The sequence below is a fragment of the Kitasatospora sp. NE20-6 genome (genome assembly GCF_045862635.1).
In genome coordinates, this window is record NZ_BPRL01000038.1 from 1 (window position 1) to 57,112 (window position 57,112).

The window sequence follows — 57,112 nt, forward strand, 5'->3', positions numbered from 1 at the left end:
GGGGGGGGGGGGGGGCGGGCGGCCGGGGGGGGGGGGGGCGGGGGGGGGGGGGGGGGGGGGCTGGGGGGGGTAACGGCGAGGGCCCGGTCGCGGCGTGCGCCGCGACCGGGCCCTCGTGCTGATGCGGGATCAGGCAGCCTTCTTGGTCTCCCAGAAGATGCGGTCGATCTCGGCGATCAGGTCGAGCAGGGCCTGGCCGGTGGCCGGGTCCGTGGAGGCCTTGGCGGCCGAGGCAGCCTTGCCCGCCTTGTTGAAGAGGTCGTGCAGCTGCGGGTAGGCCTCGAAGTGCGGGGCCTTGAAGTAGTCCGTGTGCAGCACGGAGAGGTGGTGCTTGACCAGCTCGGCGCGCTCCTCCTTGATGACGATGGCGCGCGCACGGAAGTGCGGGTCCTCGTTGGCCTGGTACTTCTCCTGAGTGGCCTTCACCGACTCGGCCTCGATACGGGCCTGAGCCGGGTCGTACACACCGCAGGGCAGGTCGCAGTGGGCGTGCACGGTGGCTCGCGGAGCAAACAGACGAGAGAACATGGAAGTCCTTCCTTAGATCGTCTTCCCGCGAGCGAGATTACCCCGACGGCCGCTACGTTTCGCGGTCGGCCCGGTGGCCTAGGGCGAAAGACGGAGGCCCAATCGGTGGATTTCGGACGGGCGCGGGTGGGGCCCCGTGGGGGAGACTGGACGGCGACGCCGGCAGGCAGGGGAGAGCGGATGGCCGAGAAGACCGGGCCGGGCGGCCTGCTGCCCTTCGGGGTGGTCGACGTCGCGGGGCCCTCGATGCGCCCGACCCTGCGTGACGGCGACCGGGTGCTCGTCCGCTACGGCGCGCGGCTGCGGCCCGGCGCCGTGGCCGTCGTGCGGCACCCGCTGCGGCAGGACCTGCTGGTGGTGAAGCGGGCCGCCGGACGCCGCCGCGGCGGCTGGTGGCTGCTCTCCGACAACCCGCTGGTGACCACCGACAGCCGCGAGTTCGGGCCGGTGCCCGACGACCTCGTGCTCGGCCGGGTGCTGCTGCGGTTCGCGCCGCGCCCGGCCTGGCTGGCGCCGCCGCGCGGCCTGGAGCGGCTGCTGCACGGCGCGCTGCTCGCCCGGCTGCCGGGCCTGGCGGCCCGGCTCGGCGCCTTCCGCCCGCTCGACGCCGAGCTCTGAGCGGGCGGGCTTCGGGCGGGCGGGCTCCGGGCGGGGCCGGGCCGGGCGCCGCGGTCCCGTCAGCCCTGGGCGTGGGCGGCGAGCGCGGTGCGGGCCGCCTCCTCCCGCTTGCGGGCGCGGTACGCGGCGACGTTGGCGCGGGTGGCGCACCGGTCGGAGCAGTAGCGGCGCGAGCGGTTGGTGGAGGTGTCGAGGTAGGCGTTGCGGCAGGGCTGGGCCTGGCAGATGCCCAGCCGGTCGGCGCCGAGCTGGGTCAGGTGGATGGCCAGGCCCATGCAGGCCACCGCGGTGAAGTTGGCGGTGGCGGTGGCGGCGTTGTCCGCCAGGTGCAGGTGCCAGCGGGGCCGGCCGGCCTCGTCGAGGTAGTCGTGCCCGGAGACCAGCGGGCTGACCGGGTACTCGACCATGAGGCTGTTGAGCAGGTCGACGGCCCGGATCTCGTCGCTCTCGGCGGCGGCCTCGAAGACCCCGCGCAGCCGGGTGCGGACGGCCCGCAGCCGGGGGAGGTCCGACTCGTCGGCGAGGGCGGCCGCGCGCGAGGGGCTGCCGAACAGGGTGCGGACGGCGTCCACCGAGGTCAGCGCGTCCCGGCCGCGCTCCGGCTCCTCGGTGTTCACCAGCCGGACGGCGAAGTCGGCGTACGAGGCGAGCTCCACGGGTGGTCCTTCCAGGGCCGGTAACGGGCAAGCTGCCTTAAGGGTATTACCGACGGGCGGCCGCCGGTACCGGGTCGCCGGTTGCCCGCCCTGTTGCCCGTCCGGCTGCCCGTCCGGCGGGGTGCCGGGGGCCGGAAACGCCGCGGTCCCCGCCGGGGTGCGGCGGGGACCGTACGGCAGGCGTCCGGGCGGCCGGGTGGCCGCCGCCGGACTACAGCACGCGGGACAGGAACGCGCGGGTGCGCTCGTGCTGGGGGTTGGTGAGCACGTCGCGGGGGTGGCCGGACTCGACCACGACACCGCCGTCCATGAACACCAGCGCGTCGCCGACCTCGCGGGCGAAACCCATCTCGTGGGTGACGACGATCATCGTCATGCCGTCCTGGGCCAGCTGCCGCATGACGTCCAGGACGTCGCCGACGAGCTCCGGGTCGAGCGCCGAGGTGGGCTCGTCGAAGAGCATCAGCTTCGGCTCCATCGCCAGCGCGCGGGCGATGGCGACGCGCTGCTGCTGGCCGCCGGAGAGCTGCGAGGGGTAGTTGTCGGCCTTGTCGGCCAGGCCGACGCGCTCCAGCAGCTCGCGGGCCTTCTCCCTGGCCGCCGCCCGGTTGACGCCCTTGACCTGGATCGGCGCCTCGACGACGTTCTCCAGCGCCGTCATGTGCGGGAACAGGTTGAACCGCTGGAAGACCATGCCGATGTCGCGGCGCTTGAGCGCGACCTCGCTGTCCTTGAGCTCGTAGAGCTTGTCGCCCTTCTGGCGGTAGCCGACGAGCTCGCCGTCGACCCAGAGCCGGCCGGCGTTGATCTTCTCCAGGTGGTTGATGCACCGCAGGAAGGTCGACTTGCCGGAGCCGGACGGCCCGACGAGGCAGAACACCTCGCCGGTCCGGACCTCCAGGTCGATGCCCTTGAGCACCTCGACCAGGCCGAAGGACTTGCGGACGCCCTCGGACCGCACCAGGACCTGGCCGGAGGCGGGCTTTTCGAGATCGGTCATCGCGTCCGCCCAAACGAGAGGTTCTTCTTGATCTTCTGCAGCGGGGTCGGCGGCAGGCTCCGGCTGGAGCCCTTCGCGTAGTGCCGCTCCAGGTAGTACTGGCCGATGCTGAAGACCGTGGTGAGCACCAGGTACCAGAAGCAGGCGACGAAGAGCAGCTCCATCACCGCGAGGTTGCCGGTGTAGACGTCCTTGGCCTTGGTCAGCAGCTCGGGGTAGGTGACCACGTAGGCGAGCGACGAGGTCTTCAGCATGTTGATGAACTCGTTGCCCGACGGCGGCACGATCACCCGCATCGCCTGCGGCAGCACGATGCGGCGCATCGTCTTGGCGCGGGAGATGCCGAGCGCGTGCGCGGCCTCGGTCTGGCCCTCGTCGACGGACTGGATGCCCGCCCGGACGATCTCCGCCATGTAGGCGCCCTCGTTGATGCCGAGGCCGAGCAGGGCCGCCATGAACGGGGTGATGAGGTCGTTCGTGGAGACGCCGAACATGGTGGGGAAGATCAGCGCGAGGTTCCACCAGATCAGCAGCTGGACGAGCACCGGGGTGCCGCGGAACAGCCAGATGTAGCCCCAGGCGACCGTGGAGGTGACCGGGTTGTGGGAGAGCCGCATGACGGCGGCGACCACGCCGAGCAGCAGGCCGAGCGCCATCGCGCAGACGCTGATCAGCAGCGTGTTGCCGGCGCCCTGGAGCATGGACGAGGTGAAGAGGTAGTCGCCGGTGATCGACCAGTCGATCTTCGCGTTGGCGAAGGCGGCGATCAGCGCGGCGAGCAGGCCGACGACGACGACCGCGGAGACCCAGCGGCCGTAGTGGCGGACCGGAATGGCCTTGATCACGTGCTCGGCGGGCACCTGATCCGCACCGGTCGGGGTGTTACTCATGGTGGGGGGCCTCTCGGGCGGGCGGTGGGGACGAGGACGGGACCGGGCCCGCGGAAGGCCGCGGGCCCGGTCGCACGGGGTCAGGAACCGCCGTTGATCTTCGCCTCGGTGACCGCGCCGAGCTTGACGTCGTACTTCTCCAGGATCTTCGCGTACTCGCCGTTGGCGATCAGCGCGTCCACGCCCGCCTTGATCGCGTCGCGGAGCTGGGTGTCGTCCTTGGAGACGCCGATGCCGTACAGGCCCGGGTCGATCTGCTCGCCGACGACCTCGAAGTCCTTGCCGCCGCCGGAGGTCTGGGCGTTGTACGCGGCGACGGGGTAGTCGTTGAGGTCGGCCACGGCGGCGCCGGACTTCAGCTTGAGGAGGGCCTCGCCGTCGTGCTCGTAGCCCTGGATGGTGATCTCAGCCTTGCCGGCGGCCTTGCACTTCTCGGACTGCGCCTTGGCGGTGTCCTCGTTGACGGTCGCCTTCTGGAGGGCGACGGTCTGGCCGCAGAGGTCCTCCAGGGACTTGATGCCCTTGGGGTTGCCCTTCTGGACCAGGATCGAGGTGCCGGCGCTGAAGTAGTCGACGAAGTCGACGCCCTTGCCCTGACGCTCCTTGTTGTCGGTCATCGCCGACATGATCAGGTCGATGCGGCCCGTGCTGAGCGAGGTGATCAGGGTGTCGAAGCCGGCGTCCTGGATCTGGAACTTCACGCCGAGCTGCTTGCCGAGCGCCTCGGCCAGGTCCGGGTCGATGCCGGTGATCTTGTCGCCCTGCTTGTACTCCACCGGTGCGTAGGCCACCTCGGAGCCGACCTTGACGACACCGGCCTTCTGGATGTCGGCGGGCAGCTTGCTGTAGAGGGGGGCCGAGGAGCCGGCGGTGCTGCCACCGGTGGAACTGTCGCCGCTGCTGCCGCAGGCGGTGAGGAGCAGCGTTCCGGCCGCGAGGGCGGCACCAGCCGCGACGATGCGAGGGCGCAGGGTGCGAGCGGTCATGAGAAGGATCTCCTCCTGAGGAGAGACGGGCGGAACGCTCCGCCGGGGGGTGGCGGTCGACCGGTCCGCGCACCGGCACACCGTCGTGCCGCGTGGACCACCGGTCGGTCAGGTCTTCAGGTGTCGGGCTCGTGCCGTCGCCACCCTCCGCCGAGGTGAGCGCCAGCCGGATCGCCTCACCGGGGGAGTGTCTGTGAAGAGGCGTTTTTCGATCCGAGTTGGGTGGAATCCTGCCACTCGACGGGGGTGAAAGGACGCTGATTCAGATCAAAATCGGATAACAAGGGGCTTTGGTGTCCGCTATCCGGACGAATTCCGTGCCCCTGTCACCCTGTGTATAAGTATGCAGCCGAGCCTGGGGCGCCGGCCCGGAGGCCGGGCCCCTGCGTGACCGGACCGGATCAGAAGCCGCCGTTCACGACCGCGTTCTGCACGGCACCGGCCGAAACCTCCCACTTCTCCAGCACCGCCTCGTACTCACCGTTACGGATCATCTGGTTGAGGGCCTTCGCCATGACGTCCCGCAGCTCGGTGTCCCCCTTGGCGACCGCGATGCCGTACGGGGACGGCTGCAGCTGGGGGCCCGCCACGGCGAACTTCGTCCCGTTCGGGCCGCCCTTGGAGGCGACGTAGGCGGCCACCGGGAAGTCGTTGAGGTCGGCGTCCGCACGGCCGGCCGCCAGCTCGGCGAGCGCCTGGCTGTCGTTGTCGAAGAGCTTCACGGTGAGCGGCTTGCGCACCCGGCTGCAGGCGCCGACCTGCCGCTCGACGATCGCGGCCTGCGTCGTGCCGCGCTGCAGCGCCACGGTGTGGCCGCACAGGTCGTCCAGCTTGTTGATCTTCTTCGGGTTGCCCTCGGCGACCAGGATCGACGTGCCGGCGATGAAGTAGTCGACGAAGTCGACCCCGGGGTCGGTCTGGACGCCCTTGTCGTCCGTGCCCTCCCGGCGCTGGCGGTTGTCCGTCATCGCCGACATCGCGATGTCGAACTCCTTCGCCTGGAGGCCCGGGATCAGCTTGTCGAACGCCGTGTCCGTGAACTCCACCTTCACGCCCAGCACCTTGCCCATGGCCAGCGCGATGTCCGGGTCGATGCCCGTCGCGGTGCCGTCGGCGCCCTTGAACTCCACCGGCGCGTAGTTCAGGTCGGACGCGATCTTCAGGACCCCCGCCTGCTGGATCCGCGCGGGCAGCTTGCTGTGCAGGTCGTCGGCGCTGCTCTTGCCGGATCCGGCGCTGCTGCACCCGGTCAGCACCAGGGAGCCGGCGGCGAGTGCCGCGCCGACCGTCAGTACGCGGGCGGATATGGGCGCGTTGGCGTGCATGCGGGGGTCCTCCTGTGGGAGCGGTGGTGCCGGCGCGGGTCGGCGCCTGGGGCGGGCCGGGGCGTCCGCCGAAGAGACGCCCCTGTCCGGATGCCGGTGCGGGAAATGTGATCCTGCCATCCCGCCCTGCTGCCGGAGGTCGCGGGTATGTCAGAATCTGGTATCGGGTGACCCCCGACGAACGAACGCAGGCCGCCGGCTCCCCTGCCCACAATCGGGCAGAGCGGATTTCGGGGTGCGCAGGACCGGAAGTCGACGACGCCGACTCCGTAGCCGAGGCACCAGCTCCCCTTCTGGCCTGCATTCACTCCTGCGGGTGCGTGCGCCGCCTCGCAGCCGCTCCGTCCGCGACGGCCCGGCCCCCGTGGCCCGGCGCCCGTCACGTGCGGCAGCGCGGTGAACGGCGCGCGACGAGGACACAAAGGCACAGGTGCGGTGCCTTCGTCCGATCTAGGCTCAAGCGGTGCGTGTCGCCGTACGTATCCGTGCGGGTACGCCTGGACACGACCGGAAGCACAGCGCAGAACACCCCAAAACCCTCATTCGAGGGCGCCGTCCGACGGCGCCCCGACCCCCGGACCCCGGGTGTGCCGTACGGCGCACCCGGCATCGCCGTCCTCACGGCGGGGTCCGCGGGGCCGAACCACCGTCGGCCCGTGCGCGCTCGCTGATCATTGACGAAGAGGTCACTGTGGCAGCGGAGATCATCCACCCCAACACCCAGGACACCGACGATCCGGTCGATGCCGTCTTCGCGCTCCACCGGGGCGGAAAGATGGAGGTCCGGGCCACCGTCCCGGTCCGCGACGCGGACGACCTGTCCCTCGCCTACACCCCCGGTGTCGCCCGGGTCTGCACCGCCATCGCCGAGCAGCCCGACCTGGTGAACGACTACACCTGGAAGGCCAACACCGTCGCCGTCGTCACCGACGGCACCGCGGTGCTCGGCCTCGGCGACATCGGCCCCGAGGCGTCGCTGCCCGTCATGGAGGGCAAGGCGATCCTCTTCAAGCAGTTCGGCGGCGTCGACGCCGTGCCGATCGCGCTCGCCTGCACCGACGTCGACGAGATCGTCGAGACGGTCGTCCGGCTCGCGCCGTCCTTCGGCGGCGTCAACCTGGAGGACATCTCCGCCCCGCGCTGCTTCGAGATCGAGCGCCGCCTGCAGGACGCGCTGGACATCCCGATCTTCCACGACGACCAGCACGGCACCGCCATCGTCACCACCGCCGCCCTCCGCAACGCGGCCAAGGTGACCGGCCGCGAGGTCCACAGCCTGCGCGCCGTCATCTCCGGCGCCGGGGCGGCCGGCATCGCCATCGCCAAGATGCTCGTCGCCGCCGGCATCGGCGACGTCGCCGTCTGCGACCGCCGCGGCGTGGTGCACGAGGGCCGCGGCGACCTCACGGACGTCAAGGCCGAGATCGCCGCGCTCACCAACCACAGCGGACTCAAGGGCACGCTCGCCGACGCCCTCGCCGGCGCCGACGTCTTCATCGGCGTCTCCGGCGGCACCGTGCCCGAGGAGGTCGTCGCCACCATGGCGCCGGGCTGCTTCGTCTTCGCGATGGCCAACCCCACCCCGGAGATCCACCCGGAGGTCGCCCACAAGTACGCCGCGGTGGTCGCCACCGGACGCAGCGACTTCCCGAACCAGATCAACAACGTGCTGGCCTTCCCCGGCATCTTCGCCGGGGCGCTGCAGGTCCGGGCCACCCGGATCACCGAGGGCATGAAGCTCGCCGCCGCCACGGCCCTCGCCGCCGTCGTCGCCGACGAGCTGACCCCGCAGAAGGTCATCCCGTCGCCGTTCGACGAGCGGGTCGCACCGGCCGTCACCAAGGCGGTCGCCGAGGCCGCCCGCGCCGAGGGCGTCGCCCGCCGCTGACGCACCGGCGGGCGCCCGCCGCCCGCCGCGTCCGCCCGGCCGTACCAGAGCCGGCCGGGGCACCGACACGCAACGAGGGTCACACCGACGCGTGGTACCGGGCCCCGGTCGGCGCGGCTATCGTCCGGGGCATGTTTGCTGCCTACGCCGCCCGCACCGACGCCGACGACCCGCTGAGCGCCCTGGAGCTGGGCGACCTCCCGGAGCCCGAGGCGCGCGAGGGCTGGAGCATCGTCACCGTCCGGGCCGCCACCCTCAACCACCACGACCTGTGGTCGCTGCGCGGCGTCGGCCTGCCCGCCGAGCGCCTCCCGATGATCCTCGGCTGCGACGCCGCCGGCATCGACGAGCACGGCAACGAGGTCGTCCTGCACTCCGTCGTCGGCCAGAGCGGCCACGGTGTCGGCGCCGCTGAGCCCCGCTCCATCCTCACCGAGCGCTACCAGGGCACCTTCGCGGCCAAGGTCGCCGTCCCCACCTGGAACCTGCTGCCCAAGCCCGCCGAACTCACCTTCGAGCAGGCCGCCTGCCTGCCGACCGCCTGGCTGACCGCCTACCGCATGCTCTTCACCAACGCCGGGGTCAGGCCCGGCGACACCGTGCTCGTCCAGGGCGCCGGAGGCGGCGTCTCGACCGCGCTGGTCGTCCTCGCCAAGGCCGCCGGGCTGCGCGTCTGGGTCACCGGCCGCGACGAGGTCAAGCGCGCCCGGGCCGTCGACCTCGGCGCCGACGCCGCCTTCGAGAGCGGCGCCCGGCTGCCCGAGCGGGTCGACGCCGTGATGGAGACCGTCGGCGCCGCCACCTGGTCGCACTCGGTGAAGTCGCTGCGGCCCGGCGGCACGATCGTGATCTCCGGTGCGACCTCCGGGCCCAGCCCGAAGGCCGCCGAGCTCAACCGGATCTTCTTCCTGGAGCTCCGCGTGGTCGGCTCGACCATGGGCACCAAGGAGGAGCTGGCCGGGCTGCTCGCCCTCTGCGCCAACTCCGGCGTACGGCCGGTCATCGACTCGGTGCTGCCGCTGGCCGACGCCCGGGACGGCTTCGCACGGCTGGCCAAGGGCGACGTCTTCGGCAAGATCGTGCTGACGCCCTGACGCCCTGACGCCCTGACGCCCTGGCGCCCCGACACCGGGTCGGCACGGCAAGGCCCGCCGCCGCCACCGGCGACGGCGGGTCCGGCCCGTGCAGGCGCCCGTCAGCCGAGCAGCCGCCGCAGCCGCTCCTCGGCGGAGACGAGCACCGCACGGGCGTCGTCCAGCCGGCCGGCCGTCACGCCGCCGTCGCGCGCGGCGTCGCGGACCTGGTCGCGGAACCGGTCGAGCAGCCGCTCCAGCTCGCGCGCCGGGTCGCCGACGGCGTCGGTGCGGGCCCAGGCCGGCACCTCGGCGGGCGCTGCGGGCCGTTCGGCCGCGCCGGCGTCCTGACCGGTGCCCGGGTCGGTGTCCTTGTCGAGGTCGATCCGGGTCACCCGGACGTCCTCGGCGGAGCCGGGCTGTCCCCAGCGGGCGGCGTCGGCCAGTCCGCCGAGACTGCGGGTCAGCTCGGCCAGGCCCTCCGTCAGGCCGGTCGACCAGTCGCCGCGCGCCGCGTGCTCGCGGACCTGCTCCTCGACGCGCCGCTTGATCCGCAGCGCCTCCTGCTGGGTGGCGCTGCGTGCCGCCTTCGACTGGGCGCGGAGCCGGCGGGCCTCCTCCTCGGCGGCCTTCGCCTGGGCCTTGGCGGCCCGCTCCTGCTCCTTGGCGCGCCTGGCCTGCTCCTTGGCCTGGGTGCGGAAGCGCTCGTACTCCTCCTTGGCGCGCTGCCAGGACTCCCGGTCGCCCCAGGGGCCCGCCCACGGGTCGCCGCCGCCGGGGGCGGCCTCCGGGCGGGGGGCCTGCCGGGCGGCGCCCCACAGCTCCTCGCGGAGGTCCTTGGCGGTGTCCCGGACGTCCTCGCGGATGGCCCCGGCGAGCTGGGCGACCGAGTCGCGGATCTCCACCTCCAGCTCGGCGAGCTCGCCCTGGCGGGCCGCCAGCTCGGAGCGCCCGGCGTCGGTGAGCCGGTAGACCTTGCGGCCGCCCTCGGTGCTGTGGGCGACCAGGCCCTCCTTCTCCAGCTTGGCGAGCCGCGGGTAGACGGTGCCGGCGGAGGGCGCGTACAGCCCCTCGAAGCGCTCCTCCAGGAGGCGGATCACCTCGTAGCCGTGCCGTGGGCTCTCGTCGAGCAGCTTGAGCAGGTAGAGGCGGAGCCGGCCGTGGCCGAAGACGGGGGTCATCGCTCAGGCCTCCTTGGTGAGGTCGGGGCCGGCGGTGTCCGGCGCGGCGGTGTCGGCGGTGGGGGCGAGCTCCCTGACGGGAGCGTCGTCGTCGGTGTCGGGGCGGCGGAGCACGGTGATCGGCCCGGAGACGGTGGTGACCTGCAGCCGGCCGCTGCCGCTGCCGAGCTGGCCGGAGAGCCGCTTGGCGCCCCAGCTGCCGGCCACGGTGAGCTCGGTGAAGGTGGAGCTGACGTCGCCGGTGGTGGTGCCGGCCTCGACCTTGGCGTCCGCCAACGAGGGCAGTCGCACGGCGACCGGGCCGCTGACGGTGGTCACGGCGATGTCGGTGGGCGTCTGCACGTCGAGGTCGAGGGTGACCGCCCCGCTGACGGTCTTGGCCTGCACCTTGTCGGCGGTGCCGGCGACGACGGTGAGCTGCCCGGAGACGGTGTGCACCCGCAGCTCGCCGGAGACGGACTGCGCGTCGACGTCGCCGGAGACGGTGTTGGCATGGATGCGTCCGGAGAGGCCGACGAGGGTGGTGGCGCCGCTGGCGCCGTGCACGGTGACCGGGCCGGTGAGGCCGGAGACGGTGGTCTCGGCCGAGGCGGAGCCGGAGCGGACCTCGGTGCCGGCGGGCACGGCGAGGGAGACCGAGGCACTGCGCCGGCGGCGCAGGGAGCCGAGGAACGCCTTGACGGTCTGCACGGACTTCACGGCCTCGCCGAGCTCCGCCCAGCTGAGGTCCTTGTAGGCCACGGTGAGGACGCCGTCGTCGAGGGTGACGAGCAGCGGCTCGCCCTCCAGGTCGGTGACCTCCAGGCGGGCCGGGCCGTCGGCGGCGACGACGTTGACGGCGCCGCCCATGATCCGCACGTGCAGTGCGGTGACCGGCTCGTCGATGGTGATCTTCTCAGGTCCCTCGACCGTCCACTGGCTCATGACTGTTCCCCGTCCTCCCGATCGCGATGTATCGCGTTCACTCCTCAACACGATATGTCGCGTATCGCGGAAGTCAAGGGCCGGAGACCGCGAGGGCCCGGAAGCAGGGGTTGCTTCCGGGCCCGTCTCGGGGTGGTCTCGGGGTCAGTCCTCGTCCTCGTCGTCGAGCCTGGCCAGCCAGGTGGCCAGCCGCTCGACGGGGACCTCGAAGTCCGGGTTGAGGTCGACGAACTCGCGCAGGCGCTCGGCCAGCCACTCGAAGGTGACCTCCTCGTCGCCGCGCCGGCTCGCCAGCTCCTCGATGCCTCGGTCGGTGAAGTACACGGTGCGCTCCGGTCCGGTGGGGTGTGACCCGGTCAGAATAGTCCCGGCAGGTCAGGCGTCGTTGCGGTAGTAGGTGAGCGACACCCTGGCCGCCCCGCTGGCCCGGCCCTGCTCCACCACCTTCGCGATCACCACGTCGCCGCTCTCCCGGTTGCGCACGCAGAACAGCCGGCCGGCCGGCAGGTCGTCGTACTTCAGCTCGGTCAGCGGCTGCTGCTCGATGCCGCCGGTGCACGCGGCCGGGGTGAGCTGCGGCTGCTTGTCGAAGTAGACGTCCGAACCGCTCGACCAGGTGAAGTGGCCGTAGGTCGGCTCCAGCGCCCAGGCCGGAGACGTCGAGGAGGAGACGACCTTGCCGTTCGCCAGGTCGAAGACGTACGTGTAGTCCGGGCTCGCCAGTTCGCGGTCGCGGTACAGCTCGGTGTACGTGCCGCCGGGCGCCGCCGTGGCGGAGCCGCCCGCCCCGGCCGATTCCCGGGACGCCGCCGGAGTCTTGTCCGTCCCCGCCCCCGTCCCCGTGCCGCCGCCGGGCGCGGTGCCCTGCGCGGCCGGGTGCCGCTGCCCCGCGGTGCCGCCCTCCGTGTCGCCGCTCGTCAGCAGGACGCCGGCGAGCGTGCCGGCGGCCGCGGTCGCCGCCGCGATGCCGAGCACCGTCCGCCACGAGACCCCGCCCCGCCGGACCGGCGCCGGGCCGGGGTGGGCCGCGGGCCGCGGCGCCGTGGCGGCGAAGCCCGGGTGCTGGTGCTGCTGGTGCTGGTACGGAGTCGCCTGCCCCGGCGGTACGGGCGGGGCCGGTGCGCCCGCGGGGGCCTGCGGCGGCCCGAAGGCCCCGAGCGGCGGTGCCACCCCGGGCGGCGGTGCGACCGTGCCGGCCGGTGGTCCGGCCGGCGGCGGGGGAGCGGCGGGCGAGGGCGCGCCGGCCGGTAGGGTCGGCGGCCCCGCGGGCGGTGCCGGCAGCGGGGTGGGCGGGGTCCGCGGCAGGTCGGCGCGCCGGGTGATCTCCGTGCCGACGGGTGCGGGCAGCCAGTCGTCGGAGAAGCGGAGCTGACCGCCGACCCCGGGGTGGCTGCGGGCGGCCTCGATGAGCTCGGCCGGGGCCGGCCGGTCCTCGGGCCGCTTGGCGAGGCAGCGCTCCAGCAGTCCGCGCAGGTCGGCCGGCACGTTCCCGAGGTCCGGCGGCTCGTGGACCACGCGGTAGAGCACGGCCGTCTCCGGGCCCTCGCCGAACGGCGGTGTGCCGCCGACCGCGTACGCGGCCAGTGCGCCGAGCGCGAAGACGTCGGTGGCGGGGGTGACCGGCCGCCCCTGGGCCTGCTCGGGCGACATGAAGGCGGGCGAGCCGATCCGGAAGCCGGTGCCGGTGAGCGCGGTGGCGTCGGCGGCCCGGGCGATGCCGAAGTCGATCACCCGCGGGCCGTCCGCGGCGACCAGCACGTTGGCCGGCTTGAGGTCGCGGTGCACCACCTGCACGCTGTGGATCGCCTGCAGGGCCTCGGCGATGCCGCCGATCAGCAGCAGCACCGTGCGGACGGGCAGGGCCCCGTGCTCGCGGATCACCTGCTGCAGCGAGGGGCCGGGCACGTAGGCGGTGACGAGCCACGGCGCGTCCGCGTCGGCGCCCGAGTCGATCACCTGGGCGGTGTACAGGCCGTGGATGCGCTGTGCGCTCGCCACCTCCTGGGCGAACCGCCGCCGGAACTCCCCGTCCTCGGCGAACTCCGGGCGCACCACCTTGAGCGCCACCGGCCGCCCGCCCGGCGTGTACGACAGGTACACCCGCCCCATGCCGCCGGCGCCCAGGCGGGCGAACAGCCGGTAGCCGCCGACCTCCCGGGGGTCGTCCGGGTGGAGCGGCTGGAAGACGGACGGCAGATCGGCGGGCATGGCGGCGGCTCCCCCACGGTGCGACAGGACGGTCACACCGTAGCGACCTGACGGACCGGCAGACCGGCGGGGTGTCGCCGCACGCGCCGAGGCCCGGCCCCGCGGGAGCGGGACCGGGCCTCGTGACGGTGCGTCGGCGACGCCGTGTCAGCGGTGCCGCGTCAGAGCGAGAACACCTCGTCGACGAGGCCCTGCTGCTCGGCGGCGTGCCGCTTGGCCGAGCCGACCGCGGGGGCCGAGGAGGCCGTCCGGGCGACACGGCGCAGGCGCGCGCCGTTGGCGTTGCGGCCGATGACGACCTGCAGGTGGTCGACCAGGTTCATGGCGATGAACGGCCATGCGCCCTGGTTGGCAGGCTCCTCCTGCGCCCAGATGAACTGGACGTTGTCGCCGAAGCGGCCCAGCTCCTCCTGCAGCTCGGAGATCGGCAGCGGGTAGAGCCGCTCGACCCGGACGATGGCGGTGTCGGTGACACCGCGCTCGGCACGGGCCGACTCCAGGTCGTAGTAGAACTTGCCGGAGGTGATGACGACCTTGCGCACCTGCGCCGGGTCCACCGTGCTGTCGCCGATGACCGGGCGGAACGCCCCGGACGTGAACTCGGCGGCGGCGGACGCGGCGGCCTTCAGACGCAGCATCGACTTCGGGGTGAAGACGATGAGCGGCTTGTGGTGCGGGTTGTGCGCCTGCCAGCGCAGCAGGTGGAAGTAGTTCGACGGCGAGGTGGGCATCGCGACCGTCATGTTGTTCTGCGCGCACAGCTGCAGGAAGCGCTCCGGGCGGGCGGACGAGTGGTCCGGGCCCTGGCCCTCGAAGCCGTGCGGCAGCAGCAGGGTGACGCCGGAGTGCTGGCCCCACTTCTGCTCGGCGGAGGCGATGTACTCGTCGACCATGGTCTGCGCGCCGTTGACGAAGTCGCCGAACTGCGCCTCCCACATGACCAGCGCGTTCGGGCGGGTCAGCGAGTAGCCGTACTCGAAGCCCATCGCCGCGTACTCGGACAGCAGGCTGTCGTACACGGTGAAGCGGGCCTGGTCCTCCGTCAGGTACAGCAGCGGGGTGTAGTCCTCGCCGGTGTTGCGGTCGATGAGGACGGCGTGGCGCTGGCCGAAGGTGCCGCGGCGGCTGTCCTGGCCGGCGAGGCGGACGGGGTGGCCCTCCATCAGCAGCGAGCCGATGGCGAGCGCCTCGCCGGTGGCCCAGTCGATGGTGTTGTCCTCGATCGAGGCGGCGCGGCGCTGCAGCTGCGGCAGCAGGCGCGGGTGCACGGTCAGCCAGTCCGGCAGGTTGACCTGCGAGGCGGCGATCCGCTTGACCATCTCCTCGGAGATGCCGGTCTGGATGCTCACCGGGAAGTCCGCGACGGGCTTGCCGTTGGCGGCGGCCGCCGGGGCGCCCGCGGCTTCGCGGACCTCGGCGAAGACCTTCTCCAGCTGGCCCTGGAAGTCCTGGAGCGCCTGCTCCGCCTCTTCCATGGTGATGTCGCCGCGACCGATCAGGCCCTCGGTGTACAGCTTGCGCACCGAGCGCTTCTTGTCGATCAGGTCGTACATCAGCGGCTGGGTGAACGACGGGTTGTCGGCCTCGTTGTGACCGCGGCGGCGGTAGCAGATGAGGTCGATGACGACGTCCTTGTGGAACTCCTGCCGGAACTCGAAGGCGAGCCGCGCGATGCGGACCACGGCCTCCGGGTCGTCGCCGTTCACGTGGAAGATCGGCGCCTCGATCATGCGCGCGACGTCGGTGCAGTACATCGACGAGCGCGAGGACGCCGGGGCGGCGGTGAAGCCGACCTGGTTGTTCACCACGATGTGCACGGTGCCGCCGGTGCGGTAGCCGCGCAGCTGCGACATGTTCAGGGTCTCCGCGACGACGCCCTGGCCGGCGAAGGCCGCGTCGCCGTGCACCTGGATCGGCAGCACCGGGAAGGTCGTGCCGCCCTGGTCGAGGATGTCCTGCTTGGCGCGGGCGATGCCCTCGACGACCGGGTCGACCGTCTCCAGGTGGGACGGGTTGGCGGCGAGCGACACCTTGATGGTCTCGCCGTCGAGGCCGGTGAAGGTGCCCTCGGAGCCCAGGTGGTACTTGACATCGCCGGAGCCGTGCATCGACTTCGGGTCGAGGTTGCCCTCGAACTCGCCGAAGATCTTGCCGTACGGCTTGCCGACGATGTTGGCCAGCACGTTCAGGCGGCCGCGGTGGGCCATGCCGATGACGGCCTCGTCGATGCGGTGCTCGGCGGCGGCGTCGATCGTGGCGTCCAGCAGCGGGATGAGCGACTCGCCGCCCTCCAGCGAGAAACGCTTCTGCCCGACGTACTTGGTCTGCAGGAACGTCTCGAAGGCCTCGGCGGAGTTCAGCCGGCGCAGGATGCGCAGCTGCTCCTCGCGCTCGGGCTTCGTGTACGGCTTCTCCAGGCGCTCCTGCAGCCACTTGCGCTGCTTCGGGTCCTGGATGTGCATGTACTCGATGCCGACGGTGCGGCAGTACGTGTTGCGCAGCAGGCCGAGGATGTCGCGGAGCTTCATCATCTTGTTGCCGCCGAAGCCGCCGACCGCGAACTCGCGCTCCAGGTCCCACAGGGTGAGGCCGTGCTGCACGACGTCCAGGTCGGGGTGCTTGCGCTGCTTGTACTCCAGCGGGTCGGTGTCGGCCATGAGGTGGCCGCGCACGCGGTACGCGTGGATGAGCTCCATGACGCGCGCGGTCTTGTTGACCTCGTCGTCGTGGGTGGCGGCGACGTCCGTCGCCCAGCGCACCGGCTCGTAGGGGATGCGCAGCGACTCGAAGACCTCGTCGTAGAAGCCGTGCTCGCCCAGCAGGAGCTGGTGGATCGTGCGCAGGAACTCGCCGGAGGCCGCGCCCTGGATGACCCGGTGGTCGTAGGTCGAGGTCAGCGTCATGATCTTCGAGACGCCGAGGCGGGCCAGCGTCTCGGGCGAGGAGCCCTGGAACTCGGCCGGGTACTCCATGGCGCCGACGCCGACGATGGTGCCCTGGTTCTGCATGAGGCGCGGCACGGAGTGCACGGTGCCGATGCCGCCGGGGTTGGTCAGCGAGACGGTGACGCCGGTGAAGTCGTCCATCGTCAGCTTGTTGGCGCGGGCCCGGCGGACGATGTCCTCGTAGGCCTGCCAGAAGCCGAAGAAGTCGAGCGTCTCGGCCTTCTTGATGGCCGCGACGACGAGCTGGCGGTCGCCGTTCGGCTTCACCAGGTCGATGGCGAGGCCGAGGTTCACGTGCGCGGGCTTGACCAGGTAGGCCTTGCCGTCCTCCACCTTGTAGCTGTGGTTCATGCCCGGGGAGGCCTTGATGGCCTGGACCAGGGCGTAACCGATCAGGTGGGTGAAGGACACCTTGCCGCCACGGGCGCGCTGCAGGTGGTTGTTGATGACGATGCGGTTGTCGATCAGCAGCTTGGCCGGGACGGCACGCACCGACGTCGCGGTCGGCACCTCCAGCGAGGCGTCCATGTTGGTCGCGACGGCCTTGGACGGGCCGCGCAACTGGACGAGCTCGGGGCCCTGCGCGGTCGGCGCGGGGGCGGCCGCGGGAGCGGCGGCCTTCGGCGCGGGCGGCGCTGCAGGGGCTGCGGCGAGTGGCGCAGGCGCCGGCTGGACCGGCGCGGCCGGTGCAGCGGGGGCGGGCGCCGCCTCGACGGCAGGAGCGGCAGGAGCAGCAACGGTGGTCGGCGCGGGGCCGACCTGGGTTGCGGCCTGGGTCACTGGAGTCACCTCGGTACCGGGCTTGTAGTCGGCGAAAAAGTCCCACCAGGCCCGGTCTACGGAACTCGGGTCCTGGAGGTACTGCTGGTAGATCTCGTCGACGAGCCACTCGTTGGGGCCGAAGCCAGTGGTACTTGCCGAGCTGGGGGTTTCAGGGTGTGGCGACATCGGGGCAACCGCCCTCTTCCGCTTCCTTTTTGGATGGTGGACAGCGGGGATTAAGGCTACGCCTCCGACCAGTGATCGCGCAGTCCTCCGAGGCCAGGCGTCGCCCAGATCACAGTGACCGGCCGATTTTGGGCCGATTGTGCGCGTTACAAAACCGCGCAGGCAGGGAACCTGACACCTTCGCTCACCGTCATTATCCCCTGAAAACCCGACAATACGGACTCCGGGGCCGGCCCCGAGCGGGACCGGCCCCGGTATGTACCGGTTGTGTGACAACTACACCGCTATGGGCTCACCCGGCAGCGAGACCTCGATCCGGCAGCCCGGCGCGGCCTCGGCCACCCGGATCTCGCCGCCGTGCAGGTCGACCGCCCAGCGGGCGATGGCCAGGCCCAGGCCGGTGCCGCCGTCGCTGCCCGGCCCCTGGGCCGTCGCGGTGCCGCTGCGGCCGAAGCGTTCGAACACCCGCTCGCGGTCCTGCACCGGGATGCCCGGCCCCTGGTCCTCGACCTGCAGCCGCAGCCCGCCGCGCCCCTCGCCGGGCCGGGCACGCACCGTCACGGTGCCGCCGGCCGGCGAGTGCTTGCAGGCGTTGTCGACGAGGTTGGCCACCACCTGGTGCAGGCGCTCCTCGTCGGCGACGGCCGTGAGGCCGGGCGGATCGACGTCCAGGCTCAGCTGCACGTCGCCGCGCCGCCCGTACGCGCCGCCGGCGGTGGCGCCGTCGACGGTGACCCCGCGCAGCACGCCGTCCAGGAACGGGCGCACCTCGAAGGGGCGGCTGTCGAGCGGGACGACCCCGCCGTCGAGCTTGGAGAGGTCCAGCAGGTGGGTGATCAGCCGCCCGAGCCGCTCGGTCTGCTCCAGCGCCGCGCCCAGCGTCTTCGGTTCGGGCTGGACGACGCCGTCGACGACGTTCTCCAGGACGGCCCGGAGGGCGGCGATGGGCGTGCGCAGCTCGTGCGAGACGTTGGCGATGAGCTCGCGCCGGTGCCGGTCGGCGGCCTCCAGGTCGGCGGCCATGCGGTTGAACGAGTCGGCGAGCTCGCCGATCTCGTCCCGGGAGGCGGTGTCGACCCGGGTGCTGTAGTCGCCGCGGGCCATGGCGCTCGCGGCGGCGGTCATCGCGCGCAGCGGGGCGGTCAGCCCGTGCGCGAGGAACTGCATGAAGAGCAGCGACGCGATCATCGAGAAGATCATGATGATCCGGATCTGCGTCTCGGAGCGGATCGCGACGACCACCATGCCGGTCGCCAGGAAGACGGACACGATCACCAGCAGGGCGAGCTTGCCCTTGATCGATCGCACCGGGTCGAACGGGCGCATGTCGGCCCACACCCGGCGGGCGGCCCGGCCGGCCAGGCCGGGGCGCGGACGCGCGGCGGCGTCCTTGTTGCGTTGCTGCGGAAAGGTCATGGTGTCCCTGGGTGTCGGTACCCCGCGGGACGAGAGCGTGGGCCCCCCGGCGGCCCAGCCCTCGGCGCGACGCCGTCGGAGAACAGCTAGGAGAGCGGTGCCTCCAGGGCGTACCCGACGCCGTGCACCGTGCGGATCCAGCTCGCGCCGATCTTCCGGCGGAGCGCCTTGACGTGGCTGTCGACCGTGCGGGTGCCCGAGGCGTCCGTCCAGTCCCAGACCTCCGCGAGCAGCTGCTCGCGGGTGAGCACCGCGCGCGGCTGCGCGGCGAGGCAGGCCAGCAGGTCGAACTCGGTCGGCGTCAGGTGGACGTCGCCCGAGCCGAGCCGCACCCGGCGCTGCACGTGGTCGATCTCCAGCTCGCCGAAGCGCAGCGAGCCGAGGGCCGGCGTCCTCGCGGCCTGCTGGGCGCGCTCCACGCGGCGCAGCAGCACGTTGACGCGGGCGGCCAGCTCGCGCATCGAGAACGGCTTGGTCATGTAGTCGTCCGCGCCGACGCCCAGGCCGACCAGCAGGTCGGTCTCGTCGTCGCGGGCGGTGAGCATCAGGACGGGCACCGGGCGCTGCGCCTGGATCCGGCGGCACACCTCCAGGCCGTCGAAGCCGGGCAGCATGATGTCGAGCACCACGAGGTCGGGCTGCCAGGTGTGGAACCCGTCCACCGCGCCGGGGCCGTCGTGGGCCACGGCGACCTTGAAGCCCTCCGCGCCGAGCCTGGCCGCGATGGACTCGGCGATGGTGGGCTCGTCCTCCACCACCAGCACCCGCCGCTGCGTACCGACCTGGCTGCTGCCGGTCTCCTGCTGAATTTCTGTCACGGTCACGCCACCGCCCCCAGGGCTGCGGGCCGGCCACCTGTGGGGGTGGCGGGCGCCGCGTCGTAGTCGTCTTGTTCCGTCGTGGGCTTGTGCCCGGCCTGCCGTGTCCCGCAGGGCGCCGTTCCGCCGACGGCTTCCTGCGCGGCGTGGATGCGCCGTGTGGCTCGCGCACCCGGCCCGCACTCCACGCAGAGTACGGACACCGTGGGCGTTCCGGCAGATGGCTCGGGTGGATCCGGGCCATGGCCGTGCCGGTTCCCGTCCGGGACCGGGCACGGGGCGATACCTTACCGGGCGATTTTCCCGGCCGGAACGCTCTGTACGACCCCTGGCCGGGGTTGCGGTCCTTACGGAAGCGATGCTCGTCCGTGAACGGAGGGAAGGTACGGACCAAGGCGGCCGCGGACGTCGCCGAAGCTCAAGCAACCTTCACAGCTCTTACCCAGCAGGCTCCCAGGCTGGGAACGTATCGTGGTCACGACAAGGATCGACGGTGTCCTCGCGGGCACCGTCCGTGCGCATCCCCGTGCGCCCTCACCACCGCTGCGAGGGCCTCGCGCGCCGGTCCGCCGGCGGCGGACGGAGGGCCCATGGCAGGCGCCGGCCACCCGGCGGACCCACCCGGACCGCACCCGGCCGTCCGGCTGCTGCGCGGCGCGGTGCCGACCCCCCGCCGCACCCCCTTCACCGTCGCGTACCTCGCCCTGCTGCTCGGCACCACGCTCCTCGCCCGCTTCGGCGACCCCGTGCGGGTGCACCGGCTGCAGGCGCTCTCCAGCACGGACGTCCACAACCTCCTGCACCACCCCGCGCCCGCCCTGCTCGCCAGCGGCCTCTGGGTGGCCGGGCCGATCTGGACCCCCTACCTCTGGGCCTTCGCGCTGACCGTCGCCCCGCTCGAACGGCGGGTCGGCGCCGGCCCGGCCGCCGCGGTGTTCGTCGCCGGGCACGTCGGCGCGACCCTGCTCTCCCAGGGCGTCGTGCTCGCCTCGGTCGCCGCCGGCCGGCTCTCCCCGGACCTCCTCGACGCCCTCGACATCGGCGTCAGCTACGGCGTGCTCGCCTGCCTCGGGGCCCTCGCGGGGCTGCTCCGCCCGCGCGCCCGGGCGGCCGTGCTGGCCGCCGCGGCCGTGTACGTCGCGCAGTCGTCCCTCCTCGGGGCGGATCCGGTGACCGTCACCGGCCATCCGGCCGCCCTCCTCGCCGGCATCGCCCTCTGGCGGCCGCTGCGGCGCCGGATCCGCCCCGGGCCGCCCCGGACGGCAGGCCGCCCGGCACTCCCGTCGCACGCCTGAGCTGCGCCTCTCCCCGGGTCGCCGACCGATCGCCCAGAGCGAACACCGGCCGGGGAACAATCGCGCCCCGCCGATCCTTAGTCAGGTCAGCTCAACTTCACTGACTGGGGAGAGATCATGGCATCGACGTCCACACCGCTCACCCTGCCCGTGCTGCCGCTCGACGACGAGGTCGTGCTCCCCGGCATGGTCGTCCCGCTCGACCTCTCCGACGCCGAGGTCCGCGCCGCCGTCGAGGCCGCCCGGGCGGCCGGGGCCGCCGGCGCCAAGCCCCAGGTGCTGCTGGTGCCGCGGCTCGACGGCTCCTACGCCGCGGTCGGCACGCTGGCCACCGTCGAGCAGGTCGGGCGCCTCGCCGACGGAGACCCCGCCGCGCTGGTGCGCGCCGTGCGCCGGGTGCGCATCGGCGCCGGCACCACCGGCCCCGGCGCCGCGCTCTGGGTCGAGACCACGCCCTTCCGCGAGTCCTCGGTCGGCACCCCGGTGGCGGGCCGCGCCGCCGAGCTGGTCAAGGAGTACAAGGCGCTCTCCACCGAGTGGCTGCGCAAGCGCGGCGCCTGGCAGATCGTCGACCGCGTCGCCCAGATCGACGGCGTCGGCGAACTCGCCGACAACATCGGCTACGCCCCCTTCGCCACCGCCGAGCAGAAGCTCAAGGTGCTCCTGGAGGCCGACCAGCTCGCCCGCCTCGGCTACGCGCTGACGCTGCTGCGCGACCACCTCGCCGAGGAGGAGGTCAACGACACCATCCGCAAGGACGTCGAGGAGGGCGTGGCCAAGCAGCAGAAGGAGTTCCTGCTGCGCCGCCAGCTGGAGGCCGTCCGCAAGGAACTGGCCGAGCTCGACGGCGGTGCGGCCTCCGAGGAGGACGACTACCGGGCCCGGGTGGAGGCCGCCGACCTGCCGGAGAAGGTCCGCGAGGCCGCCCTCAAGGAGGTCGACAAGCTGGAGCGCTCCAGCGAGCAGTCGCCCGAGGGCTCGTGGATCCGCACCTGGCTGGACACCGTGCTGGAGCTGCCCTGGAGCGAGCGCTCCGAGGACGCGTACGACATCGCCGGCGCCCGCGCCGTGCTCGACGCCGACCACGCCGGTCTGGCGGACGTGAAGGACCGCATCGTCGAGTACCTGGCCGTCCGCAAGCGCCGCGCCGACCGGGGTCTCGGCCTCGTCGGCGGCCGCCGCGGCGGCGCGGTGCTGGCCCTGGTGGGCCCGCCCGGCGTCGGCAAGACCTCGCTCGGCGAGTCGGTGGCCCGCGCCATGGGCCGCTCCTTCGTCCGGGTGGCGCTCGGCGGCGTCCGCGACGAGGCGGAGATCCGCGGCCACCGGCGCACCTACGTCGGCGCGCTGCCCGGCCGGATCGTCCGCGCGATCAAGGAGGCCGGCTCGATGAACCCGGTCGTCCTGCTCGACGAGATCGACAAGGTCGGCTCCGACTACCGCGGCGACCCGGCCGCCGCCCTGCTGGAGGTGCTCGACCCGGCGCAGAACCACACCTTCCGCGACCACTACCTGGAGGTCGAGCTGGACCTCTCCGACGTGGTCTTCCTCGCCACCGCCAACGTGCTGGAGGCCATCCCCGAGCCGCTGCTCGACCGGATGGAGCTGGTGCGCCTCGACGGCTACACCGAGGACGAGAAGGTCGTCATCGCCCGCGACCACCTGCTGCCCCGCCAGCTGGAGAAGGCCGGGCTGAAGACGGACGAGGTCGCCGTCGACGAGGGCGCACTGCGCCGGCTGGCCGGCGAGTACACCCGCGAGGCGGGCGTGCGCACCCTGGAGCGCTCGATCGCCCGCATCCTGCGGAAGGTCGCGGCGCAGAGCGAGCTCGGCGAGCGCGAGCTGCCCGTCGCGATCGGCGCCGACGACCTGCGGGCGCTCATCGGGCGGCCGCACCACACCCCGGAGTCCGCGCAGGAGCCCGCGGAGCGGCGTACCGCGGTGCCGGGCGTGGCCACCGGCCTCGCCGTCACCGGCGCCGGCGGCGACGTCCTCTACATCGAGGCCTCGCTGGCGGACGCCGAGACCGGGTCGACCGGGCTGACCCTGACCGGGCAGCTGGGCGACGTGATGAAGGAGTCCGCGCACATCGCGCTCTCCTACCTCCGCTCGCGCGGCGCCGAGCTGGAACTGCCCGTCACCGGACTGCGGGAGCGCGGCATCCACCTGCACGTGCCCGCCGGGGCCGTCCCCAAAGACGGGCCGAGCGCCGGCGTCACCATGACGACCGCGCTGGCCTCGCTGCTCTCGGGCCGCAAGGTGCGCACCGACGTGGCGATGACGGGCGAGGTGTCGCTGACCGGGCGGGTGCTGCCGATCGGCGGGGTGAAGCAGAAGCTGCTCGCCGCCGACCGGGCCGGGATCACCACGGTGATCATCCCCAGGCGCAACGAGGCCGACCTGGACGACGTGCCGGCCGAGGTGCTGGAGCGGCTGGCCGTGCACCCGGTCGCCGACGTGCGGGAGGTGCTGGCGCTGGCCCTGGAGCCGGCGGAGGTGCCGGTCGCCGCCGCCGCGTAGCGGCAGGCACCGCGGGGCCGCGGGCGGCGGAGGAGCCGCCCGCGGCCCCGCAGGCGTGCCCGGAAGGTGAGACGACCCTTGTACGACGAACCGTCAGCACGCCAGGCTGGTCCCATGCATCGCCACGCGTACCTGAGCCGTCGACTCGACGTCGACCTGGCGTACGCGTGCTCCGCGAGCTGTCACCGCGCCCTCTGAGCGCGGTGCCCCCGCCCGGCCGAGGCCGGGAGCACGTCCGGGTGCGAGCACCGCCGCGCGGTCCTCCCTGCCCTCCTCACCCGACGGGACAACCCCATGCGCCTCGCGCTGCCCGCCCTCGCCGCCGCCGTGCTGCTCGCCCTCGCCCCGGCGGCCCCCGCCGCCGGCGCGGAGGGCTTCGGCCCGCTGCCGCCGCACAACCCGTACGCGGGCCCCGACGGCACCGCCACCATGCACGGCGACACCGGCTCCTCCGACGCGACCCCGCTGCCGGGGCCCGCCGCCGGGCCGCTCACCTCGCACCGGGCCGCGCTCGCCTCGGCCTGCCCGACCGTGCTGGTGGGCGCCGACGGCTACCCGGTCGCGCTGTGCACCGCGATCTTCGGCCTCACCCCGACCGTGCACCTGCTCGACCCGGCGACCGGGGACTCGCTGGCGTCGCTGCCGATCACCAAGGGCTCCCTGCTCGGCGGCGTCTACGCCTACCTCGACGACCGGGACCGCCTGGTCGCCGTCGACGGCGGGGGCAGCCTGCTGCGCGTCGGGCACCACCGCACCGCCACCGGCGCCTGGCAGCTCTCCGTCGACTCCTCGCTGCCGCTGGGGTCCGCGCTGCCGTCCGGCGACGCGGTCACCGGGATCTCCCCGGACTGGCAGGGCCGGGTGTGGTTCGCCACCGGCGGCGGCACGGTCGGCACCGCCGACGACCGCACCGGCACCGTCCGCACGCTCCCGCTCCCCGCGGGCGAGACGGTGGCCAACTCCATCTCCACCGCGCCCGGCGGCACCGCCGTCGCCACCACGCACGCCACCTACCTGCTGACCGCCACCGCCGACGGCACCCCGCAGATCGTCTGGCGGCAGCCGTACGACCGCGGGCCGGGCCGCAAGCCCGGGCAGCTGAGCTGGGGCACCGGGTCGACGCCGACCTTCTTCGGCCCGCGCACCGGCGGCGAGTACGTCACCGTCGTCGACAACGCCGCCCCCACCGTCAGCCTGCTGGTGTACCGCGCGGACTCCGGCGCGCAGGTCTGCTCCGTGCCCGTGCTGAAGGCCGGCGGCAGTGGCAGCGAGAACTCGCCGGTCGCGGTCGGCAACGCCGTGTTCGTCGCCTCGACCTACGGCTACCCGTACCCGAAGCTGCCGGAGGGCGCGGGCACCAGCGTGCCCGCGTCGGCGGCGTTCCGCGGCGGGCTGAGCCGGGTCGACGTCCGGGCCGACGGCTCCGGCTGCGATCTGCGCTGGGACACCGTCGTGCGCTCGGCCGCGGTGCCCCGGCTCTCCACCGCGGACGGCCTGATCCACACGGTGCTCCGCGACCCGGTGATCCCGGGCACCACGAGCACCTCCGAGCTCGACCCGTACAGCTACGCCGAGGTCGACCCGGCGACCGGCCGGGTGGTCCGGACGAAGTGGCTGGGCAGCGGCTTCATCTTCGACACGCTGCAGATGGTCGGGTCGATCGCGCCGGGCGGCGTGGTGCTCCAGGGCACCACGACGGGCGTGCTGCGCATTACCAACGGGTAGGTCCCCCGGGAGGGTCCGCCGAGTACCCGGCGGCAATCCGGGCGTGGGACACTGCCGGAATGCCGTCGCCAACTCAGCGGGCCCTGGCCCGGGTCCCGGAGCGCTGGAAGCCCACGCTGGTGCAGCACCGCAAGCTGGTGAAGTTCCTGCTGGTGGGCGGTACCTGCTTCGTGCTGACCATGGCCGTCGACCTCGGCCTCAAGTTCACCGTGCTCCAGCACAAGCCGGTCGTGGCGCTCACCGTCGCCACCGTGATCGCCACCGCCGTGTCGTACGTGCTGAACCGCCAGTGGTCCTTCCGCGCCAACGGGAAGCACCGCGAGGCGATCCTCTTCCTCGTGGTGAGCGCCCTCGCGGTGGTCGTCAACGACCTGCCGCTCGCGTTCTCCCGCTACGTGCTCGACCTGCGCGAGCCGGACGTCACCCCGCTGGTGCAGGAGGTCGCCGACTTCCTCAGCGGCATGATCGTCGGCACGCTGCTGGCCATGGTCTTCCGCTTCTGGGCGATGAACCGCTGGGTCTTCACCCGCACGCGGCTGCAGCCGCCCGCCGAGGAGCTCGAACCCGAACGGGTCTGAGCTCCCCGGTGACGGCGGCCCCGGCGGCCTCCCGGGGCCCGGCTCAGCGGGCGCCGAGCAGGTGCTCCATGGCGAGCTGGTCGAGCTGCTCGAAGGCCATGCCGCGGGCGGCGGCCGCGTCCACGTCGAACTCCTCGAACGCCGAGCGGTCGGCGAGCAGGGCGTCCAGGCCGTCCGCGACGGTCGGCACGGCCAGCTCGTCCAGGCGGGCGGCGCGCAGCGCCTCCTGCACGGCCGGGTCGGCGCGGAACGCCAGGGCCCGCTCCTTCAGCATGAGGTAGTTGGCCATGCAGCCGGCGGCCGAGGCCCAGACGCCCTCGAAGTCCTCGGTGCGCGGCGGCTTGAAGTCGAAGTGGCGCGGGCCCGCGTAGCCGGCCGACTCCAGCAGGTCGACCAGCCAGAACGCGCTGCGCAGGTCGCCGGCGCCGAAGCGCAGGTCCTGGTCGTACTTGATGCCGGACTGGCCGTTCAGGTCGATGTGGAACAGCTTGTCGTGCCACAGCGCCTGGGCGATGCCGTGGGTGAAGTTCAGGCCCGCCATCTGCTCGTGGCCGACCTCCGGGTTGAGGCCGACCTTCTCCGGGCGCTCCAGGCTGTTGATGAACGCCAGGGCGTGGCCGATGGTCGGGAGCAGGATGTCGCCGCGGGGCTCGTTCGGCTTGGGCTCGATCGCGAACCGCAGGTCGTAGCCCTTCTGGTCGACGTACTCGCCGAGCAGGTCGAAGGCCTCCTTCAGGCGGTCCAGCGCGACCCGGACGTCCTTGGAGCCGCCGTGCTCCGCACCCTCGCGGCCGCCCCAGGCGACGTACGTGGTGGCGCCGAGCTCGGCCGCCAGGTCGATGTTGCGGATGGTCTTGCGGAGCGCGTAGCGGCGCACGTCGCGGTCGTTGGAGGTGAAGCCGCCGTCCTTGAAGACCGGGTGCGTGAAGAGGTTGGTGGTGGCCATCGGCACCTTGAGGCCGGTGGCGTCCAGGGCGGCGCGGAAGCGCTTGACGACCGCGTCGCGCTCGGAGTCCGAGGAGCCGAACGGGATCAGGTCGTCGTCGTGGAAGGTCACGCCGTACGCGCCGAGCTCGGCGAGGCGGTGCACGGTCTCGACCGGGTCGAGGGCGGGGCGGGTGGCGTCGCCGAACGGGTCGCGGCCCTGCCAGCCGACGGTCCACAGGCCGAAGGTGAACTTGTCCGCGGGGGTGGGGGTGGGCATGGCGGAGTACTCCAGATCTGCCGGGGGCTATTCGTCAGGGCAGAAAACAAACTAATATCCCCAGGCACGGATGGGAAGTCCCGGCGCGGCACACGGAGTGAGACATGGCACGGATCGTCATCGGGGTGGACAGCTCCACCCAGGCCACCAAGGCCCTCGCGGTCGACACGGAGACCGGCGAGGTCCTCGGCGAGGGCCGCGCCGCGCACACCGTCACCGGCACCGGCGGCGCCCGGGAGAGCGACCCCCGGCAGTGGCGGCAGGCCCTGCACGAGGCCGTCGCGGCCACCGGCCACGCCGACCGGGCCGAGGCCGTCGCCGTCGGCGGCCAGCAGCACGGGCTCGTCACCCTCGACGCGGACGGCGCACCCGTGCACCCCGCCCTGCTGTGGAACGACACCCGCTCCGCCGGCCAGGCCGCCGCCCTCGTCGACGAGCTCGGCCCCGACGCCTGGGCCCGCCGCACCGGCAGCGTGCCCAACGCCTCCTTCACGGTCAGCAAGTGGGCCTGGCTGCGCGACCAGGGCCTCGCCGGCCGGGTCGCCGCCGTCCGCCTCCCGCACGAGTACCTCACCGAGCAGCTCACCGGCCGCCCCACCGCCGAGCGCAGCGACGCCTCCGGCACCGGCTGGTGGGGCGAGCACGGCTGGGACGAGGAGATCCTCGCCCTCGTCGGCCTCGACCCCGCGCTGCTGCCGCCCCTCGCCGAGCCCGGCACCCCGGCCGGCGAGACCCTCGGCACCCTCGGCGGCCTGCGGCCCGGCATCCCCGTCGCCCTCGGCGCGGGCGACAACGCCGCCGCCGCCCTCGGGCTCGGCCTCGGCGGCGGCCCCGGCGCCGCCCACGGACGGCCCGCCCTCTCGCTCGGCACCTCCGGCACCGTCTACGCCGTCACCCGCGGCCGCCCCGCCGACCCCGGCGGCACCGTGGCCGGCTTCGCCGCGGCCCACGGCGACTGGCTGCCCCTCGCCTGCACGCTCAACTGCACCCTCGCCGTCGACCGCATCGCCACCCTCCTCGGCCTCGACCGGCAGGCCGTCGAACCCGGCGGCGAGGCCGTCGTGCTGCCGTTCCTCGACGGCGAGCGCACCCCCGCCCTGCCGCACGCCGCCGGCCTGATCCACGGCCTGCGCCACGACACCACCCCCGGCCAGCTGCTCCAGGCCGCCTACGACGGCGCCGCCCACGCCCTGCTCACCGCCCTCGACCTCGTGCTGGAGTCCGGCGGCGAGACCGGCAGCGACCAGCCCCTGCTGCTGATCGGCGGCGGCGCCCGCGGCCGCGCCTGGCAGGACACCGTCCGCCGGCTCTCCGGCCGCGCGGTGCAGGTGCCGGCCGCCGGCGAACTCGTCGCCCTCGGCGCCGCCGCCCAGGCCGCCGGACTGCTCACCGGCGAGCACCCGGCGGCGGTCGCCCGCCGCTGGGACACGGCGGCCGGGCCCGTCCTGGAGGCGGTCGAACGGGACACCGCCACCGCGGCGCGGATCACCGCCGTCCTCTCCGACGGCGGGCCGCTGCTCGGCGCCCGCTGACCCGTACGGCACCCGCCGACCCGCACGGCGCCCGGGCCGCGCCGTGCGGAACGCGCGGCCGGGCGCGGATACGCTGCAAGCGGTCGACCTGGTGTTCGGCCCGATGACCGGCAGGGGGCCGGGCGGACACCCGACAGGGTGCCGGCCCGGCCGGTGGACGAGAGGTGCGACGGGGATGCGCGACACGGCGACGAGACGGGCCAGGCCCGCGAGCCAGCAGGGCATGCGCCGGGCCAACCTGGCGCTCGTGCTCGGCGAGTTCGCGGCCGGGCCGCGGTCGCGCGCCGAGGTCGCCGCCGCCACCGGACTCACCCGCGCGGCGGTCTCCTCGCTCGTCGACGAGCTGTCGGCGGCCGGGCTCGTCGCCGAGTGCGGGCCCGCCGTGCCGAGCGGCCGGGTCGGACGCCCCGGCACCGCGCTCGCCCTCGACCCGCAGGGCCCGGCCGGCCTCGGCGGCGAGATCGGCGTCGAACACCTCGCCGCCTGCGTCGTCGACCTCCGCGGGGAGGTGCGCGCCTGGCTGCGCCGCGACGTCCCCAACCGCGGCCGCACCCCCGCCGCCGTCCTCGCCGACCTCGCGGCGCTGCTGCGCGAGGTCGCCGGCACCTGCGGCCTCGAACCGGCCGGTCTGGCCGTTGCCGTCCCCGGCCTGGTCGGCGCGGCCGACGGCACCGTCGAGCGCGCGGCGAACCTCGGCTGGTCGGACGTGCCGCTCGCCGCCGAACTCCGCCGGGCGCTGCGCGGGGCCGGCGCCGCCGGCCTCGCCGGCCTGCCCCTCGACGTCGACAACGAGGCCAACCTCGGCGGCCTCGCCGAACTCTGGCTCGGCGAGGGCCCCGACGACTTCCTGCACCTCTCCGCCGAGGCCGGCATCGGCGCGGCCCTGGTCGTCGACGGTCGGCTGCTGCGCGGCGCCCGCGGCTACGCCGGGGAGATCGGCCACCTGCCCGTGCACCCCGACGGCCCGCCGTGCCCGTGCGGCGCGCGCGGCTGCCTGGAGCAGTACGCCGGGGAGGCCGCGGTGCTGCGCGCCGCGGGCCTCGCCGACGCCGGGGGCGACTGGGTGGCGCTGCTCGCCCGGCGCGCCGCCGACGGCGACCCGGCCGTCCGGGCCGCGCTGACCGGGGCCGGTACGGCGCTCGGCGTCGCCGCGGCCGGGTCCGTCAACCTGCTCGACCCGGCCGCGCTCGTGCTCGGCGGCGGCTACGCGGAACTCGCCGAGTGGCTGCTGCCCGCGATGCGGGCCGAACTCGCCGCCCGGGTGACCGTGCGCGCCTGGCGGGACGACTGGCTGTCCGTCTCCCGGCTCGGGCGGCGCGGCCCGCTGCTCGGGGCGGCGACGGGCGTGGTGCGCGCGGTCGTCGCCGACCCGGGCCGGTTCGCCGCCGCCGAGGGCTGAGGGCCGGGGCCCGGCGCCTGCGCGGGGGAGCACCGTCCCGTCCGGCCGGCGGGTGCGCCGGGAGCACGGCCGGACCCTCCGCCGAGGGTGCACGCCGAAAACGAAAAGCAGGGGCGCACGCCGAAAGGCAGGGACGCACGCCGACGGTCTGCCATCTCCACTTCTGGGGTAATTTGTCCGAAAGTGGCCCGGGAGGGGCGTCCGGGCCGTGGAGCGCGGCGGTGCCGCCGGTGGGCGAGGGGTGATCCGGTGGAGGCGGTCGGTGCGGACGGACAGGCCGGGCGCAGGCTCCCCTGGCCGTGGTTCCTGGTCGTGGTGGTCGTGTACCTGGGGATCCTCCAGGGCGTGGGCAGGCTCACCGGGGTGGACACCTCCGGTTCCGGCGGCGACTTCCCGACCGCCGAGGCGGTGGTGCGCAACGCGCTGATCCCGATCGGCCTGTCGATCGTGTTCGGCGCCGCGGTGGTGACCTGGCTCGGCTGGTGGGGCGTGGTGTCGACCTACCGGGTGCCGGTGCGCCGCTGGGTGCGGTGGGTGCCGATCTCGATGCTTCTCGCGTCCCTGCTCGGTCTCGACTACGGCCGTCTCGCCGACCAGGGCGCCGCCCTGGTGGTGTGCCTGCTGCTGCTCGGGGTGTTCGTCGGAGTGGGCGAGGAGCTGATGTTCCGCGGCATCGGCGTCCACGTGTTCAAGCGCGCCGGTTTCGGCGAGGCCGAGGTCGCCCTCTGGTCGTCCGCGGTCTTCGGCCTGGCGCACATCAGCAACGCCGTCGGCCACGGCGCGCAGGCGGTCGTCCAGGCCGTCGTCGTCTCCACCTCGGGCTACTTCTTCTACCTGTGCCTGCGGGTGGGCGGCGTGATCCTCCTGCCGATGCTCGTCCACGGCCTGTGGGACACCAGCCTGATCTCCAGCCTGGTCGGCATCGAGCCGGTGTTCCATCCCGGGCTCGTCCTGATCATCCTGCTCCAGGCCGCCCTGATCGTCGTGCTCATCGTCCGGCGCCGCAGCATCGAGCCCGCCCCGGCCCCGGACACCCGCCGGCCGTTCGACCCCGCCCCCCGGCCGTAGCCCTCGGCCGTCATGGCCGGCCGGTCGCCGTGGCCGGTCAGCCGCCGTGGCCGGCCGGGCCGTGAGCGCCGACCGCGGCCGGGCCCGGGGCCGCGCCGCCCGGCCGCCGGGCCACCGCGAGGAGGGTGACGCCGACGCCCACCACCGCCCAGGCCGCCAGCACCAGGAACGGCTGCGTCAGCCGGCTGCCGCCGAGGTAGGCGATCGACCGGGCCGCGTCGGTGCCCGCCCCGTTGGGGATCCACGCGCCGATCGCCCGCCAGAACGGCGGCATCAGCGGCGGCGGGAACACCCCGCCCGCGCTGGGGTTGCCGAGCACCACGAACACGAGCACGGCGAGCCCGATGCCGACCACGTCGAAGAGGCACTCCAGCGCCATGGTGAACGCGCCGACGGCGAACACCACCAGGCTGCCGAGCCCCCACAGCGCCCAGGTGGAGCCGGGCAGGGCGTTCAGCACCGGGCCGATGATCACCGCCCCGCCGAGGCCCGCCGCCACGGAGTAGACGACGAGGGTGGCGAGCCGGATCAGCGCCCGGTCGGTGTTCGCGGGCCGGGAGCCGGCGCTGATGCCGAGGATCGACGCCACCAGGTAGCCGCCCACGCACCAGCCGACCACCAGGTAGAACGAGGAGAGGCCCTCGGCGTCGCCCTCCGCGAGCGGCACGACGTCCTCGACGGCGAGCGTGCGCCGCTGACGGCTGTCGAGGGCGCCCACGATCTGCTCGGCGGCGGTCGCCGCGGCCGGTCCGCGGGCTGCCGCGACGAGCAGCGTGTCCTTCGTGCCGGTGGGGTCGACCAGCCAGGCGGCGTAGATCTCCTGGTCGCGGATGCGCTGCACGGCGGTGGCCCGGTCGGGGGCGGTGCTCGACCGGACGGCCTCGTCGGGGACGGCGTCGAGGGCGGCGACGAACTGCGGGGCGGCCCGCGCGGGGGCGACGACGGCGATCGACAGCCGGTGCGGGCTCGGGTCGTGGAGCGCGCCGACGTAGCTGGCGATGAAGCCGAGCTGCAGCAGCAGCACCGCCAGCACGAGGAGTGCGGCCCGCGGCGTGACCGCGTCCCTGATCTCGGCGGGGAATCCGCGGCGCGGACCGGCCATCGACTGCCTCCGGGGGATCGGGCGGGGACGAAAGTGGATCAAGCGGACACTTCATAGCATGAAGCAGTTGCCGGAGGGGGGAGGTGCCGCCTGCGGGATACTGGGCGCCATGAGTGACCAGGAGTCGGCGGAGCAGGCGTTCCGCGCGGTCGAGCGGGAGGTGGCGCTGCTGTTCCGGCGCGGCCGCGCGCGGTCGGCCGAGATGTCGCGGCGGGTGCACCCCGAGCTGGAGGGCGGGGCCTACAGCCTGCTGGCCTTCGTGGAGGAGACCGGCCGGGTGCGGCTCACCGACATCGGGGTGCACTTCGGCATCGGCAAGGCCTCGATCAGCCGGCAGGTCAAGCACCTGGAGGAGCTGGGGCTCGTGCGCCGGGAGGTCGACCCGCTCGACCGCCGCTCCTCGCTGGTCTCCCTCACCGGTGACGGCGCCGCCCGCTACCAGCGGGCCCGCGACGCCCGGATGGACCGCTTCCGCGAGCTGATGGCGGCCTGGGGCGACGACGACGTCGAGCGGTTCGCCGAACTGCTGCACCGCTTCAACGACATCGCCGCGGAGTCGATGTCCGTCTGAGCGCGTCCTGCACGGACACGGCCCGGCCCCTCGGGGCCGGGCTTTACTTGCGCTTGGCGAAAGTTGCCTTACTCAACCATCGAGCTTACGGTTGCTTGAGGCAACGAAATTTCACGTCGAAGGAAGCCCATGACCCCGACGACCCCCATGACGCACCGCCAAGTCCTGGAAGCCCTCTCCGGCCTGCTTCTGGGCCTCTTCGTGGCCGTGCTCTCCTCGACCGTCGTCTCCAACGCCCTGCCGACGATCCTCACCGACCTGCACGGCGGCGAATCCGCGTACACCTGGGTGATCACCGCCACCCTGCTCTCGCTCACCGCCTCCACCCCCATCTGGGGCAAGCTCTCCGACCTGGTCAGCAAGAAGCTGCTCGTCCAGATCGCCCTCGTCATCTACATCGCCTCCTCCGCCCTCGCCGGCCTCTCCCAGAACACCGGCCAGCTCATCGGCTGCCGCGTGCTCCAGGGCATCGGCGCCGGCGGCGTCACCGCCCTCGCCCAGATCTGCCTGGCCGCGATGGTGTCGCCCCGCGAGCGCGGCCGCTACAGCGGCTACTTCGGCGCCGTCTTCGCCCTCGCCACCATCGGCGGCCCGCTGATCGGCGGCGTCATCGTCGACACCGACTGGCTCGGCTGGCGCTGGTGCTTCTACGTCGGCATCCCGTTCTCGCTGCTCGCCATCGCCGTCCTCCAGCGCACCCTGCGGCTGCCCGTCGCCCCGCGCACCACCAAGGCCCGCATCGACTACCTCGGCGCGCTGCTCATCACCGCCGCCGCCAGCCTCCTGATGATCTGGGTCAGCCTGGCCGGCAAGAACTACGACTGGGCCTCCTGGCAGACCGCGGCCATGCTCGGCGGCACCGCCGTGCTGGTCGTGCTCTTCGTCGCCGCCGAACGCCGCGCCGCCGAGCCCATCGTGCCGCTCGACCTCTTCCGGCACCGCACGGTCACCCTCTCCGCCATCGCCAGCGTGCTGGTCGGCGTCGGCATGTACGGCGCCACGACCTTCCTCAGCCAGTACTTCCAGCTCGCCCGCGAGAAGTCGCCCACCATGGCCGGCCTGCTCACCCTGCCGATGATCCTCGGCCTCGCGGTCTCCTCCACCGTCGCCGGCAAGCTCATCACCCGCTACGGCCGCTGGAAGGGCTACCTCGTGGCCGGCACCCTGCTGCTCGCCGTCGGCTTCGGCCTGCTCGGCACCGCCCGGGCCGACACCGCGTACGGCCTGCTCTCCCTCTACATGGCGCTCGCCGGCATCGGCCTCGGCCTGACCATGCAGAACCTCGTGCTCGCCGTGCAGAACACCGTGCCCCGCGAGGAGCTCGGCTCGGCCAGCTCCACCGTCACGTTCTTCCGCACCATGGGCGGCGCCATCGGCGTCTCGGCCCTCGGCGCGCTGATGTCCGACCGGGTCGCGCGCTACCTGGCCGAGAACCTCGCCAAGGCGGGCGTCCACCCGGCCGCCGGCGGTCTCGGCGGCGGCGAGATCCCGGACCTGCACGCACTGCCCGCGCCGATCGTCCCGCTCGTCACCGACGCCTTCGGCCGCGGTGTCGGCATGGTGTTCCTGCTGGCCGCGCCGTTCGCGCTGACGGCCTTCGTGGTCGTGCTGTTCATCCGCGAGGCGCCGCTGCGCGGCACCGTGGACATCCCGGCCGCCCGGGCGCCGGAGCTCGTCAAGGACTGAGCCCGGCACGACGTACGGCGAAGGGCCCGATCGGGAGATCGGGCCCTTCGCCGTACGCGCGTGCGTCGGCCGGCTCAGCGGCCGGCGATCATCGTGATCCCGTAGAAGACCACGGAGGCGCAGGCGCTGAAGCACAGGGCCGCACCGGCCAGTGCGAGGTTGCCGCTGCCCGCGCCGGGGATGCCCGACCGGACGGCCTCCTGCGCGGCCTCGCGGCGCGACAGCGCCAGGATGCCGAGGGCGAAGGCCGCGACCACCGCGACCGTCACGCCGAAGCTGATGCCCGCGGTCTGGGCGAGGGCGCTCCACTTGATGTCCATGGTTCTCTCCGTCCTGTCCGTGACCGGGCCGTCAGGCCGCGACGGTGGTGGTGGCGGGCGTCGGGGCGGCGGCCTGGACCGGCACCTCGACCTCCTGCACGTCGTTGACGTTGCCGGCGGTGACCGGCTGGCGGCGCGAGAGGACCCACATGGCGCCGGAACCGGCGACCAGGGCGGCCCCGACCAGTGCGACGCCCCACGCGCCCTGGTCCGCGACGAAGGCCGCGACACCGGCCACCGTGGCGGCGGCGGGCAGGGTCAGGCCCCACGTGTAGACCATGCGGCGCACCAGGCTCCAGCGCAGCTCGCGCTTGGGGCCGCCGAGGCCCGCGCCCATGATGCCGCCGGAGCAGACCTGGGTGGTGGAGAGGCCGTAGCCCATGTGCGTCGAGGTGAGGATGACCGCGGTGGCGGCCGTCTCGGTGGCCAGGCCCTGCCGCGGCTGGATGTCGGTCAGGCCCTTGCCCATCGAGCGGATGATGCGCCAGCCGCCCATGTACGTGCCGAGGGCGATGGCGGCGCCCGCGCTCACGATGACCCAGACCGGCGGCAGCGCGCCGGGCTTCAGGGCGCCGACGGAGACCAGGGTCAGGGTGATGATGCCCATGGTCTTCTGCGCGTCGTTGGTGCCGTGCGCCAGCGAGATCAGCGACGACGAGAACACCTGGCCGCGCCGGAAGCCCTTGTCGGTGGTGCTCTCGCGGCCGCCGCGGGTGATCAGGTACGCCAGCTTGGTGGCGCCGAAGGCGGCCAGGCCCGCCACGAGCGGGGAGGCCACGGCCGGGATGAGGATCTTGGTCGCGACGACGTCGAAGTTCACGCCGTTCATGCCGACGCCGACCACGGTGGCGCCGATCAGGCCGCCGTACAGCGCGTGCGAGGAGCTGGACGGCAGGCCGCGCAGCCAGGTCAGCAGGTTCCAGAGGATCGCCCCGACCAGGGCGGCGAAGATGATCGACGGCTCGACGCCGACCTTCTCGTTCACGATGCCGCCGGAGATGGTGGTGGCCACCTTCACGGAGAGGAAGGCCCCGGCGAAGTTGAGGACGGCGGCGATGGTGACCGCGACCTTGGGCTTGAGGGCTCCCGTCGCGATGGAGGTGGCCATCGCGTTGGCGGTGTCGTGGAAGCCGTTGGTGAAGTCGAAGGCGAGCGCCGTGATGATCACAACGGCCACCAGGAACGTGATGTGTTCCATAACCAAACAATCGTCGTAGTTGTCGGACTGACGCTGCTGTCCTGCGTGACCGTAGGGAGCCTGGGTGAACGGAAGGTTAACTGGGCCCGGCGTTGCGGTTCCGGGGGTTGCGGAGGGGTTGCGGAGAAGGTGTGAAAGCGTGGACGCCGGGGCCTCGTACCGGGGTTATGTCCGCTTGGGTCCCCCTTGGTGACGGTTTGCTGAGAGCTGTCTCACACCCGTTCCCGCCCCCCGGTGAGGAGTGGCTGAGAATTCACCGGCCCGACCGCCGACCCCCTGCCGTTACCGGTGCGTCACATGGCAGGATTCTGCGCAGATCACCGGGCACCGGGCCCGGCAGGCTGGACTGGGGAGGGCGGCCGATGACGGCTGGACAGCGCACGGAGACCGGCATCCGCCCATGGGTGCGCGCAGCGCTGCGCTGCGGCGCGGTGCTCGCCGCCGCCGCCCTGTCCCTCCCGATGGCCACCGCCGCGTACGCCGCGCCCGAGCCCGGACCGTCGATCGGCGTCTCCGCCGGCGCCGACCCGCTCGCGGCGGCGAAGGCCACCCTCGGCCCGATGCTCGACCGGCTGCACCAGCTCTACCAGGAGGCCGAGGCCGCGACCGAGCAGTACAACACGGCCGTCGCGCAGCAGGCCGCGCAGCAGCAGCTCGTGGACGACCTCAAGGCCCGGCTGGTCTCGCAGCAGACCGCCGTCGACGCCGGGGTGGAGATCGCGGCCCAGCTCGCCGCCGCCCAGTACCGCAACGGACGGGCCTCCGACCTCGCCGACCTGATGCTCGCCGAGAACCCCTACCAGGCCGTGGTCATCGCGCAGCTGCTCGACGCCGCCGGCCGCTCCCAGAAGGCGTTCCTCGACCGCCTCACCTCGGACCGCGCCACCCTCGTCGAGCTCCAGTCCCAGGCCCAGCTCGCCCTCACCCAGGCCGGCGTGCTCGCCACCCAGCAGGAGGCCGCCAAGACCGACGTCGCCAAGCGGCTGACCGCGGTCGAGGACATGGTCGCCTCCCTCACCGGCGCGCAGCGCAGCGAGCTGGAGGCCCTGGAGCGCCAGCAGGCCGACGAGGCCCAGCTCGCCTTCCTCGCCTCCGGCGCCCTCGGCAAGGGCGAGCGCACGCCGTCCGCGGCGGGCCGCCAGGCCGTCGCGTACGCGCTCAAGCAGCTCGGCAAGGACTACGTCTGGGGCGGCGCCGGGCCCGACGTCTTCGACTGCTCCGGCCTGACCTCGCAGGCCTGGCTGCACGCGGGCGTGCCGATCCCGCGGACCAGCCAGGTGCAGTGGGCGCAGCTCAAGCACGTGCCGCTCAACCAGATCCGTCCCGGCGACCTGATCGTCTACTTCGGCGGCGCCACCCACATCGCCATGTACATCGGCGGCGGTCTCATCGTGCAGGCCCCGCACACCGGCGACGTCGTCAAGGTCTCCAAGATCGGCGCGATGCCGATCCTCGGCGCCGTCCGGCCCGACCCCGACGCGGCCGGGGACGACAAGGGCGGCCAGTGGAAGGTCCCGGACGTGAAGGTGGGCGAGGTGAAGATCGCCCCCGCCAAGCCGACCACGATCCCGCCGCGGCCCACCCCGCCGACCGTGCCGACCCCGCCGGCCCCGGGCACCCCGTCCGGCAGCCCTACCGGCACGCCGTCCGCGCCGGGCACGCCGTCCGCACCGGGCACCCCGTCGACGCCGGGCACGCCCCCGGCCCCGGGCACGCCGTCCGGCACCGGCACGCCCTCCGCGGCCGACTCGCCCTCGGCCGTGGGCTCCCGGTCGGCCTCGGCCTCGGCGGCGGCCGCGTCGCCGTCCTCCGCCGCCCCGACGGAGCAGTAGCCGCGGGGCCGGCGGACGGGGCCGTCAGGCCCCGCTGTCCGGCTCGAAGCGGACCACCACCGCCTTGGAGGTCGGCGTGTTGCTGACCTCCGCGGTGGAGTCCAGCGGTACCAGCACGTTCGTCTCCGGGTAGTAGGCGGCCGCACCGCCGCGCGCGACCGGGTAGTGCACCACCCGGAAGTGCGGGGCGCGGCGCTCCACGCCGTCCTTCCACTCGCTCACCAGGTCGACGTACAGCCCGTCGGCGAGGCCCAGCTGCTCGGCGTCGGCCGGGTTCACCAGGACCACGCGGCGGCCGCCGGTGATGCCGCGGTAGCGGTCGTCCAGGCCGTAGACCGTGGTGTTGTACTGGTCGTGCGAGCGCAGGGTCTGCAGCAGCAGGCGGCCGGCCGGCACCTCGGGCGCGGTCAGCGGGTTGACCGTGAAGTTGGCCCGGCCCGTCGCGGTCGGGAAGGTGCGGGTGTCGCGCGGGCCGTGCGGCAGGGCGAAGCCGCCCGGCCGCCGGACCTTCTCGTTGAAGCCGTCGAAACCGGCCACGACCCGGGAGATCCGGTCCCGCACGGTGTCGTACGAGGTGGCGAACTCCTCCCAGGGCGTGGCGTCTTCGGGCCCGAAGACCTCGCGCGCCAGCCGGCAGACGATCGCCGGTTCGGAGAGCAGCGTGTCGGACGGCGGCCGCAGCCCGCCGCGCGAGGAGTGCACCATGCCCATCGAGTCCTCGACGGTGACGAACTGGGCCCCGGCGGACGTCCGGTCCAGGTCGGTGCGGCCGAGCGTCGGCAGGATCAGCGCGCGGGCACCGGTCACCACGTGCGAGCGGTTGAGTTTGGTGGAGACGTGCACGGTGAGCCGGCAGCGGCGCATCGCGGCCTCGGTCACCGCGGTGTCGGGGGTGGCGGCGACGAAGTTGCCGCCCATCGCGAAGAACACCCGCACCCGGCCGTCGCGCATCGCCCGGATGGTGTCGACCGAGTCGAGCCCGTGCTCGCGCGGCGGCTCGAAGCCGAACTCCGCGCCGAGCGCGTCGAGGAAGGCGGGCGCCGGGCGCTCGAAGATGCCCATCGTGCGGTCGCCCTGCACGTTGCTGTGCCCGCGCACCGGGCAGACGCCCGCGCCGGGCCGGCCCACGTTGCCGCGCAGCAGCAGGAAGTTGACGACCTCCCGGATGGTCGGCACGGCGTGCCGGTGCTGGGTCAGGCCCATCGCCCAGCAGACGATGACCTTCTGCGAGGAGAGCACCAGCCGGGCGAGCTCCTCGATCTGCTCCCAGGGCAGGCCGGTGGCGGCGAGCACCTCCGCCCGGTCCGTCGACGCCGCCTCCGCGGCGAACTCCTCGAAGCCGTGGCAGTGTTCGGCGACGAACGCCTCGTCGACGCCGCCCTCGGCGGCCAGCACCAGCTGGTTGAGCGCCCGGAAGAGCGCGAGGTCGCCGCCGAGCCGGATCTGCAGGAACAGATCGGTGAGCTTCGTGCCGGAGCCGGCCAGGCCGCGGACGTTCTGCGGGTTCTTGAACCGCTCCAGCCCCGCCTCCGGCAGCGGGTTCACCGAGACGATCGTCGCGCCCGCCCGCTTCGCCCGCTCCAGGGCGGAGAGCATCCGCGGGTGGTTGGTGCCCGGGTTCTGCCCGGCGACGATGATCAGGTCGGCCTGGTACAGGTCCTTCAGGTGCACACTGCCCTTGCCGATGCCCAGGGTCTCCACCAGCGCCGAACCGGACGACTCGTGGCACATGTTGGAGCAGTCCGGCAGGTTGTTGGTGCCGAGCCGCCGGGCGAACAGCTGGTACAGGAACGCGGCCTCGTTGCTGGTGCGGCCCGAGGTGTAGAACGCGGCGGCGTCCGGGGTGTCGAGCGCCCGCAGCTCCTCGGCGACGATCCCGAAGGCCCGCTCCCAGGAGACCGGCACGTACGTGTCCGCGCCCTCCTCCAGCAGCATCGGCCCGGTCAGCCGGCCCTGCTGGCCCAGCCAGTAGCCGGACCGCTCCGCCAGCTCGGAGACCGGGTGGGCGGCGAAGAACTCCGCGGTGATCCGGCGCTCGGTGGCCTCCTCGGCGACGGCCTTCGCGCCGTTCTCGCAGAACTCCGCGGCGTGCGTGTGCTCCGGCTCCGGCCAGGCGCAGCCCGGGCAGTCGAAGCCGTCCGGCTGGTTGACCCTGCGCAGGGTGGCCAGGGTGCGCCGGGCGCCCATCTGCTCGCCCGCCATGCGCAGCGTGTGCAGCACCGCGGGCGTGCCGGCCGCCGCGTGCTGCGGGGCGGATATGCGCGGCGCGTCCTGCGCCGGGTCGACCTGCGGGGCCTGCTTGGCCATGACGGGCACCTCCTCCACCGGGCCCGGCAGCGTCGCCGCGGCACCGGATCCATCCTTCCACCGTCCGGCCCGCGCGGTCCGTGCAGGCCGGACGGTGGAAGGATGTGCGGCGCCAGCGCCGCCGCCGAGCCGTGAACGAGGTCGAGCATGCCGTCCGTCGAGAAGCCCGAGGGCCGGTTCGGCCCGCCCGCCGAGCCGTCCGCGGCGGCACCGGCCGTACCGGTCGCGCCGCCCGCCCCGGCGGTGCCGCCCGCGCCGCCCGTGGACGCGCCGCCCCCGGCCGCGCCGCAGGTGCCCGCGCAGGCCTCGGTGCCCGCCGCCGCACAGCCCGTCGACGCTGCGCCGGGCGACGCTGCGCCGGGCGGGGCGGCGGACGGGGTCCGGGCGCTGCTGGTGCGGCTGGGCGACGCCGCCGACACCGCGCCCACCCCCGACGGCGCGGTGCACCTGCTGGAGGCGGTCGCCCGCGAGGCGACCGCCCTGCTCGGCCGCTACGACCGCGACACCCTGACCGCCTGGCGCCGGCTCGGGGTCCGGCGGTCCGCCGCGGGCGACCCCTCCGGTGCCGCCCACCTGCTGGGCCAGGTCGCCGCCGACGCCGCACAGGCGCTCGGCCCGCACGACCCGGACACCCTGGAGACCCGGCTGGTGCACGCCCGGGCGGTCGGCGCCGCCGGCGACCCGTACGGCGCCGTGCACCTGCTGCGCGAGGTGCAGCCCGCGCTCGTGCAGGCCGTCGGGCCGTACGACGCGCGGGCCCTCACCGCGCAGTGCGGGCTCGCCGATGCGCTCGCCCGGGCCGGGGACGTCGTGTCGGCCGTCGGCGTGCTGCTGGAGATCGTGCCGGTCGTGCAGCACCACCTGGGCCCCGTCCACCCGCTGCTCGGCGAGGCCCGCTGCCTGCTGGGCCGGCTCGTGCCGCAGTGGCGGCGGATCTCCGGCGGCGGAGGGCTGCTGCCGGTCGCCGCGGTGGCGATGGTGCACCGGCTGCTGGTGTGGGACTTCGACTCCGACCGGGAGGCCGACCTCTTCCTCACCGAGCTGGAGCGCGCCACCGGCCACCGCGACCTGGCCGGCCGGCTCGCCGCCGTGCCGGACGAGCTGTCGGCGGATCAGGCGACGGCGATGCTGCTCGGGCCCGGCTGAGCGCTGCCGGCCGGGCCGTCGCCCGCGAGGGCGCGCAGCAGCGCCCGGGCGGCGGCGTCGTTCTGGCGGAAGCCCGGCGAGTTCGTGTACGGCCGGGCGAAGGCCGCGTAGCTGCGGGCGGAGGTGTGCGGGCCGAGTGCGGTGCGGCGGGGGTGCGGGGCGTCGCCGAGGGCCGGGTCGAGCAGCCGGCCGTCCGCGGGGGTGACGGCGACCAGCCCCGAACGGTGGACGTGGCCGGCGTCCGCGGTGACCTCCTCGGCCACCCGGCCCGCCCGGTGCAGCCGGTGCAGCACGGGGTCGGCGGTGCGGTCGAGGGCGTGCCGCGGCAGGTACGCCTCGATCAGGGCGGTGGCCCGCACCGTGCGGCCCGGCACGGTGGGGGAGGTGGCGGAGAACGTGCCGTCGCCCCCGTCGGCGGTGACGGCGACGTCGGCGCCGAGGAAGTGCACCACGCCCGCCTCCGACAGGGCGAGCAGCTGACGCAGCCGGAAGCCGGGCGGGCCGGAGGCGAGGAAGCTGAAGAAGCCGTTCCACCAGCCGTCGAACTCCTCGGCGACCGAGCGGGCGGTGAGGCGGCCGGAGGCGGCGAGCCGCGGCAGCTGCCCGTAGAGCGACAGCAGGGCCAGGAAGGCCCCGAGGTCGGCGCTGTGGGCCGGGTCGGCGCGGCGGTCGGCGTCCGCGCGGACGTACGCCCGCAGGTGCTGCTGGAGCTGGTCGCCGTCGGCGAGCCGCAGGCCGGCGAGCGGGCGGTCGAGCCGCTCGAAGTCGAGCCGGTCGGCGGGGTCGGGCACGGCGGCGGCCACGAGCACGGCGCGCTCCGGGCCGTACCAGTCGAGCGGGTCGTAGGCCGCGAGGAACTCCGCCCAGGGGAGCGCGGTGCGTTCCGGGTGGGCGTGGAACAGCTCGTGGTAGTGGCCGAAACCGATCTCCTTGGCCATCAGCGGCCAGACGTCGCGGCGGAGTTCGAGCGGCTCCGGCCGGGCGGTCAGGGCGTCGACGGCGGCCGCGTCGAAGTAGCGGGGCAGCGGGGCGGGCGGCCCCTGGAGGCGGTAGTGCGTCTTGGAGTGGTACGGCACGCCGCGCCGGGAGCCCGCGTGGATCACCGGTTCGCGGCCGGACGGCAGGTAGCGCAGCCCGTCCGGCGTCTCCTCGAACCGGCCGCCGCGGCCCTCGGTGAGCAGGGAGACGAGGTCGACGAAGGCCAGGCCCAGGCCGCGCAGGATCACCGGCTCGCCCGGCCGCAGACCGTCGAGGCCGGCGTCCGAGGAGAACGCCGGCGGCAGGTGGAAGCGGCCGTGCCGGGCGGCGAACTCCGCCGTGTCCCGGTGCTGCGGCTCGGGGGAGGAGTCGAGGTGGCCGAGGGTGAGCACCACCTGGTCGGCCGTCAGCACGCGTTCGGAGAGCCGCACGCGCTGCACCCCGTCGTCCGGGCCGGAGACGGACCGCGCGGTGTCGCGGTGCACCGTGACGGTGACGTGCGCGGGCAGGTCGGCGACCGCCCGGCGGAACACCCAGTCCAGGTAGGCGCTCTGCGCGCGGCGGGTCGGGAAGTCCGCCGGGCCGAGCGCGCGGAGCTCCTGCGCGAGCGCCGGGTCGGCGGGCGGCCGGTACGGCGGGTACCGCTCCGGTTCGGCGGCCCACGCGGCGAGCGACGGCCCGGGGCGTACGGGCCCCTCCAGGGTCGAGGAGGTGTCGGTGAACATCGTGACGTCCTCCGCCATCGAGTTCATCCGCAGCAGCGGCGACTGCGCGTACCGCCAGATCCGGCCACCCCCCGGCGGGTACGGGTCGACCAGGTGGATGTGCAACGGCACGTCGGCGGGCAGGAGTTCGGGCGCGTTGGCGGCGATCCGCTCCAGCAGCCCGGTGCCGCGCGGCCCGGCCCCGACGATCACCAGCGTGCTCACCGCCGCACCCCCGGCCGGGCGGCGCGCAGGCCGGCGAGCGCCCGGGCGTACGGCGTCGGCGGCAGCGCCCCGCGGGTCGTGCCGCGGGCGTAGTGCCGCTCCACGTGGTACTGCACCGCGGAGAGCACGCTGGTCACCGCGATGTACCAGAGCGTCGCCACCAGCAGCAGCGGGATGACCTCGTACGTCTGGTTGTAGATCAACTGGGCGGAGAACAACAGGTCGTGGACGGCCAGCACACTGACGATGCTGGTGCCCTTGAGCGTGCCGACCAGCATGTTGCCGGCGGTCGGCACGATCGAGCGCATCGCCTGCGGCACGACGATCCGGCGCAGCACGCGGGCGCGGGGCAGCCCCAGCGACTGGGCGGCCTCCACCTGCCCCTGGTCGACGGAGAGGATGCCCGCCCGCACCACCTCGGCGGCGAACGCGGCCTCGTGCAGGGTGAGTCCGACGATCGCGGTGACCGTCGGCCCGAGCAGGTTCACCGTCCGCACGCTGAACAGCTCGGGCCCGTACGGCACCCCCAGCGACAGCGTCGGGTACAGCGCGCCGATGTTGAACCAGAGCAGCAGCTGCACCAGCACCGGCGTCGCCCGGAACACCCAGACGTAGCCCCAGCTCAGCGCCGAGAGCACCGGGTTGCCGGACAGCCGGGCCACCGCCAGCAGCGTGCCCAGGGCGAAGCCCAGCACCATCACGGCGGCCGTCAGCCACAGGGTCAGCAGCAGCCCCTGCACGATCGCGGCACTGGTGAGGTAGCGGCTGACGACGTCCCACCGGAAGGCGGCGTTGCGGGCCACCGACTGCAGCACCAGCGCGAGGACGAGCAGGGCGAGGGCGGCGGCCAGCGGCCGTCCGGCGCGGCGGCGCGGCACGATCACCGGCTCGGCGGGGACGGGCGGCGGGGCGACGGAGGGCGGCAGGACGTCGTGCGACGTGGCCATGGGGGAGCTCCAGGGTGCGGGCGGACAGGCGGGCCTGCGGTCCGTCGCGCGCGCCGTGTCCCTCAACACGGCGGGAGCCGCCGGGACATCGGCCGGGCTCCGGGGCACCTCGCTCCGGGCAGGATCGTACGCGTATCCGAACGCCGCCTGTCAAGGGTGCCCCGGCACCGCCCGCGGCCGGCCCTCCGTTTTCGGACGGTGGTTGACGAACTCCGACCGGCACTGCTCAACTTGACGGCATGAACGCCGAGCAGCGCCTGGTCACGCGCGACCACATCGACTTCGGTCGGGTGTGGTCCGCAGCGTGTCGCGGCTGACTCGGCAGCGGGCTGTCTGACCGGCCCTTTCTTCCCCCGGGAGACCCTCCCTCGTCCGCCCCGCCGTGTGGGGCCGGGACGCCGTCCGCGCCCGCGGACCAGCATCAGGCGCACGCTGCCGCCTCCTTCGCGCACCCGCTCCACCCGGTGACACGCCGGGTTCCGTCACGCGCACCCGTCCCGTCCGCTGCGGCCCTGCCCGCCCGCGCCCCCACCTGCCCGTCCGCGCCCCCGCGCCCGCACCGCCGGGCCGGGCCGCGCCGTGCGCGCGCCGAACCGCGCCCGCCCGCCGGGCCGGCCGCGTGCGCCCCGGCTCCCCCGAAGAGAGGCCCGCCATGCCCGTCGAGTTCCTCGGCATCGCCGCCACCGGCGACGGCTCCGAGACCACCCCCCGCACCACCGCCGCCTTCGACCGCGACTACACGCTGCGCCTCGCCCGTGCCCACGAGGACCACGGCTGGGACCGCGTGCTCTTCGCCTACGGCGCCGGCTCGCCCGAGCCCGCGGCCGCCGCCGCGTTCCTCGCCACGAAGCTCGACCGGCTGCAGATCCTCCTCGCCCACCGGCCCAACGTCTCCTACCCGACCTTCGCCGCCAAGACCTTCGCCACCCTCGACCACATCAGCGACGGCCGGCTGACCGTGCACTTCATCACCGGCGGCAACGACCACGAGCAGCAGCGCGAGGGCGACTTCCTCACCAAGGACGAGCGCTACGACCGCACCCGCGAGTACATCGGCATCGTCAAGAAGGCCTGGACGAGCCGCGAGCCCTTCGACCACGAGGGCACCCACTACCGCTTCCGCGACTTCGTCTCCGACGTCCTCCCCGTGCAGCAGCCCCGGCCGGGCGTCTCCTTCGGCGGCTCCTCCGACGCCGCGTACGCGGTCGGCGGGGCCGAGGCCGACGTCTACTGCCTGTGGGGCGAGCCGCTGGCCCGCACCGCCGAGCAGATCGACCGTGTCCGCGCCGCCGCGCGCGCCGCGGGCCGCACCGACACCCCGCGTATCCAGGTGGCGTTCCGGCCGATCATCGCCCCCACCGAGGCGCTCGCCTGGGAGAAGGCGCACCGCACCGTCGACGCCATCAGGGCCCGCCGGGCCGGCCAGGACCTCGTCCGCCGCCGCCTCGTCACCGACGGCCCGGAGAACACCGGCTCGCAGCGGCTGATCGAGATCGCCGAGGCCGGCGAACGCTACGACCGCGCCCTGTGGACCCCGACCGCCGCCGCCACCGGCGGCGCCGGCAACTCCAACGCCCTCGTCGGCACCCCCGAGACCGTCGCCGAAGCCCTCCTCGACTACCACGACCTCGGCGTCGACATCCTCTCCGCCCGCGGCTACGACCACATCGACGACGCGATCGACTTCGGCCGGTACGTCATCCCGATCGTCCGCGAGGAGGTCGCCAAGCGGGACGCCGCCAAGGCCGCCGCCCGCGAGAACGACCGCCACCAGCTGATCGCGGCCCAGGCATGAGCCTCACCACCGAGGTGCGGGCCGTCCGGCTGGGCGACCCGCTCACCGAACCCCTCGTCCGCGAGCTCACCCACGAGTACCTGACCCGCTACGGGCCCGGCGCGCACGACGAGATGGCCCGCTACCCGGCCGAGGAGTTCGCCCCGCCCGGCGGCCTGCTGCTCCTCCTGCTGGAGGGCGGCGCACCCGTCGCCGGCGGGGCGTACCGGCGGCACGCCGACCCCGGCACCGCCGAGGTCAAGCGCATGTGGACGCACTCCGCGCACCGGCGCCGCGGACTCGCCCGCCGGGTCCTCGCCGAACTGGAACAGGCCGCGGCCGCCGACGGCTACCGCCGGATCTTCCTCACCACCGGACCGCTCCAGCCGGAGGCCCGCGGCCTCTACCTGGCGACCGGCTACACCCCGCTCTTCGACCCGGCGGCGGTGCCCGTGGAACCCCACCCGCTGCCCTTCGAGAAACACCTGACCGCCGCCCGGCACCCCGGACCCGAGGAGAAGCGCCACCCGTGAGACACCGACTCCCCGCCGCCGCGGCCGCGGCCGCCGCCCTGCTCCTGCTGGCCGCCTGCGGTGCGGGGCCCGACGCCTCCGGCCCGGACGTCGGCGCCTCCGCCGCGTCCGCCGCCCGGCAGGACGTGCTCGCCGCCGTGCAGAAGTCCGACGCGGCGGCCGCCCTGCTCCCCGCGGACGTCCGCGCCGCCGGCACCCTCAAGCTCGGCGGCTCGGTCGGCACCCCGCCGAGCGCGTTCTACCCGGACGCCGCCACGAAGAAGCCCGCCGGCCTCGACGTCGACTTCGCCGACGCCGTCGCGAAGGTCCTCGGCATCACCATCAACCGCGAGGACGCCGCCTTCGAGACCATCCTGCCCGCCCTCGGCAGCGGCAAGTACGACGTCGGCACCGGCAACTTCGGCGTCACCACGGCCCGGTTGAAGACCATCGACTTCGTCACCTACATCGACGACGGCCAGGGCTTCGCCGTCCGCAAGGACGACACCTCCCTCCAGGCGGTCACCGACCTCGTGCAGCTCTGCGGCCTGACCGTCGGCACCGGCGCCGGCACCACCTTCGAGACGACCCTCAACGCCAAGAAGAACGTCTGCACCGACGCCGGCCGCAAGCCGTACGAGGTCAAGGCGTTCAGCGACAACGGCGCCGTGCTCACCGGCCTCCAGCAGGGCCGCATCGACGTCGTCATGTCGACCATCAACGGGCTGCGCCACCAGGCCGCCCAGCCCGCCGCCGGCACGCGGTTCCTCGGCGAGTTCCACCGGCTCGACGTCGGCTTCGCCTTCAAGAAGGGCTCGCCGCTCACCCCGGCCTTCCGCGCCGCCGTCAACCAGCTGATCAAGGACGGCACGTACACGCGGATCCTCCAGAAGTGGGGCACCGCGGACTCCGCCATCACGGAGTCGCAGATCAGCCCGCCCGAGCACACGTGACGCCGCGCCCGCCCGTCCCGCCGCAGCCCCGCAGAGGAACCCCGCCATGACCACCACCGCACCCGAGCAGACCGCCGGGCCGGCCACCGGCCCGCCCGGCGAGGCCGGGCTCCGGGTCGTCCCCGCCCGGCACCCGTGGCGCTGGGCGGCCGGCGCCACCGCGCTCGTCCTCGTCGCCCAGTTCGTCCACGGCCTCGCCACGAACCCCGGCTGGGACTGGCCGACCTTCCGGGCGTACGCCCTCACCCCGACGATCCTCCGGGCCGTCGGTACCACCCTCCAACTCACCTTCTACGCCACGGTGCTGGGCTTCGCACTGGGTGCTGCGGTGGCCGCGCTGCGGCTCTCCCGCAGCCCCGTGCTGCAGACCATCGCCTGGACGTACGTGTGGGCGTTCCGCTCGATCCCGCTGATCGTGCAACTCGTCTTCTGGTTCAACCTCGCGTACCTCTACCGGCGGCTCGGGCTCGGCATCCCGTTCGGTCCGGTGCTGGTCGACTTCGACACCGTGGGCGTGCTCGGCGCGCTCGGCGCCGCCGTCGTCGGGCTGGCCCTGCACCAGGCCGCGTACGCCGCCGAGATCATCCGGGCCGGCGTCATCTCCGTCGACGCCGGCCAGCGGGAGGCCGCCGCGGCCCTCGGCATCCCCCGGCTGCGGCAGATCCGGCGGATCATCCTCCCGCAGGCCATGCGCGGCATCCTGCCCAACGCCGCCAACGAGATCATCTCGCTCTTCAAGGCCACCTCGGTGGTCTACGTCATGGCGATCGGCGAACTCTTCTACCAGGTGCAGGTGATCTACGGCCGCACCGGCCGGGTCGTCCCGCTGCTGCTGGTCGCCACCGCCTGGTACGTGCTGCTCACCACCCTGCTGTCTGTCGGCCAGTACTACCTGGAACGCCGCTTCGCCCGCGGCACCGACCGCATCCCGCCGCCCGGCCCGCTGCAGCAGGCCCGCGAACTCGTCCGCCGGGCCGCGGCCAGGCCCGGCCCGCCCTCACCCTCCGGAGGCCGACCGTGACCACCGCCCCCGCCCCCGCGATGGTGGACATCCGCGGCGTGCACAAGAGCTTCGGCCGGCTGGAGGTGCTGCGCGGCGTCGACCTGAGCGTGGCGGCCGGCTCGGTCACCGTCGTGCTCGGCCCGTCCGGCTCCGGCAAGTCGACCCTGCTGCGGGCCGTCAACCACCTGGAGAAGCTCGACCGCGGCACCGTCACGATCGACGGCGAGCTGATCGGCTACCGGCGCTCCGGCGACCGGCTCCACGAACTCCGCGAGCGCGAGGTGCTGCGGCAGCGCACCAACCTCGGCTTCGTCTTCCAGAACTTCAACCTCTTCCCGCACCTCACCGTGCTGGAGAACGTGGCCGAGGCGCCGATCGGCGCGCTCCGCCTGCCGAAGGCGCAGGCCAGGGCGCGCGCCCTGGAGCTGCTCGGCCGGGTCGGCCTCGCCGACAAGGCCGCCGACTACCCGCGACGCCTCTCCGGCGGCCAGCAGCAGCGCGTCGCGATCGCCCGCGCACTCGCCCTCGAACCCAAGGTGCTGCTCTTCGACGAGCCGACCTCGGCCCTCGACCCGGAGCTCGTCGGCGAGGTGCTCGACGTCATCAAGGACCTGGCCGCGGCCGGCACCACGATGATCGTCGTCACCCACGAGATCGGCTTCGCCCGCGAGGTCGCCGACACCGTCGTCTTCATGGACGGCGGCGTCGTCGTCGAGCAGGGGCCGCCGGCGGCCGTCCTCGACCACCCGCAGCACGAGCGCACCCGCGCCTTCCTGTCCAAAGTCCTGTGACCCGGAGCTCCCTGATCCGTCCGTGGTCCACCGTCCTGCAAGGAGCCATGCCGTGACCCTGTCCCGCCGTACGCCCGCCGCCGTCGCGGCCCTCGCCGCCGCGCTCGTCCTGACCGCCTGCGGGTCCGCGTCCACCGCCGGGGGCGGTGACGGCACGGGCACGGCGAAGGCCGGGACGGCCCCGAACGGGATCACCGTCAACCTGACGCCCGACCAGAAGCGCGTCACCACGCCCAAGGTCGACGCCGTCGCCGCACTCCTCCCGGAGGAGATCAGAAAGCGGGGCACCCTCCAGGTCGTCGGCAACGCGGGCACCGTGCCGCCGCTGGAGTTCACCGCCACCGACGACAAGACCGTCATCGGCGTCGAGACCGACATCGCCGAGCTCGTCGGCAACGTGCTGGGGCTCGACGTCCAGCACAACACGGTCTCCTGGGAGAACGTCTTCGTCGGCCTCGACAGCGGCAAGTACGACGTCGGGTTCACCAACATCACCGTGACCGAGGCCCGCAAGGAGAAGTACGACTTCGCCACCTACCGCCTCGACATCCTCGGCTTCGAGGCGCGCAAGGGCGGCAGCTGGAAGGTCACCGGTCCGAAGGACGTCGCCGGGCACGTCATCGGCACGTCGTCCGGCACCAACCAGGAGAAGCTGCTGATCTCCTGGAACGAGCAGAACGTCAAGGCGGGCCTCAAGCCGGTCGACATCAAGTACTACCAGAACTCCTCCGACTACTACCTGGCGCTCACCTCGGGCCGGATCGACGCCTGGCTCGGCCCCAACCCGACCGAGGCCTTCCACGCCGCGCAGACCGGCGAGACCGAGGTGATCGGCACCTACTCCGGCGGCGGCGCCGACGTCCTCGGCAAGATCGCCGCGACCACCAAGAAGGACAGCGGCCTGGTGAAGGCGCTGAGCGGCGCCGTCAACGAGATCATCAGGAACGGCACCTACGCCCAGGTGCTCAAGCGCTGGGGCCTGGGCGAGGAGGCCGTGCAGACCTCCGAGATCAACCCGCCCGGCCTGCCGAAGATCGGCTGAGCCGCGGAGGGGCGGCCCGCGTCCCGCACGGCTCACCAGCCGTGCGGGATCCGCTCCAGGACGCCGCCCGCGAACACGTCGTGCAGCGGCAGCGACTCCAGGTGCACGTAGCCGATGTGGCAGTCGCAGACCGGCAGCGGACAGTCCCGCGGGACCAGCCGGGAACGGTACGAGCCGTCGTACAGGTTGCCCAGCGGCGGGCGGACGAAGTGGCACCGGCGCACCGTGCCGTCGCCGTCGACCGAGACCACCGACTCCCCGGTGCGGCACGGCCGGCCCTCGCTGGGGTGCGGTTCGCGGCTCCAGCCGAAGAGCGGGTCGACCGCCGTCCAGGCGGCGGCTTCGGCGTCGTCGTAGCGGCGGCCGTCCGCGGCGTTGACCCACAGGTAGGTCGAGGCGGGCAGCTCGGCGCGCAACTCCCGTGCCGCGTCGAGGTGTTCCGGCTCGCCGACGATGCCGACGCTGTGCCGCACACCCATGGCCGCCAGCTCGCCGATCCGGGCGAGGAACCGCTCGCGCGGCACCTGCCCGGGATGGTAGGTCACCCACAGCGCCAGCGTGCCGGGATCGGCCCCGGCCAGCCAGTCGGTGCGGCAGCTGAGGTTGGTCTGGATCGCCACCCGCCGCACGTGCGGCAGCCGGCTCAGCTCGACCATCGCCCTCCGGTACCAGGACCGCACGAGGCCCTCGCCCCACGGCGTGAACAGCACCGAGAGGGTGTCGCCGGTCTGCCCGGCCACCCACGCGGTGAACCGCTCCAGCGCGGCCCGGTCGGCCCGCAGCTGCTCCCGGGTGTCCCGCCGCTTCGCGAACGGGCAGTACGGGCAGTCGTAGTCGCAGGAGGCGAGCGGCCCGCGGTAGAGCAGGGTGAGGTCGGCCGGCACCTCGTCGGGGCGGCGGCCCGGCAGGCCGAGGTCGACGGTCACTTCTGCTCGTACGCGGTCATCGCGGCCTGCACCGCGGGGGAGAACAGCATCGGGCCGACGGCGTCCGAGTGCGCCAGGCCCTCGGGGGAGAGCACCAGCCGCCCCGGCCGCCCCGCCAGCCAGCCGCGGGCCTCGAACGCGGCCAGCTCGGCGGGGAAGTCGTCGGCCGGCAGCGAGCCGAACCGCGCCCGGTAGTCGGCGAGTCCGAGCCCTTCGGCCTGCAGGAGGGTCTGCACGAGGTGGCGGCGGCGGCTCTCGTCGGCGTCCATCGCCCGGCCGACCTCGGCGCGGGTGAAGTCCGCGGTCGCGACGTAGTCGTCGATGATGCCGCGCACCTCGCGGGCGTCCACCGCGTAGTCGAAGGAGTAGTGCAGGCCCGCGGTGTACGAGCGGGCGCCGCAGCCCAGCCCGACCATGCCGTCGGTCTGGCAGGCGTACTCGCCCGCGCTCGCGGCGGCCGCACCGGCACGGCGGAACATCCGCATTGACACCTGCTCGTAGCCCTCGGCGAGCAGGTGGTCGCGGCCCGCGCGGTACAGGGCGAGCCGCTGCGCGTCCCACTGCGGCGACGGCTCGTCGGCGGCGCGCCGGCCCAGGCCGGTCAGCGGGCGGACGTACAGCGGGTAGAGGTACAGCTCCTCCGGCCGCCACGCGAGCGCGGCGTCCAGCGAGGCGAGCCAGCTGGCCTCGGTCTGGCCGTCGATGCCGTAGATGAGGTCGAGGTTGAGCACCGGTATGCCCGCCGCCCGGATCCGCCCGAGCGCCGCCTCCACCGCGGCGCGCTTCTGCGGGCGCACCGCCGAACGGGCCTCCTCGTCGAGGAACGACTGCACGCCGAGGCTGAGCCGGGTGGTGCCGCGCTCCGCCAGCACGGCCAGCCGGTCGGCGGTGGCGGTGTCCGGGGAGGCCTCCACCGACAGCGGCACCGCCCGCAGGTCGACGCCCGTCCGCTGCTCGGCGATGTCGCAGAGCCGGCTCAGCTCGGCCGCGGTCAGGTAGGTGGGGGTGCCGCCGCCGAACGCCGCCAGCGCGAACCGCGCGTCCGGGTCCAGGGCGTCCCGGACGGCCGCGGCCTGCCGCTCCAGCGCGTCCAGGTAGGCGGTGGTCAGCCCCTCCGGGCTGCCGATCCGGGTGAAGAGGTTGCAGAAGCCGCAGCGCACCTCGCAGAACGGCACGTGGAGGTAGAGCGAGAGCGCGTGCTGCGGCTCGCCCGCCCACAGGTCGCGCAGCGCGGGCCGCTCCGGCAGCGGCCGGTACGCCGTCTTGTGCGGGTACGCGTACACGTAACTGCGGTACGGGGTCTGGGCGGTGGCCGTGGTCATCGGGCGGGCCTCTCGGACGCGGGGAGGGTGAAGTGGGCGTACGGCACCGACCAGACCACCTCGTGGCCGATCCGGTGGCCGGTGTAGCCGTCCTCGCCGTACGCCGTGCCGTGGTCGGAACAGACGATCGCGAAGCACGGGCGGCGCCGGCTCATCGCGGCGAACAGCCGGCCGACGTGCGCGTCGACGTACTCCAGGGCCGCCGCGTGGCTGGCCCGGGTGTCGCCGTGCTCCCGGCCCGCCCCGGGCAGGTGGAACCAGTTCGGCTGGTGCAGCGCGGAGACGTTCACGAAGAGGAACAGCGGCTGCCCGGCGGGCTGTTCGGCACAGACCCGCTCCGCGCAGGCGACCTGCTCCTCGAACGACGTCGGCGAGGGCACGCCCATGCCCGGCGTCCAGTGGCTCTCCTGGAACAGCCCCGGCAGCACCGACCCCAGCGGGCCCTGCCGGTTGAAGAAGCCCACACCGCCGATGCAGACCGTGCGGTACCCGGCGCCCGCGAGCGCCGACGGCAGGTCCGGGGTGTCGAACACCCAGGTGCGCGGCTCGGTCGTCTCCGACCCGGCGAAACGCGCCGCGAACAGCCGCGGGTGCGGCCCGTCCGGGCTCGCCGGCGTCGGCAGGAACCCGGCCAGGATCGCCTGGTGCGAGGCGTACGTGAAGCTGCCGGGCGCGTGCCGCCGCTCCCAGCGGCCGCCGGGCAGGTGCGCGGCCAGGTGCGGGATGCGGCCCGCCGCGGCGAGCTCCTCGGCCACGTCGAGGCGCAGCGTGTCGAGGGTGACGAGCAGCAGGTCGTGACTGCCGACCACGGTGTTCATGTCGGGGATGCCCGGGGTGCCCGCGGCGGGGGTGCCCGCGGCCGGGGTGGCCGGTTCAGGGGTGGCCGGGGGCGTAGTGGCCGGTTCAGGGGTGCGGTGGGTCATCGGGGGCTTTCCGTCCGGGGTGGTGCGGCGAGCAGGGCGGCGATCTGGGCACCGTACGTGTCCAGGCCCTCGGCCGGTCCGCCGGGCAGGCCGGTCAGGCCCGGCAGCAGGTCGCCGAAGGCGTTGACCTCGCCGACGACGGCGCGCCGCCAGCCCGCCGTGGGCAGCACGTCGACGCCGACCATCGGCGCGGCCGGGAAGCAGGCCGCGGCGGCCTCCGCGGTCTCCAGCAGCACCGGCCAGGCCGGGCCGGCCGCCTCGCGGGCGAGCGCCAGGTCGCCGCGCGCCCCGCCGAGGTGCAGGTTGGTCATCGGCCGGGCGCTGGTGCGCACCACCACGTGGGTGGCCCGGCCGCCGACCACCACCACCCGTAGGTCGGCCGCGCGGCCGGACTGCGCGGCCTTCGGCACCCACTGCTCGACGTGCAGGCCGTCCGGGGCGAGCCGGTCGACCAGCTCGGCGACCTCCGGCACGGTGCGGTAGCGGCGCACCCGCAGCGAGTTGTGCAGCCCGCCGGGCGTCAGCTCCGCGGACGTCGTCGCCTGCACCTGCCCGCGCGGCCCGAGTTCCAGCGCCACCACGCCGGAGGCCGACGACCCGTGCACGGGCTTCACGAACACCCGGTGCATCCCGGCGGCGGCCAGCCGCTCCCGCAGGTCGGCCCAGCCCGCGGGCGGCGGCCCGTCCAGGGCGCGCGGCACCGGCACGCCCGCCTGCGCGAGCAGCCGGTGCGCGCGCCGCTTGTCGAACATCACCGCGATCTCCGCGGGGTCGCCGAGCAGCCGCACCCCGGGCCGCGCCGCGACCCGGTGCAGGGCGGCCGTCACGCCCGCGTGCCACGCCGCGCCGCCCTCCACCCGGGTCGGCGCGTACCCGGCGCCGAGGGCGGGGCCGCGCAGCAGGGCGTCGACGGCCGGCTCCTCGCCGGGCGACTCGACCCGCAGCAGCGTTCCGGGCGGCGGACCGTCCGTGCCGCGCAGCACGTCCAGCCAGGGCAGGACGGCCGGTGCGGGCAGGCCTGCGGCCCGGGCGGCGGCCGCGAAGAGCACGACGCGCCGGTGGCCGGGGTTGCCGAGGACGGTGAGCTGCACGGTCGTCGCCTACTCGGAGACCGCCACGTAGCGGTCCTCCTCGTCCTCCTCGTCCTCCGCGTCGGACAGGTCGAGGGCGACGCCGGGCAGGGCGTCGCGCAGGCGCTGCTGCATCGGCCCGGTGAGGTAGTGGTGGTGCAGGTCGAGCGCGGCGAGGTGGGTGAGCGGCTGGCCGGCCAGCAGCGCGGCGGCGCCCTCGTCGGTCAGCACGCCCAGGCCCAGCGCGAGCCGCTCCAGCCGGGCGACGACCGGGGCCTGCGCGACGGCCGCGGCGATGTCGTCCTGGTACTCGCTGTTCTGCAGGCCGAGCGTGCGCAGCGCGGGCAGCCGGGTGCCGGCGAGGAACGGCGCCAGGTCGTCGGGGCCGTGGTCGCCGCCGTACTCGTCGACGCCGAGCCACAGGTCGAGCGCGTCCAGTGCGGGCAGGTCGGAGGCGCCGAGGGCCCGCACCACCTCGCCGGGCAGGCCGCCCGACTCGAAGGCCAGCGTGCGCAGCCGCCCGTGCCGCACCGGCCGCAGCCGCAGGCCGGAACCGCCCCGCACCGTCAGGTCGGTGAGGTGCGGGAAGGCCTCGAACACCGGGGTGATGTCGCACATCTCCAGCCAGGAGATCTCGCACTCCTCGGCCTCGACGTCGCCGAGGAAGAGCGCCTCCAGCGCGGGCAGCCGCCCGGCGGCGCCGGTGATCGCGGCCAGCGGCCCGGCGAGGCCGTCGTACTCGCCGGGCCACCACGCGCCGAGCACCAGGGCGCGGACGTGCGCCGGGTCGACGGCGTCGAGGAAGCGCTGCCAGGCCGCCTCGAACGACTCGCGGTGGCCGTAACCGAGGGCGATCCGCCAGGCGGCCTTGTCGGCCGGGGGCAGCGGCTCGCCCCGGTCGAGGGCGGCCAGGACGTCGCAGACGGGAAGTCCGTGGAACGTTCGGGTCATCGGGGCACTCCTACTCTGCGACGGCGACGTAGCGCCACTCGTCGTCCCACTTCTTGGCGTCGGACAGGTCGAGGGCGACGCCGGGCAGGGCGTCGCGCAGGCGCTGCTGCATCGGCTCGGTGAGGTAGTGGTGGTGCAGGTCGAGGGAGGCGAGATGGGTCAGCGGCTGGCCGTCCAGCAGGGCGGCGGCACCCTCGTCGGTGAGCGCGCCCATCGACAGGTCGAGGCTCTCCAGCCGGGCGACGACCGGGGCCTGCGCGACCAGCTCCGCGACCCGGTCCTGGTGCACGGTGTTCTGCAGGCCGAGCGTGCGCAGCGCGGGCAGCCGGGTGCCGGTGAGGAACGGCGCCAGGTCGTCCAAGGCCCAGTCGCCGCCGTAGTTGTCCACGCCCAGCCACAGCTGCAGGCGCTCCAGCGCGGGCAGGTCGCAGGCGCCGACCGCCCGCACCACGTGCCCGGGCAGCCCGCCGGCCTCGAAGCGCAGCGCCTTCAGGTGCTCGTGCCGCAGCGGCGTCAGGGCCAGGCCGCCGTTGCCGTCCCAGTCCTCGCCCGCGCCGCGGACGACCAGCTCCTCCAGGAGCGGGAACGCCTCGAACACCGGGGTGATGTCGCACATCTGCAGCCACGAGATCTCGCACTCCTCGTAGGTGATGTCACCGACGAAGAGCCCCCGCAGGGCGGGCAGCCGGTCCGCCGAACCGGTGATCGTGCGCAGCGGTCCTTCGAGCCGGTCCGGCTCGTCCGACGACCAGTTGCCGATGACGACGGCGGTGACCCGCGCGGTGTCGACGGTGTCGAGGAAGTACTGCCAGGCGTCGTCGAAGCCCTGCTCGTCCTCGTAGTCGAGCCCGATCTTCCAGGCGGCGGCGTCCGCGGCGGGCCGGTCCTCGTCCTTCGGCGCGTTGCGGAGATCGACCACGGGCAACCCGTGGAACCGCTCGATGTGGCTGTTGATCGTCATGCGCTGCTCCTGGGAGGTCCGGGGAGGTCCGCTCGGCCGGGCACCTGTCTACCAGGCGCCACCGACGGCCCGGCAGCGAGGGGAGTGCCGGTGACGGGCTGTCGGACCCCGGCCCTAGCTTTCGTGTCGTCGAGGCCGGCGCACCCGCCGGTCCTGAACCAGGGGAGGACCGATGTACCGCCAGGGTGACGTGCTGATCGTGCCGGTGGAGGAGAGCGCCGTGCCGCAGGCCGTGGCCGGCCTCGTCCCGCTCCCGCGGGACGCCCGCGGACGGATGGTGCTGGCCCTGGGCGAGGTCACCGGCCACGCCCACGCGGTGGTCGGCCCGGGCACGCTGCGGCGGGAGTCGGGCGCGTTCGGCACCGCCTGGCTGCACCTGCCCGAGGGCGGCCGGGTCGTGCACGAGGAACACGCCGCGATCCCGCTGCCCAAGGGCTGGCACCGCGTGGTGCGGCAGCGCGAGTACGTGCCGGGCTCCGTCCGCGTGGTCGCGGACTGACCGGCCGGGACGACGAGGAGAGCAGCGACCATGACCACTTCGACCGCGACCGCAGCGACCGTGACCGCACCGACCGCCACCGGGGAGGACGTGCCGTACCCGCACGGGCCGTCCCCGGACGCCCCCGCCGCGGCGACCGCCCGCTGGCGCGCCGTCGCGGCGGCCACCGGCCCCGCCGACCGCCCCCGGACCGAGCAGGCGGTGCGCGCCGCCTACCGGGCCGCCGGGCTCGCCGAACCCGGCCTCGTACGCTGGTACGGCTCGCCGCTGGAGGCCGCGCGGGCCGCACTGCACCTGCACGCCGAGGGCGCCGTCAGCGTCCGCGACGCCGTGCGCACCCGCCCGTGGGAGCAGGCCCGCACCGCCCTCCACGGGCGCATCGGGGCCCAGGGCTGGGCCGGGCTGTGGGCACTCACCGGCGGCGAACTCCTGCCGCAGACCCAGGGCCTGGCCGGGCGGGTCCGCGAGGCCGTGCTCGACCGGCTCGCCCCCGAGGCGCCGACCGGTGCCGGCACGGACGCCCGCACCCGGGCCGCCGCGGAGCGCACCACCGCCCGCCTCGCCCTGCTCGACGCCGTGCTCGGCCAGCACGACGCACCCTGGCTGGCCGCCTTCGACGCGGCCGGCGCGCTCGACGGACCCGACGG

At 74.1% G+C, this 57,112-nt stretch carries 48 protein-coding genes (1 of these 48 cut by a window edge); 22 read left to right on the top strand and 26 right to left on the bottom strand.

The features are described 5' to 3' along the window. Positions 1–129: 129 nt before the first annotated feature. Entirely contained in the window at positions 130–528 is a 399-nt protein-coding gene (gene sodN, locus SNE206_RS24290) for a superoxide dismutase, Ni (RefSeq protein WP_405011627.1), read from the bottom strand. A gap of 180 nt (positions 529–708) precedes the next feature. On the opposite strand from sodN, the gene sodX reads away from it, so the two are divergent. Next, positions 709–1,146: a nickel-type superoxide dismutase maturation protease gene (gene sodX, locus SNE206_RS24295; RefSeq protein WP_407915618.1), complete on the top strand. Its 438-nt coding sequence runs from the start codon at positions 709–711 to the stop codon at positions 1,144–1,146. A 59-nt stretch (positions 1,147–1,205) separates the two neighbouring features. Here the strand turns inward: sodX and SNE206_RS24300 are convergent, their stop codons facing one another. The 5 genes from SNE206_RS24300 to SNE206_RS24320 all read right to left on the bottom strand — a co-directional run bounded on the left by SNE206_RS24300 (position 1,206) and on the right by SNE206_RS24320 (position 6,003). Next, positions 1,206–1,802 (bottom strand): CGNR zinc finger domain-containing protein, encoded by a 597-nt coding sequence (locus SNE206_RS24300; RefSeq protein ID WP_407915619.1) that lies wholly within the window; start codon positions 1,800–1,802, stop codon positions 1,206–1,208. Between the two features lie 211 nt (positions 1,803–2,013). Beyond that, positions 2,014–2,802 carry an amino acid ABC transporter ATP-binding protein gene (locus SNE206_RS24305; RefSeq protein WP_407915620.1) on the bottom strand — a complete coding sequence of 263 codons (789 nt, stop codon included), beginning with the start codon at positions 2,800–2,802 and terminating at the stop codon, positions 2,014–2,016. Next, a complete protein-coding gene (locus SNE206_RS24310; RefSeq protein WP_407915621.1) occupies positions 2,799–3,692 on the bottom strand; it encodes an amino acid ABC transporter permease in 894 nt (297 codons plus the stop codon). The genes SNE206_RS24305 and SNE206_RS24310 overlap by 4 nt, the downstream gene beginning before the upstream one ends. Before the next feature lie 80 nt (positions 3,693–3,772). Beyond that, complete coding sequence (locus SNE206_RS24315; RefSeq protein WP_407915622.1) at positions 3,773–4,678, bottom strand: ABC transporter substrate-binding protein; 906 nt, start codon at positions 4,676–4,678, stop codon at positions 3,773–3,775. Positions 4,679–5,079: 401 nt separating this feature from the next. Next, positions 5,080–6,003 (bottom strand): ABC transporter substrate-binding protein, encoded by a 924-nt coding sequence (locus SNE206_RS24320; protein WP_407915623.1) that lies wholly within the window; start codon positions 6,001–6,003, stop codon positions 5,080–5,082. 691 nt (positions 6,004–6,694) lie between these two features. Between SNE206_RS24320 and SNE206_RS24325 the strand changes: the two genes are divergently transcribed. Beyond that, complete coding sequence (locus SNE206_RS24325; protein ID WP_407915624.1) at positions 6,695–7,891, top strand: NADP-dependent malic enzyme; 1,197 nt, start codon at positions 6,695–6,697, stop codon at positions 7,889–7,891. Between the two features lie 131 nt (positions 7,892–8,022). Beyond that, positions 8,023–8,985, top strand: a complete 963-nt coding sequence (locus tag SNE206_RS24330; RefSeq protein WP_407915625.1) for a zinc-binding dehydrogenase — start codon at positions 8,023–8,025, stop codon at positions 8,983–8,985. A 101-nt stretch (positions 8,986–9,086) separates the two neighbouring features. On the opposite strand, the gene SNE206_RS24335 is transcribed toward SNE206_RS24330, so the two are convergent. The 7 genes from SNE206_RS24335 to SNE206_RS24365 form a co-directional block, all read right to left on the bottom strand. Continuing rightward, the gene (locus tag SNE206_RS24335) at positions 9,087–10,145 is read right to left on the bottom strand and encodes a PadR family transcriptional regulator (protein ID WP_407915626.1); all 1,059 of its coding nucleotides are present in this window, start codon (positions 10,143–10,145) and stop codon (positions 9,087–9,089) included. A 3-nt stretch (positions 10,146–10,148) separates the two neighbouring features. After that, complete coding sequence (locus SNE206_RS24340) at positions 10,149–11,069, bottom strand: DUF4097 family beta strand repeat-containing protein (protein WP_407915627.1); 921 nt, start codon at positions 11,067–11,069, stop codon at positions 10,149–10,151. Between the two features lie 144 nt (positions 11,070–11,213). Further along, positions 11,214–11,393: a DUF6104 family protein gene (locus tag SNE206_RS24345; protein WP_266293877.1), complete on the bottom strand. Its 180-nt coding sequence runs from the start codon at positions 11,391–11,393 to the stop codon at positions 11,214–11,216. A gap of 51 nt (positions 11,394–11,444) precedes the next feature. Beyond that, complete coding sequence (locus SNE206_RS24350; RefSeq protein ID WP_407915628.1) at positions 11,445–13,277, bottom strand: serine/threonine-protein kinase; 1,833 nt, start codon at positions 13,275–13,277, stop codon at positions 11,445–11,447. 161 nt (positions 13,278–13,438) lie between these two features. Further along, complete coding sequence (locus SNE206_RS24355) at positions 13,439–17,170, bottom strand: multifunctional oxoglutarate decarboxylase/oxoglutarate dehydrogenase thiamine pyrophosphate-binding subunit/dihydrolipoyllysine-residue succinyltransferase subunit (protein ID WP_407915629.1); 3,732 nt, start codon at positions 17,168–17,170, stop codon at positions 13,439–13,441. A gap of 276 nt (positions 17,171–17,446) precedes the next feature. Then, a complete protein-coding gene (locus SNE206_RS24360) occupies positions 17,447–18,586 on the bottom strand; it encodes an ATP-binding protein (RefSeq protein ID WP_407915630.1) in 1,140 nt (379 codons plus the stop codon). A gap of 86 nt (positions 18,587–18,672) precedes the next feature. Further along, entirely contained in the window at positions 18,673–19,404 is a 732-nt protein-coding gene (locus tag SNE206_RS24365) for a response regulator transcription factor (protein ID WP_405011614.1), read from the bottom strand. Positions 19,405–19,994: 590 nt separating this feature from the next. On the opposite strand from SNE206_RS24365, the gene SNE206_RS24370 reads away from it, so the two are divergent. The 4 genes from SNE206_RS24370 to SNE206_RS24385 all read left to right on the top strand — a co-directional run bounded on the left by SNE206_RS24370 (position 19,995) and on the right by SNE206_RS24385 (position 25,519). Then, positions 19,995–20,699 (top strand): rhomboid-like protein, encoded by a 705-nt coding sequence (locus SNE206_RS24370; RefSeq protein WP_407915631.1) that lies wholly within the window; start codon positions 19,995–19,997, stop codon positions 20,697–20,699. 117 nt (positions 20,700–20,816) lie between these two features. Then, positions 20,817–23,216 (top strand): endopeptidase La, encoded by a 2,400-nt coding sequence (lon, locus tag SNE206_RS24375; RefSeq protein ID WP_407915632.1) that lies wholly within the window; start codon positions 20,817–20,819, stop codon positions 23,214–23,216. 294 nt (positions 23,217–23,510) lie between these two features. After that, positions 23,511–24,941 carry a hypothetical protein gene (locus SNE206_RS24380; protein WP_407915633.1) on the top strand — a complete coding sequence of 477 codons (1,431 nt, stop codon included), beginning with the start codon at positions 23,511–23,513 and terminating at the stop codon, positions 24,939–24,941. A gap of 59 nt (positions 24,942–25,000) precedes the next feature. Beyond that, a complete protein-coding gene (locus SNE206_RS24385) occupies positions 25,001–25,519 on the top strand; it encodes a GtrA family protein (protein WP_407915634.1) in 519 nt (172 codons plus the stop codon). Between the two features lie 43 nt (positions 25,520–25,562). On the opposite strand, the gene xylA is transcribed toward SNE206_RS24385, so the two are convergent. Next, positions 25,563–26,723 (bottom strand): xylose isomerase, encoded by a 1,161-nt coding sequence (xylA, locus tag SNE206_RS24390; protein WP_407915635.1) that lies wholly within the window; start codon positions 26,721–26,723, stop codon positions 25,563–25,565. Between the two features lie 104 nt (positions 26,724–26,827). Between xylA and xylB the strand changes: the two genes are divergently transcribed. From xylB to SNE206_RS24405, 3 genes are all read left to right on the top strand, one after another. Beyond that, positions 26,828–28,255, top strand: coding sequence for a xylulokinase (xylB, locus tag SNE206_RS24395; RefSeq protein ID WP_407915636.1), 1,428 nt, complete (start codon positions 26,828–26,830; stop codon positions 28,253–28,255). Between the two features lie 175 nt (positions 28,256–28,430). After that, on the top strand, positions 28,431–29,654 hold the full coding sequence (locus tag SNE206_RS24400) for an ROK family protein (RefSeq protein ID WP_407915637.1): 1,224 nt from the start codon (positions 28,431–28,433) through the stop codon (positions 29,652–29,654). Between the two features lie 249 nt (positions 29,655–29,903). Next, positions 29,904–30,722, top strand: a complete 819-nt coding sequence (locus SNE206_RS24405; protein WP_407915638.1) for a CPBP family intramembrane glutamic endopeptidase — start codon at positions 29,904–29,906, stop codon at positions 30,720–30,722. A gap of 37 nt (positions 30,723–30,759) precedes the next feature. Here the strand turns inward: SNE206_RS24405 and SNE206_RS24410 are convergent, their stop codons facing one another. Then, positions 30,760–31,824 carry a DUF3533 domain-containing protein gene (locus SNE206_RS24410; RefSeq protein ID WP_407915639.1) on the bottom strand — a complete coding sequence of 355 codons (1,065 nt, stop codon included), beginning with the start codon at positions 31,822–31,824 and terminating at the stop codon, positions 30,760–30,762. Positions 31,825–31,933: 109 nt separating this feature from the next. On the opposite strand from SNE206_RS24410, the gene SNE206_RS24415 reads away from it, so the two are divergent. Continuing rightward, complete coding sequence (locus SNE206_RS24415) at positions 31,934–32,395, top strand: MarR family winged helix-turn-helix transcriptional regulator (protein WP_405011606.1); 462 nt, start codon at positions 31,934–31,936, stop codon at positions 32,393–32,395. 129 nt (positions 32,396–32,524) lie between these two features. Beyond that, complete coding sequence (locus tag SNE206_RS24420) at positions 32,525–34,081, top strand: MDR family MFS transporter (protein ID WP_407915640.1); 1,557 nt, start codon at positions 32,525–32,527, stop codon at positions 34,079–34,081. A 74-nt stretch (positions 34,082–34,155) separates the two neighbouring features. On the opposite strand, the gene SNE206_RS24425 is transcribed toward SNE206_RS24420, so the two are convergent. Together SNE206_RS24425 and SNE206_RS24430 are read right to left on the bottom strand one after the other, a co-directional pair. Then, the gene (locus SNE206_RS24425) at positions 34,156–34,401 is read right to left on the bottom strand and encodes a hypothetical protein (protein ID WP_405011604.1); all 246 of its coding nucleotides are present in this window, start codon (positions 34,399–34,401) and stop codon (positions 34,156–34,158) included. A 31-nt stretch (positions 34,402–34,432) separates the two neighbouring features. Continuing rightward, positions 34,433–35,599, bottom strand: coding sequence for an anion permease (locus tag SNE206_RS24430; RefSeq protein ID WP_407915641.1), 1,167 nt, complete (start codon positions 35,597–35,599; stop codon positions 34,433–34,435). A gap of 362 nt (positions 35,600–35,961) precedes the next feature. Here SNE206_RS24430 and SNE206_RS24435 point away from each other — a divergent pair, with 362 nt between their 5' ends. Continuing rightward, positions 35,962–37,431 carry a C40 family peptidase gene (locus SNE206_RS24435; protein ID WP_407915642.1) on the top strand — a complete coding sequence of 490 codons (1,470 nt, stop codon included), beginning with the start codon at positions 35,962–35,964 and terminating at the stop codon, positions 37,429–37,431. Between the two features lie 24 nt (positions 37,432–37,455). Here SNE206_RS24435 and SNE206_RS24440 read toward each other — a convergent pair whose 3' ends face one another. Then, entirely contained in the window at positions 37,456–39,738 is a 2,283-nt protein-coding gene (locus SNE206_RS24440) for an FdhF/YdeP family oxidoreductase (RefSeq protein WP_407915643.1), read from the bottom strand. Between the two features lie 147 nt (positions 39,739–39,885). On the opposite strand from SNE206_RS24440, the gene SNE206_RS24445 reads away from it, so the two are divergent. After that, positions 39,886–40,884: a hypothetical protein gene (locus tag SNE206_RS24445; RefSeq protein ID WP_407915644.1), complete on the top strand. Its 999-nt coding sequence runs from the start codon at positions 39,886–39,888 to the stop codon at positions 40,882–40,884. Here the strand turns inward: SNE206_RS24445 and SNE206_RS24450 are convergent. Beyond that, the gene (locus SNE206_RS24450; RefSeq protein ID WP_407915645.1) at positions 40,851–42,791 is read right to left on the bottom strand and encodes an FAD/NAD(P)-binding protein; all 1,941 of its coding nucleotides are present in this window, start codon (positions 42,789–42,791) and stop codon (positions 40,851–40,853) included. The two genes, SNE206_RS24445 and SNE206_RS24450, sit on opposite strands and share 34 nt — an antisense overlap. Then, positions 42,788–43,738, bottom strand: coding sequence for an amino acid ABC transporter permease (locus tag SNE206_RS24455; protein ID WP_407915646.1), 951 nt, complete (start codon positions 43,736–43,738; stop codon positions 42,788–42,790). Before SNE206_RS24455 ends, SNE206_RS24450 begins: the two co-directional genes overlap by 4 nt. 652 nt (positions 43,739–44,390) lie before the next feature. On the opposite strand from SNE206_RS24455, the gene SNE206_RS24460 reads away from it, so the two are divergent. The 6 genes from SNE206_RS24460 to SNE206_RS24485 are packed head-to-tail and all read left to right on the top strand — an operon-like array spanning position 44,391 to position 49,813. Then, positions 44,391–45,533: an LLM class flavin-dependent oxidoreductase gene (locus tag SNE206_RS24460; protein ID WP_407915647.1), complete on the top strand. Its 1,143-nt coding sequence runs from the start codon at positions 44,391–44,393 to the stop codon at positions 45,531–45,533. After that, a complete protein-coding gene (locus SNE206_RS24465) occupies positions 45,530–46,045 on the top strand; it encodes a GNAT family N-acetyltransferase (protein ID WP_407915648.1) in 516 nt (171 codons plus the stop codon). The genes SNE206_RS24460 and SNE206_RS24465 overlap by 4 nt, the downstream gene beginning before the upstream one ends. Next, complete coding sequence (locus tag SNE206_RS24470; protein ID WP_407915649.1) at positions 46,042–46,977, top strand: ABC transporter substrate-binding protein; 936 nt, start codon at positions 46,042–46,044, stop codon at positions 46,975–46,977. Before SNE206_RS24465 ends, SNE206_RS24470 begins: the two co-directional genes overlap by 4 nt. A gap of 46 nt (positions 46,978–47,023) precedes the next feature. Then, positions 47,024–47,998 carry an amino acid ABC transporter permease gene (locus SNE206_RS24475; RefSeq protein WP_407915650.1) on the top strand — a complete coding sequence of 325 codons (975 nt, stop codon included), beginning with the start codon at positions 47,024–47,026 and terminating at the stop codon, positions 47,996–47,998. A gap of 20 nt (positions 47,999–48,018) precedes the next feature. After that, positions 48,019–48,771 carry an amino acid ABC transporter ATP-binding protein gene (locus SNE206_RS24480; protein WP_405015406.1) on the top strand — a complete coding sequence of 251 codons (753 nt, stop codon included), beginning with the start codon at positions 48,019–48,021 and terminating at the stop codon, positions 48,769–48,771. Between the two features lie 52 nt (positions 48,772–48,823). Continuing rightward, entirely contained in the window at positions 48,824–49,813 is a 990-nt protein-coding gene (locus SNE206_RS24485; RefSeq protein WP_407915651.1) for an ABC transporter substrate-binding protein, read from the top strand. Between the two features lie 32 nt (positions 49,814–49,845). Here SNE206_RS24485 and SNE206_RS24490 read toward each other — a convergent pair whose 3' ends face one another. The 6 genes from SNE206_RS24490 to SNE206_RS24515 form a co-directional block, all read right to left on the bottom strand. Further along, on the bottom strand, positions 49,846–50,739 hold the full coding sequence (locus SNE206_RS24490) for an STM4011 family radical SAM protein (RefSeq protein WP_407915652.1): 894 nt from the start codon (positions 50,737–50,739) through the stop codon (positions 49,846–49,848). Then, entirely contained in the window at positions 50,736–52,061 is a 1,326-nt protein-coding gene (locus SNE206_RS24495; RefSeq protein ID WP_407915653.1) for an STM4012 family radical SAM protein, read from the bottom strand. Before SNE206_RS24495 ends, SNE206_RS24490 begins: the two co-directional genes overlap by 4 nt. Next, positions 52,058–52,879, bottom strand: a complete 822-nt coding sequence (locus tag SNE206_RS24500) for an STM4013/SEN3800 family hydrolase (RefSeq protein WP_407915706.1) — start codon at positions 52,877–52,879, stop codon at positions 52,058–52,060. The genes SNE206_RS24495 and SNE206_RS24500 overlap by 4 nt, the downstream gene beginning before the upstream one ends. Before the next feature lie 101 nt (positions 52,880–52,980). Next, positions 52,981–54,075, bottom strand: a complete 1,095-nt coding sequence (locus SNE206_RS24505) for an STM4014 family protein (protein WP_407915654.1) — start codon at positions 54,073–54,075, stop codon at positions 52,981–52,983. Positions 54,076–54,084: 9 nt separating this feature from the next. Further along, a complete protein-coding gene (locus SNE206_RS24510) occupies positions 54,085–55,005 on the bottom strand; it encodes an STM4015 family protein (protein ID WP_407915655.1) in 921 nt (306 codons plus the stop codon). Positions 55,006–55,015: 10 nt separating this feature from the next. Then, positions 55,016–55,966 (bottom strand): STM4015 family protein, encoded by a 951-nt coding sequence (locus SNE206_RS24515; RefSeq protein WP_407915656.1) that lies wholly within the window; start codon positions 55,964–55,966, stop codon positions 55,016–55,018. A 172-nt stretch (positions 55,967–56,138) separates the two neighbouring features. Here SNE206_RS24515 and SNE206_RS24520 point away from each other — a divergent pair, with 172 nt between their 5' ends. Both SNE206_RS24520 and SNE206_RS24525 read left to right on the top strand, forming a co-directional pair. Next, entirely contained in the window at positions 56,139–56,465 is a 327-nt protein-coding gene (locus tag SNE206_RS24520; RefSeq protein ID WP_407915657.1) for a hypothetical protein, read from the top strand. Positions 56,466–56,495: 30 nt separating this feature from the next. Continuing rightward, positions 56,496–57,112, top strand: the 5' portion of a protein-coding gene (locus SNE206_RS24525) for a DUF6745 domain-containing protein (protein WP_407915658.1). Its footprint extends 547 nt past the window's final position; 617 of the gene's 1,164 nt are visible here — the first part of the coding sequence; it begins with the start codon at positions 56,496–56,498; its stop codon lies off the right edge, out of view.

Bases quoted from the DNA above. Each gene is read 5' to 3' on its own strand.
- sodN (WP_405011627.1), bottom strand. From the start codon at position 528: ATGTTCTCTCGTCTGTTTGCTCCGCGAGCCACCGTGCACGCCCACTGC.
- sodX (WP_407915618.1), top strand. From the start codon at position 709: ATGGCCGAGAAGACCGGGCCGGGCGGCCTGCTGCCCTTCGGGGTGGTC.
- SNE206_RS24305 (WP_407915620.1), bottom strand. From the start codon at position 2,802: ATGACCGATCTCGAAAAGCCCGCCTCCGGCCAGGTCCTGGTGCGGTCC.
- SNE206_RS24310 (WP_407915621.1), bottom strand. From the start codon at position 3,692: ATGAGTAACACCCCGACCGGTGCGGATCAGGTGCCCGCCGAGCACGTG.
- SNE206_RS24315 (WP_407915622.1), bottom strand. From the start codon at position 4,678: ATGACCGCTCGCACCCTGCGCCCTCGCATCGTCGCGGCTGGTGCCGCC.
- SNE206_RS24320 (WP_407915623.1), bottom strand. From the start codon at position 6,003: ATGCACGCCAACGCGCCCATATCCGCCCGCGTACTGACGGTCGGCGCG.
- SNE206_RS24330 (WP_407915625.1), top strand. From the start codon at position 8,023: ATGTTTGCTGCCTACGCCGCCCGCACCGACGCCGACGACCCGCTGAGC.
- SNE206_RS24335 (WP_407915626.1), bottom strand. From the start codon at position 10,145: ATGACCCCCGTCTTCGGCCACGGCCGGCTCCGCCTCTACCTGCTCAAG.
- SNE206_RS24340 (WP_407915627.1), bottom strand. From the start codon at position 11,069: ATGAGCCAGTGGACGGTCGAGGGACCTGAGAAGATCACCATCGACGAG.
- SNE206_RS24350 (WP_407915628.1), bottom strand. From the start codon at position 13,277: ATGCCCGCCGATCTGCCGTCCGTCTTCCAGCCGCTCCACCCGGACGAC.
- SNE206_RS24355 (WP_407915629.1), bottom strand. From the start codon at position 17,170: ATGTCGCCACACCCTGAAACCCCCAGCTCGGCAAGTACCACTGGCTTC.
- SNE206_RS24360 (WP_407915630.1), bottom strand. From the start codon at position 18,586: ATGACCTTTCCGCAGCAACGCAACAAGGACGCCGCCGCGCGTCCGCGC.
- SNE206_RS24370 (WP_407915631.1), top strand. From the start codon at position 19,995: ATGGCAGGCGCCGGCCACCCGGCGGACCCACCCGGACCGCACCCGGCC.
- lon (WP_407915632.1), top strand. From the start codon at position 20,817: ATGGCATCGACGTCCACACCGCTCACCCTGCCCGTGCTGCCGCTCGAC.
- SNE206_RS24380 (WP_407915633.1), top strand. From the start codon at position 23,511: ATGCGCCTCGCGCTGCCCGCCCTCGCCGCCGCCGTGCTGCTCGCCCTC.
- SNE206_RS24385 (WP_407915634.1), top strand. From the start codon at position 25,001: ATGCCGTCGCCAACTCAGCGGGCCCTGGCCCGGGTCCCGGAGCGCTGG.
- xylA (WP_407915635.1), bottom strand. From the start codon at position 26,723: ATGCCCACCCCCACCCCCGCGGACAAGTTCACCTTCGGCCTGTGGACC.
- xylB (WP_407915636.1), top strand. From the start codon at position 26,828: ATGGCACGGATCGTCATCGGGGTGGACAGCTCCACCCAGGCCACCAAG.
- SNE206_RS24400 (WP_407915637.1), top strand. From the start codon at position 28,431: ATGCGCGACACGGCGACGAGACGGGCCAGGCCCGCGAGCCAGCAGGGC.
- SNE206_RS24410 (WP_407915639.1), bottom strand. From the start codon at position 31,824: ATGGCCGGTCCGCGCCGCGGATTCCCCGCCGAGATCAGGGACGCGGTC.
- SNE206_RS24415 (WP_405011606.1), top strand. From the start codon at position 31,934: ATGAGTGACCAGGAGTCGGCGGAGCAGGCGTTCCGCGCGGTCGAGCGG.
- SNE206_RS24420 (WP_407915640.1), top strand. From the start codon at position 32,525: ATGACCCCGACGACCCCCATGACGCACCGCCAAGTCCTGGAAGCCCTC.
- SNE206_RS24425 (WP_405011604.1), bottom strand. From the start codon at position 34,401: ATGGACATCAAGTGGAGCGCCCTCGCCCAGACCGCGGGCATCAGCTTC.
- SNE206_RS24430 (WP_407915641.1), bottom strand. From the start codon at position 35,599: ATGGAACACATCACGTTCCTGGTGGCCGTTGTGATCATCACGGCGCTC.
- SNE206_RS24435 (WP_407915642.1), top strand. From the start codon at position 35,962: ATGACGGCTGGACAGCGCACGGAGACCGGCATCCGCCCATGGGTGCGC.
- SNE206_RS24440 (WP_407915643.1), bottom strand. From the start codon at position 39,738: ATGGCCAAGCAGGCCCCGCAGGTCGACCCGGCGCAGGACGCGCCGCGC.
- SNE206_RS24445 (WP_407915644.1), top strand. From the start codon at position 39,886: ATGCCGTCCGTCGAGAAGCCCGAGGGCCGGTTCGGCCCGCCCGCCGAG.
- SNE206_RS24455 (WP_407915646.1), bottom strand. From the start codon at position 43,738: ATGGCCACGTCGCACGACGTCCTGCCGCCCTCCGTCGCCCCGCCGCCC.
- SNE206_RS24460 (WP_407915647.1), top strand. From the start codon at position 44,391: ATGCCCGTCGAGTTCCTCGGCATCGCCGCCACCGGCGACGGCTCCGAG.
- SNE206_RS24465 (WP_407915648.1), top strand. From the start codon at position 45,530: ATGAGCCTCACCACCGAGGTGCGGGCCGTCCGGCTGGGCGACCCGCTC.
- SNE206_RS24475 (WP_407915650.1), top strand. From the start codon at position 47,024: ATGACCACCACCGCACCCGAGCAGACCGCCGGGCCGGCCACCGGCCCG.
- SNE206_RS24480 (WP_405015406.1), top strand. From the start codon at position 48,019: ATGGTGGACATCCGCGGCGTGCACAAGAGCTTCGGCCGGCTGGAGGTG.
- SNE206_RS24495 (WP_407915653.1), bottom strand. From the start codon at position 52,061: ATGACCACGGCCACCGCCCAGACCCCGTACCGCAGTTACGTGTACGCG.
- SNE206_RS24500 (WP_407915706.1), bottom strand. From the start codon at position 52,879: ATGAACACCGTGGTCGGCAGTCACGACCTGCTGCTCGTCACCCTCGAC.
- SNE206_RS24510 (WP_407915655.1), bottom strand. From the start codon at position 55,005: ATGACCCGAACGTTCCACGGACTTCCCGTCTGCGACGTCCTGGCCGCC.
- SNE206_RS24515 (WP_407915656.1), bottom strand. From the start codon at position 55,966: ATGACGATCAACAGCCACATCGAGCGGTTCCACGGGTTGCCCGTGGTC.
- SNE206_RS24520 (WP_407915657.1), top strand. From the start codon at position 56,139: ATGTACCGCCAGGGTGACGTGCTGATCGTGCCGGTGGAGGAGAGCGCC.